A 54,486-nucleotide genomic window follows, 5' to 3' on the forward strand; every position below is an offset into this window, starting at 1 on the left:
CGAAGGCGAGCTGCGGGACCTGCTGCTGGAAGAAGTCACGCGCTGGCGCGCCGCGCTCCGGCGCACCGTGCTGCAGGCCATCGAGACCGGCGAGCTCAAGGCCGAGACCGACCCCGCGCAGCTCGTGAGCGAAATCAACGGCCTGGTGATGGCCCTGCTGCACGACGCGCGCTTCCTGCGCGACCCGCGTGCCGCTGAGCGCGCCGTGCTGACCTGGCAACGGCTGGTCGCCAGCTACCGGGCCTGAACCCCCATGTCTGTCTGCCTTGCCCGTTCCTTTGTCTGAATTTCGCACAACTGTGCGATAAAAGGAGAAACCTCATGTTGATCGCTTTTCTCTTTCTTGGAGCCTGCCTGGTGGGGCTGGGCATCCGTTCCGTCGTTGATACCGTGCGCAGCCTCCCGCGCAGCAACGAAGACTGGGTCTGGTACTGAGCATGGAATCCACCATCAGCACCGGCGCCAGCGCCGCCGCTTCCAACTACTACGGCGCCAGCCTCGCGATGCGCGCACTGCGCTTCGCGCTGGGCACGGTGCAACGCGCCTGGCCGGCTCTTGGGGTCCGCGCCGCCTATCGGCTCTTCGGCACGCCGCTGCCGCTCAAATGGATCAACCGGCGCCACGGCCCGGGCGCGGGCTGGCGGCGCGAAGCCTGGCCCTTCGAGGACGCGAGCATGGGCCTCTACACGCCCGCCGTGATGGCCGCCGACACGCCGAAGGTCCTGCTGGTGCACGGCTGGGGCGGTCATGCGGGCCAGATGCTGGCGCTCGCGCAGGCCGTGGCGGCCGAGGGTTTCACGCCGGTGCTGCTCGAGATGCCGGCCCATGGCCGCAGCGCGGGCACCGTCAGCAACTTGCCGCAGTTCGCACGTGCCATCGACTACATGGCAGCGCGGCTGGTGCAGCAGGGCGCCATCCTGCAGGCCGTGGTCGCGCACTCGCTGGGTGCCAACGCGCTGGCCTACGCCGCGGGCCGCGGCCTGCCCACGCAAAGCCTGGTGCTGCTGGCGCCGCCCGCGTCGCCGCACGCGTTCACGCGCTATTTCGCGCACGTGTTCGGCCTCAGCGAGCGCACGCGCGCCGCGATGCAGCGGCGGATCGAGGCGCGCGAGGGCATCCTGATGCCGCTCCTGGAGCCGGCCGCCGTCGGCCCGCGCATCGGCCAGCCCACGCTGGTCGTGCACGACCGTGATGACCGTGTCAATCGCTTCGCGGACGGCGTGGCCTACTGCGATGCGATCGCGGGCGCGCGGCTGATCGCGACCGAAGGCCTGGGCCACCGGCGCATCCTCAAGGAGCCCTCGGTGCTGCAGGAAGTGGTCGCGTTCATCGTCCGGCCCTGAGCGCCGGAAGAAGCTTCAGCGCGCCGCGAGCGCGGCCGCTGCCGCGTCGGGCAGCTCGATCTTGACCTCGAGCACCTCGAGGTCGTCCTGCTTCTCCAGGTTGACCTTGATGTCCTCGGCCTTGATCGACACGTACTTGGAGATCACCGCGATCAGCTCGCGCTGCAGTTCCGGCAGGTAGTCAGGCCGCTTCTTGCCGCTCAAGCTGCTGCGCTCGTGCGCGAGGATGATCTGCAGCCGCTCCTTGGCGACGCTCGCAGTCTTCTTCTTTTCGCCCAAGAGGAACGAGAGGAGGGACATGGCTTATCTCCCTCCGAACATGCGCTTGAAGAAGCCCGGCTTCTCGGCATCGATGAAGCGCATCGGCTTGTCTTCGCCGAGGAAGCGCGCCACCACGTCGCTATAGGCCTCGGCCACGTCGCTTTCCTTGTCGTGGATCGCGGGCACGCCCTGGTTGGAAGCCTGGAGTACGCTTTCGGATTCGGGGATCACGCCGATCAGCTTGATGCGCAGGATGTCCTTGATGTCCTCCAGCGAGAGCATCTGCCCGCCGGCCACGCGGTTCGGGTTGTAGCGCGTGATCAGCAGGTGCTCCTTGATCGGGTCGCCGCCGTTCTTCGCGCGCTTCGTCTTGCTGCCGAGCATGCCGAGGATGCGGTCGGAATCGCGCACCGACGAAACTTCCGGATTGGTCACGACCAGGGCCTCGTCGGCGAAGTGCATCGCCATCAGCGCACCGGTCTCGATGCCGGCCGGGGAGTCGCAGACGATGTAGTCGAAGTCCATTCCGCCGAGGTCCGTCAGAACCTTCTCGACGCCGTCCTGCGTGAGCGCGTCTTTGTCGCGCGTCTGCGAAGCGGCCAGCACGAACAGGTTGTCGCACTGCTTGTCCTTGATGAGGGCCTGATTCAGGTTGGCCTCGCCCTGGATCACGTTGATCAGGTCGTACACCACGCGCCGTTCGCAGCCCATGATCAGGTCGAGGTTGCGCAGGCCGACGTCGAAATCGATCACGGCCGTCTTCTTGCCGGCAAGCGCGAGCCCCGACGCAAAGCTCGCGCTCGTGGTCGTCTTGCCGACGCCGCCCTTGCCCGAGGTCACCACCACAATTTTGGCCATTCCATTCCTTCGTTTATTTCGGTTGTCAGGTGCGCGAGGCGCGCCGCTTCATTGAATCGCGCTCATCACGATTTTCTTGCCGTCGAGCGAGATCTGTGCCGGCTTGCCTGCGATGTCTGCCGGCAGAGCGACTTCCGAGGTGCGGTAGATGCCCGCGATCGCCACCAGCTGCGCTTCCATGCAGGTCGTGAAGATGCGCGCCTCGGCATTGCCGCGCGCACCGGCGATCGCCTTGCCGCGCAGCGGTGCATAGACGTGGACGTTGCCGTCGGCGATCACCTCGGCGCCGAAGCTGACCACGGCGGTCACGACCACGTCGCCGCCCCGCGCATACACCTGCTGGCCCGAGCGCAAGGGCTTGTCGATCACCAGCGTGCCATTCGCCGGCACCGGCACTTCGCGCACGATTTGCGGCGCCTCGCTGGGCGCCTCGGCCGGCGGCGCAGGCGGGCGGGGGCTCGGCGTCACCGGCATCGCGGCCAGCGACAGGCCGGCGGCACGGGCCGCGGCATTCTGCGCATCGTTGCCGCCGCGCACGGCGATCGGCTGCGTCTGGTGGCGCGCCAGCAACGCGCGCAGCGCGGCAAAGTCGATATTGGCGCCCGCTTGGTCCTCCTGCAGCTGCGAGAGGTCGATGACCACCGGCTCCTGATCGAAGAAGTCAGGCGAATCGGCCAACTGGACGTCCAGCGCCTCGGCGAGAACGCCGAGCTCGGCCGTCTTGAGGATCACGGCGATCAGCGGCAGCGTCGCGCTCTTGAATTCGAATACCGCCTTGGTGCGCGCGGCGGAAGCATCGGCCATGGAAAACGTTGGTGCGAAAAGCGTTGGAGTCTAACGGGGAGCAGGCCGCACGCCGCTGACAGGCTGGTGAAAGAACACGCGGCACAACATCTCTTGCACCAGGTTGCATTTTTTGCGGTCATGAAGGAGCGCCCGATTCCTACACGGGCCCCGGAAATCTCTTCACAGACTGGCCCGCTTCAAAACGGCCCATTTCCTGCCATGCAACCCATCCTCGATATCCGGACCGTCCAGCCCGACCTCTACACCTACAGCCTCGGTGCGGCGGCAGCGCAGGCCGCGCTTCCGCGCGACGATTTCTTCGAAACAGCCGAGCGCTGCCTGCAGGACGCGGGCCAGGGCCTCTTCCTGTACTTCGACCGCGTCCAGATCTGCTTTGCCGGCTTTGCGCTCGGCAGCTATCCGGTGACGCGCATGGTCGAGGATCCGATGGGACTGTTTCGCGAACTCATGGCGCGCATCGAAATCGTCCACCGATCGCGCACCCTCCCGCGCCGGCGCATTCAGGCCTGGCGCGAGCGGCTCAGCAGCGCGTAGAGCAGGATCGCGCCGAAGGTCGCCGTGCCGATGCCGCCGAGCGCGAACTGGCCGAACTTCAGCGTGAAGTCGCCGGTGCCGATGATCAGCGTGATCGCAGCCACGATCAGGTTCTTGTTCTGCGAGAAGTCGACCTTGTTGTCGACCCAGATCTTGGCGCCCGCGACCGCGATCAGGCCGAAGACCACGATGCTGACGCCGCCCATCACCGGCAGCGGGATGGCCTGGATCAGCGCGCCGAACTTGGGGCTGAAGCCCAGCAGCAGCGCGATCAGCGCGGCGACCACGAACATCGCCGTGGAATAGATCTTGGTGGCCGCCATCACGCCGATGTTTTCCGCATAGGTCGTGACGCCGGTGCCGCCGGCCGCGCCGCTCACCATGGTCGCGATGCCGTCGCCGATGAAGGCGCGGCCGAGATAGGGGTTGAGGTCGCGCCCCGTCATCGCGCTCACGGCCTTGATGTGGCCCAGGTTCTCGGCCACGAGGATCACCGCCACCGGCGTGATCAGCAGCATGGCGTTGACATCGAACACCGGCGCCGCGAACCGCGGCAGGCCGAACCATGGCGCGGAGCCGAGGGCCGTGAAGTCGATCGGCTTGCCCAGCCCGAGGCCGTTGGTCAGCACTGCGTAGATCACGCTCGCGGCGATCAGCCCCATCAGGATCAGCAAGCGCTGCACCATGCCGCGCGTGTAGACCGCGATCAGGCCGACGCAAAGAAAGGTCAGCGCCTGGATCCAGGTGTCGAAGCCGGTCGGCGCCATGTTCTTGATCGGCACGCTCGCCAGGTTGAGCCCGATCACCGCGACCACCGCGCCGGTGACCACCGGCGGCATCAGCCGTTCGATCCAGTGCACCGCAACGTCCTGCTCGATCTCCTCGACCTCCACGCCGCGCAGGGGCGCCGTCTTGTGATGGCGCTCGTTGGTGACGGCCACCAGGATGCCGATCAATGTGTAGACCAGGCCACAGGCGATGATGCCGCCCAGCGCCACGCCCAGGTTGGCGTTCGGCCCCTGGCCGGCATAGCCCGTGGCCGCGATCACCACGCCGATGAAGGCGAAGCTCGAGCCCAGGTAGCTGGGCACCCGGCCGCCGGTGACGACGAAGAAGATCAGCGTGCCGACGCCGCTCATCAGGATCGCGATGTTGGGATTGAAGCCCATGAGGATCGGCGCCAGCACCGTGGCGCCGAACATCGCGATCACGTGCTGCACGCCCATCGCGGCCGTTTGCGGCCAGGGCAGCCGCTCGTCGGGCGCCACCACGGCGGTGCTGCCGGCTGCGACTTCGCGCCAGCGGGGAAGGTAGGAATCGCTCATTGTTCTTCTCCTCGGTTGTTGTCTTTGTCGGGATCCCGGGCTCAGCCGGTCAGCGCGCCTTCAGCACCGCCATGGTGATGCGGGAAACGCAAGTGAGTTCGCCCGCGTCGTTGGTCAGGTCGATCTGCCACACCTGCGTGCTGCGGCCGCGGTGCACCGGCCGCGCGGTGCCGGTGACCCAGCCGGAGGTCGTGGCCTTGATGTGATTGGCATTGATGTCCAGCCCCACGCAGCGCTCGCCTTCGGGCGCCGAGTAGTGGGCGCCGCAGGAGCCCAGCGTCTCGGCCAGCACCACCGACACGCCGCCGTGCAGGATGCCGAAGGGCTGGCGCGTGCGCTCGTTCACCGGCACGCGGGCGCGAATGAAGTCGTCACCGATCTCGAGGAACTCGACGCCCAGCGTCTGGACCGCGGTGTCGATGTGGCTGCGAGTCAGTTCTTCGATCGAGATTTCTTTTTTCCAGATGGGCATGCGGCATTCTCCTGTTCGATGTGGCCAAAACTATAGCGACTGGCCCTGATACGACGGGCCTCCCGCCGACACTGCCGCCGGCCTTGTACGGCATAAGCTTTCATCATGACCCGCGCAGGACGATGGATCACCGGCACCGCCGTCGCGGTGCTGCTCTTGCTGGGCGGCCTGGCCCTGTTGGCCTGGCGGCTGTTGCCGAGCGACGAAGCGCTCGCGGCCGAGATCGGCCAGCGCTTCGAGAAGGCCTCCGGCATCGGCCTTCGCATCGGCGGGGCGCACTGGTCGCTGAGGCCGATCCCGGTGGTGGTGCTGAGCGATCTCGCGACCGTGCAGGAGCGCCCAATCACCGTGCGGCGCGTGGTCGTGCGGCCGCAGCTCGCCGCGCTGTGGAATCGCAGGATCGCGATCGATGCCGTCGAAATCGAGGGTGCCGTGCTGCCGCGCACCTCGGTGCGCGCCTTCCGCGGGCGTTGGCAGTGGAGCGATGCGGCCACGGCGTTGGCCGGCGCGTGGAGCCCGGCGGAGGTTCCGCTCGAACACCTGCGGCTGCGCGATGTGACCTGGATCGACCGCCGCGACATCGGATTGGCCTACGACGCCGACCTGCGCTTCGACCGCGGCTGGCGCCCGCGCGAGGCCGAAGTGTCGCGGCGCGGCGCATCGCCCGCCGCGAGGATGCGCGCCGAACGCGAAGGCGAGCAGGACCGCTGGCGCGTGAAGATCGATGTGGGCGGCGGCTCGTGGAACGGCGATGCGGCGCTGCGGGTGCTCGACCAGGGCCGGATGCGCCTCACGGCCCAGCTGTCGCCGAAGGGCGTGGACATCGCCGGGCTGGTCGGCGCCTTTGCGCGGCGCAACGCGGTCGAAGGCAGGATCGACGGCCAGACCGAGCTCGAAACCGAGGGCGACAACCTGGGCGAGATGGTGCGCCGGCTGCACACGCGCACCCGATTCACGGTCAAGCCCGCGACCTTGAAGGGCTTCGATCTCGCGAAGGCAGTCAGCACCGCCGGCGCGGACCGCAGCGGCCAGACCGTGTTCGACGAACTCACGGGCACCCTCGACACCCAGTCCGGCGACGACGGCATCGTGCTTCGCTACACCGGCCTGCAGGCGCGCTCCGGCTTGCTCACCGCGAGCGGCAGCGCCACGGTGCTCAACCGGCGCCTGAGCGGCGAGGCAGCAATCGACCTGGTCGACGGCGTGGTCGGCGTGCCCTTCAAGCTCGCCGGCACGCTCGACGAGCCGCAGCTTTCGCTGACCGGCGGCGCGCTGGCCGGCGCCGCAGTGGGCACGGCCGTGCTGCCGGGTGTCGGCACCGCCATCGGCGCGCGCATCGGGCAGCAGGTGGAAAAGCTGTTCGGCGGCGAGGACGAAGAGAAGAAAAAGAAGCCGCCGTAGAAGCCGCGCTGAGGCTCAGGGCGCCGGGCGGAAACCGGGCAGCGCATGCATGCGCCGCTTGAGCGCTTCGATGAAGGCGGTCACACGCGCGGGTCTATAGATCCCTGGCGGCAACGCGACGTGGATCCCGACCGGCTCCAGCCACCATTGAGGCAGCACCCGCTTGAGCCGGCCGGCCTGCAGGTCGTCCTGGCACATCCACGGCGCCGCCGCCCCGATGCCCGCGCCGTTGAGGATGGCGCGGTAGCTCGACAGCAGGCTATCGGTGCGGATCGGCGTGTCCAGCGCCACGATGCGCGAGCGCCCGGCCTTGTCGAGCAGGCGCACGCTGCCCATCACGTAGGGCACCAGCCCGACGCAGGGCAGCGAGGGCAGCCGCGCCAGGGTCACCGGCCCCAGGCGCTTGAGCAGCGCGGGTGTGGCGAGCAGCACGCGCTCCATCGAGCCGAGCTGGCGGCAGACCAGCCCCGGGTCGCGCACCTCGCCGACGCAGACCCAGCACTCCGCGCCCGAGGCGGCGAGGTCGACCACGCGATCGGTCAGCGTCAGCTCGATGCGCAGGCCGGGATGGGCGGCGCGCAGATCGGTCACTGCATCGGTCAGGAAGCCGGTGCCGTAGCCGGAGGGGCCGATCACGCGCAGCGTGCCCTCGGGCCGGCTCTGCCCGCCCGAGAGCCGGTTCGACAGGCCCGACCAGCGATCGGTCAGGTCGTGCGCCTCGGCCAGCAGCGAGCGGCCTTCGTCGGTCAGCGAGAAGCTCGCGGTGGTGCGTATCGCGAGCTTGCAGCCGAGCAGGCGTTCGAGCTCCAGCAGCCTGCGGCTCACCGTCGGCTGCGTGGTGCCGAGCAGGCGGGCCGCCTTGCTGAGCGAGCCGGTGTCGCCGATGCGCAGAAAAGTGTCGAGGAGGTCCAGGCGGTCGTGCGTGGTCTTCATGCGCAGCACGTATAGCACTTCATCGTCCCATACGTCTACCGCTGGCGCCGGTCTCTTCGTATCTTCGACGGTATGCGCCGCAGGGCCGTTCCCAAGGCGAATACCGGAGCGCGCAGCGCAGAGGTTACTTAATGAGCACCCAGACCCCCACTGCACGCTTCGTGGGCGACACGCCGCAGGGCGGCACCGTCCTCGGCTTCTATGCGCCCAAGGGCGCGCCGCGCCCGCCCCGCATTGCGCGCGGCGAGGGCATCTTCCTGTGGGACGCCGACGGCAAGCGCTATCTCGACGCCACCGCCGGCGCGGTGGTCGCCAACATCGGCCACGGCAATCCGCGCGTGCTGGCCGCGATGACCGAGCAGGCGGCCAAGGTCAGCTTCGCCTACCCGCGCTTCTTCGAGAGCGAGCACAACATCGCGCTGGCCGACCGCGTTTGCGCGCTCGCGGGCGAGGGCTTCGATCGCGCCTTCTTCGTCTCGGGCGGCTCGGAAGCCAACGAATCGGCGATCAAGCTCGCTCGGCAGTACGCGGTGGTCAGGGGCCAGGCGAGCCGCGCCAAGGTGATCTCGCGCAACCCGAGCTACCACGGTTCCACGCTGGGCGCGCTGGCGGTCACGGGCGATGCCAACACGCTCAATCTCTACGGGCCGATGATCCGCGCGATGCCGAAGGTGCCGGCACCGCTGTCCTACCGCGTGCCGGAAGGGCACACCGTCGAGTCCCATGCGCTGGCGTGCGCCGACGAACTCGAACAGGCCATCCTGCGCGAAGGCCCGGAGACCGTGCTGGCCTTCATCGTCGAACCGATCGGCGGGCTCTCGACCGGCGCGGTGGTGTCCTCGGCGGCCTACTTCGAGCGCGTGCGCAGCATCTGCGACCGCCATGGCGTGCTGGTCATCTACGACGAGATCATGAGCGGCGCCGGCCGCACCGGCGCCTTCCTCGCCGCGCACCACTGGCCGGCCGCGCGCCCCGATCTCGTGACCTTGGCCAAGGGCTTGGCCGCCGGCTACACGCCGCTGGGCTGCCTGCTCGCGCCCGACCGCATCGTCGATGCCGTGGCTGCCAGCGGCGGCTTCGTGCACGGCCATACCTACTTCACCAATCCGCTTTCCTGCGCGGTCGCGCATGCGGTGGTCGACGAGGTGGTCCGGCAGGGCCTTGTCGCGCGCGCCCGCGACAGGGGCGCGTACCTGATGGCGCGCCTCACCGAAGTCGCCGCGCGTTCGCCCATCGTCGGCGACGTGCGCGGCAAGGGTTTGCTGACCGCGATCGAGATCGTGGCCGACAAGGCCACACGCCGCCAGCTGCCGGTGGCCTTCAACGCGCCCGCCCGGCTCACCGAGCACGGCTTGAAGCACGGCATCGCGCTCTACAACCGCCGCGCCAACCTCGGCGCCTTCGGCGACTTCCAGATGATCACGCCGCCGCTCACGATCACCGAGCCGGAGATCGACGAGCTCGCTGACCTGCTCGAGAAGTCCCTGCGCGATCTCGCCGACGAGATCGCGCGCAAGGGCCTGGCCGCGTGAACCCTATTCATTTCTGAAAGGTCCCCGATGAAGCTCCCCGTTCTCCTGAAGACCGCGCTCGCCTGCGCGACCCTCGCATTCGCCGCTGCCGCTTCGGCGCAGATCGCCGCCGGCAAGGGCCCCGTGAAACTCATCGTCGGTTACCCGGCCGGCGGCTCGGCCGACGTGCAGGCACGCACGCTGGCCGACAAGCTCGCGGCCGAGCTCGGCACCACGGTGGTCGTCGACAACCGCACCGGCGCCGGCGGGCAGATCGCGGCCGACTATGTGCGCGCCGCGCCGCCCGACGGCCTCACGGTGCTGCTGGCCAACATGCACATGATGGTGATGCTGCCGCTGACCTCGAAGTCGGTGCGCTACGACCCGGTGAAGGACTTTCAGGCCGTGGGCCGCATCGTGAGCTTCTACGAAGGCATTGCCGTGCCCGCCGCGCTGCCGGCGCAGAACGTGCAGCAGTGGCTGGACCTCGCGCGCGCCGATCCGTCGAAGGCGAGCTACGGCGTTCCCGCGCCTGGCAGCGTCGCGCAGTTCATGGGCTTCCGCCTCGGCAGCGAGGCCAAGGCCAACCTGGTGGCCGCGCCCTACCGCGGCGCGGCGCCGCTGGTGCAGGACCTGCTGGGCAACCAGATCGCGGCCGGCATCATCCCGATCGCCGACCTGGTCGCGCACCAGCAAAGCGGCAAGCTCAAGGTGCTGGCCGTCAACGGCGCGAAGCGCGCGGCGCTCCTGCCCGATGTGCCGACGCTCAAGGAACTGGGCCAGCCGCACTTCGACAACCTCGAATGGACCGGTCTCTTCGTGCCCGCCGGCACGCCGCGGCCCATCGTCGACCAGCTGCATGCGGCGCTCGGCAAGGCGCTCGCCAACAAGGAAGTGCAGGAGCGCTTGCAGAAGCTCAGCAGCGATCCGAGTCCGAGCACGCCCGAGGAATTGACCAAGCTCATTGCCGACGATCTCAAGCGTTGGGGGCCAGTGGTCAAGGCTTCCGGTTTCACGTCCGAATGACGACGCCACCGATCCCTCCGCACAAGTCCCTGAATCTTCCCGGTGTTCACGGCTACGCCGACCGCAAGAGCGTGGCCGCCGGCGAATGCGTGCGCTTTCACGTCAGCAGCGACCGCGGCTACCAGCTCTCGGTCTGCCAGCTCGGCAGCGATGTGGAAGGGCGCAGCGACGATGTCGTGCTGCACGCCTTCGCGCCGTCGCCCGCGCGCGTGCAGGCCATCCACCCGGGCTCCTATGTCTTCGTCGAGAAGGGGCTGGATGCGGCGCTGCCGCTCCACGGCCTGACGCTGGAATGCTGGGTCAAGCCCTGGAGCATCGCCACGCGCCAGACCCTTATTGGCCAATACGACTTTCCCGCCCACTGCGGCTGGGGCCTGTTCATCGAGGAGGGTGGGGCGCTCGCCTTCTACCTCGGCGATGGCCGGGGCTTCCGCGCCGAGGCGCAGCGGGCGCACGGCCGGCTCGTCGAGCGCCGCTGGCAGCATGTGGCCGCCACGTGGAACGGCCGCGTCGCGGCGCTGTGGATCGATGGTCAACAGGTCGGGCAATGGGATGCGGGGCAGGAAGTCCGGCCCGGTCCGGCGCCGCTGCGAATGGGCGCGAGCGGCGTCGACGGTCTGGCCGACGTCTTCCTCGAAGCCGATCTCGCAATGCCGGTCCTCTACGGTCGCGCGCTGGTACCTGAAGAGATTGCCGAGCGCCACGCGCAGCGCGGCCTCGCGATCGCCTCCGGCCGCTCGGTGCTCGCCTGCTGGCCGCTGCGCGAGGAGCGCGGCGCGCAGGTGGCCGACGCCAGCGGCCATCAGCGCACCGGCCGCATCGTCAACCACGGCACCTGGATGATCGTCGGCCCCGCCTTCGAGCCTGCGAAGGTCGCACCCAGCGAAGACGCCGAATCAGGCTACGACCCCTTCGCCGATCCGACGCGCGGCCACGGCCTGCGCTTCGCGAGCGACGATCTCTACGACTGCCGATGGGAGACGACGCACGAGTTCCGCATCCCCGAAGATGCGAAGTCCGGCGTCTACGTCGGCCGCATCCGCTTCGAGCAGGGCGGCCGCGAAGCCGACTACGACATCACTTTCATCGTCAGGAAGCCGGCGCATGCAGCGCCGGCGCCGATCCTCGTGCTGTGCGCCGTCAACAGCTGGCTGGCCTATGCGAGCACGCCCTTCGCGAAGAACGTGGTCGACGATCCTGTGTGGCCGCGCCGTGCGGCCGGCCTGGAGAACTGCCATCCGGAAGCGCCGGCCTACAGCAGCTACACCTACCACCGCGCCGGCCAGCCCTGCTACCAGGTCGGCCTGCGCATGCCCTGGCCCAACGCCAGCCCCAGTGCGCTCTACGATCCGGCCGGCAGCGGCTTCAGCCAGTGGACGCGGCTGGAGCGCCGCCTGCACGTCTGGCTCGCGCGCGAGGGCTACGACTTCGACGTGATCGGCGACATCGACCTGCATCGCGATCCCGCGATCCTCTCGCGCTACCAGACCGTGTTCGTCAACGGCCACAGCGAATACTGGTCGCTGCCCGGCGTCGAGGGTCTCGACGACTACCTCTGCCGCGGCGGCAGCGCGATCGTGCTGTCGGGCAACACCATGTACTTGCGCGTGAGTTACGACGAGGACTTCAGCGTCATGGAGCAACGCAAGGTCAACGGCCCCCATCACGACGAAACCGTGCCGCCGGTGGGCCCGCCCGCCGGGCCCTTCGGCGAGCAGTACCACAGCCAGGACTGGGCGCGTGGCGGCCGCCTCAAGGCCTCGGGCCGGCCGGCGGCCGACATCATCGGCCTGGAGACCGCGGGCTGGGCCTTTGCCGACGGCGAGGACTTCGGCGTCTACCACGTGGAACAGCCGGCGCATGCGTTGTTCAACGAGCCGCATCCTCTGGGCTTGGCCAAGAGACAGACCTTCGGCCATGCGCCGGGCGGTGGCTTGCCGCGCGCGATCGGCCATGAGTGGGACCTGACGATCGCCACGCTCGCACGCATGACGAAGCACACGCCGCCGGGTGCTGCGCTGCCGGCGCCGCAGGAAGGCATCGAGGTCATCGCCAACGGCATCCGGCGCGTGCCCGGCAAGCTCGACGCCTACCTCGACTACCACTCGAATCTCACCGAGTCGATCGGCGGACTCTCGGCCGAGATGATCTACTGGGAACGGCCGCAAGGCGGGCGCGTGTTTCACGCCGGCGCGGTCGGCGCGGCCTGGGTGATCGGCAGCGACCCGAACTTCGGCAAGCTGCTCAAGAACGTGCTGTACCGCTTCGGCGTGCAGCCGCGGGCCTGAGGCTCAGCCTGCGAGCAGGGCGCCGAAGCGTTCCACGTCGACATTGCCGCCGCTCACCAGCACGCCGATGCGTTTGCCGCGCAGCTGCGCCTTCATCTCGCGTGCGGCCGCAAAGCCCAGGCAGCCGGTGGGCTCCACCACCAGCTTCATGCGCGAGGCGAAAAAACGCATGGCCTCGACCAGCTGCGCGTCGCTCGCGGTGAGCACGTCGTCGACATCGCGGCGGATGATGGGGAAGGTGTGTTGGCCAAGGTGCTGCGTCTGCGCGCCGTCCGCGATGGTCTTGGGCGTGTCGATGTGGACGATCTTGCCGCTGCGAAACGACTGCTGCCCGTCGTTGCCCGCTTCCGGCTCCACGCCGTAGACCTTGCACTGCGGCGAAAGCGCGCGCGTCGAGAGCGCCGAGCCCGAGATCAGGCCGCCGCCGCCCATGGGAGCGAAGAAGGCATCGAGCGGCCCCACCTCCTCGAACAGTTCTTTCGCCGCCGTGCCCTGGCCCGCGATCACGTCCGGATGGTCATAGGGCGGGATCAGCGTCAGGCCGTGCTTCTCGGCGAGCTCGCGGCCGATCTGTTCGCGGTCGTCCTTGTAGCGGTCGTAGATCACGACCTGGCCGCCGTAGCCCTTGGTGGCCGCCACCTTGGCCGCCGGCGCATCGTGCGGCATCACGATGGTGGCGGGCATGCCGAGGATGCGTGCCGCGAGCGCGATGGCCTGCGCATGGTTGCCCGAAGAGAAGGCCACCACGCCGGCGCGGCGCTGGCGCTCGTCGAACTTCGACAAGGCATTGAAGGCGCCGCGGAACTTGAAGGCGCCCATGCGCTGCAGGTTCTCGCACTTGAAGAACACTTCAGCGCCCAGCTCTTCGTCGGCCGTGCGCGAGCGCAGGACCGGCGTGCGATGGGCATGGCCTTCGATGCGCGCGGCAGCGGCGGCGACGTCTTCGAAGGTGGGCAGTTTCAGGGTCTCAGGCATGGCGTTCCTCGGTATGGACAGATTATCTATATCTGGACAAATTATCAAAGCTCCTCGAACCAGTGGTCCGCCCACTGGTTGAGCGGCTTCAGGCGCTTCACGAGTTCGACGCCCGATTCGGTGAGCGCATAGCCGAGCTCGGCCAACTCGACGATGTTCAGCGCGCGCAGTTCCTTGATGCGGTCGTTGAGGACCGAGGGCGACATCTCGCCCGCATTCGTCTGCAGCAGCCTGAAGCTCTGCGGCGCGCCGTCGCGCAGCTCCCACAGGATGCGCAATGTGCCCTTGCGGCCGAGCTGCTCGAGCAGGGCCATGATCGGTCGCCGGGCCGTGACGGGGAGGGCATCGGAAGTCTTGGCGTTCATGCTGCAAAGGTGATTGCGCTACGGAATCCGTAGCGATAGACTGCATTCTGCTGCTACGAATTCCGTAGCGAAATGCAGCCATTCTAGCCAGAGGAATTGCCGATGACGACCCCGTCCGAACCACGCATCGCACCGCTTGCGCCGCCCTATCCGGAAGAGCTCGGTGCGCTGCTGAAAAAGATGACGCCTCCCGATGCGCCAGAGATCCTGGCGCTCTTCCGGGTACTGGCGATCAATCCGGCGCTGGCCGATCGATCGATGCCATGGGGCGGCTACCTGCTGGGCCGCAAGGCAAGCCTTCCGCTGCGCGATCGGGAGATCGTCATCCTGCGCGTGTGTGCGCGCTGCGGCGCGGAGTACGAATGGGGCGTGCATTGGGCGGCGTTCGCCCAGGCTGCGGGACTGGGCGAACGTGAGCGCGAGGCCATCGTCTCGGCCGTCGCCGACCTCGAAGTGCTTGCACTGCGTGATCGGCTGCTGTTGCAGATGGTGGACGCGCTGCACGACAAGGCCGATGTCGACGACGCGCTCTGGCAATCGTTGTCGGCGCACTGGACGCCGCCACAGTTGATCGAGCTGCTGATGCTCGCCGGCTGGTACCACGCGATCAGCTACGTCTGCGTCGCGGCGCGGGTGCCGCTGGAGACATGGGCGGCGCGGTGGGGTCAAGCCCGTTGACGCGGTGCATCTGGGGTGATCCCAACGCTTGCGCAGCAGGGGGTCAGGTGCCGACGTAGGCCGCGAGGTGCTCGCCGGTGAGGGTGGAGCGGGCGGCGACGAGGTCGGCGGGTGTGCCCTCGAAGACGATCCGGCCGCCGTCGTGGCCGGCGCCGGGGCCGAGGTCGACGATCCAGTCGGCGTGCGCCATGACCGCCTGGTGATGCTCGATGACGATGACCGACTTGCCGGCGTCGACGAGCCGGTCGAGCAGGCCGAGCAGCTGCTCGACGTCGGCGAGATGGAGGCCGCTGGTCGGCTCGTCGAGGACGTAGACGCCGCCCTTCTCGGCCATGTGGGTGGCCAGCTTGAGCCGCTGCCGCTCGCCGCCGGACAACGTGGTGAGCGGCTGGCCGAGGCTGAGGTAGCTCAAGCCCACATCGGCGAGCCGCTCGAGGATGGCGTGCGCGGCCGGCGTGTGCGCCTCGCCGGCGCCGAAGAACTCCTCGGCCTCGGACACCGACATCGCGAGCACCTCGCTGATGTCGCGGCCGCCGAAGCGGTGCTCCAGGACCGACGCCTGGAATCGCTTGCCCTCGCAGTCCTCGCAGGTCGTGGCGACGCCGGCCATCGTCGCCAGATCGGTGTAGATGACGCCGGCGCCGTTGCAGGTGGGGCAGGCGCCCTCGGAGTTGGCGCTGAACAGCGCCGGCTTCACGCCGTTGGCCTTTGCGAACGCCTTGCGGATCGGCTCGAGCAGATCGGTGTAGGTCGCTGGGTTGCTCCGTCGCGAGCCGCGGATCGCGCCCTGGTCGACCGACACCACACCCTCGCCGGCGGGGATCGATCCGTGCACGAGCGAGCTCTTGCCGGAGCCCGCCACGCCGGTGATCACGCAAAGCACGCCGAGCGGGATGTCGACGTCGACGTCCTTCAGGTTGTGAGTGTTCGCGCCGCGGATCGGAAGCTGGCCCGTCGGCGTTCGTACCGTCTCCTTGAGGGCGGCCCGGTCGTCGAAGTGGCGCCCGGTGAGGGTGCCGCTGGCCCGCAGCCCCTCGACGGTTCCCTCGTAGCAGACGGTGCCGCCCGCCGTACCGGCGCCCGGGCCCAGGTCGACGACGTGGTCGGCGATCGCGATCGCCTCCGGTTTGTGCTCGACGACGAGCACCGTATTGCCTTTGTCCCGCAGCTGCAGCAGCAGCTCGTTCATCCGCTGGATGTCGTGGGGATGCAGGCCGATGGTGGGCTCGTCGAAGACGTAGGTGACGTCGGTGAGCGACGAGCCGAGATGGCGGATCATCTTGGTGCGCTGTGCCTCGCCGCCCGACAGCGTGCCCGACGGCCGGTCGAGCGAGAGGTAGCCCAGCCCGATCTCCACGAACGAGTCGAGGGTATGCAGCAGCTTGGCGAGCAACGGCGCGACCGACGGCTCTTCGAGGCCACGGACAAAATCGGCCAGGTCGCTGATCTGCATCGCGCAGGCGTCGGCGATGTTGATCTTCCTGATCCTGGAGGACCGGGCGGCCTCGCTGAGCCGGGTGCCGCCGCAGTCGGGGCAGGTGTCGAACGTCATCGCCCGCTCCACGAAGGCGCGGATATGCGGCTGCAGCGCGTCGAGGTCCTTGGACAGGAACGATTTCTGGATCTGCGGGATCAGCCCCGCGTACGTCAGGTTGATGCCATCGACCTTGATCTTGGTCGGCTCCTTGTGGAGGAGATCGTGCAGCTCCTTCTTGGTGAACTTGCGGATCGGCTTGTCCGGGTCGAAGAAGCCGCAGCCGCGGAAGATGCGGCCATACCAGCCGTCCATGCTGTAGCCCGGGATCGTGATCGCGCCCTCGTTGAGCGACTTGGAATCGTCGTACAGCTGGGTGAGGTCGATATCGGAGACCGTGCCCATGCCCTCGCAGCGCGGGCACATGCCGCCCGTGCGGCTGAAGCTCTGTTTCACCGTCTTGCTGCCGCCGCGCTCGACGGTGATCACACCGGTCGCCCGGACCGAGGCGACGTTGAAGGAGAACGCGTTGGGTGAGCCGATGTGCGGCTTGCCGAGCCGGCTGAAGAGGATGCGCAGCATCGCGTTGGCGTCGGTGGCGGTGCCGACGGTAGAGCGGGCGTTGGCGCCCATCCGCTCCTGGTCGACGATGATCGCGGTCGTCAGGCCGTCGAGTACGTCGACCTCAGGCCGCGCCATCGTCGGCATGAAACCCTGCACGAAGGCGCTGTAGGTCTCGTTGATCAGCCGCTGCGATTCCGCGGCGATGGTGCCGAACACCAGCGAACTCTTGCCCGAGCCGGAGACGCCGGTGAACACCGTCAGCCGGCGCTTCGGAAGCTCGACGCTGATGTCCTTGAGGTTGTTCACGCGCGCGCCCTGCACGCGGATCAGACCGTGGCGGTCGGCAACGTGCAGCGCAGGCGACGGCGTGTCCTTCCTCGTCGCCTTGCTCATCGTGTCTCCATCTGTTGGGCGGGGCCGCATTGCCGGACCGCTCAGCGCACTTCGTTGATCCGGATGTGGTTGCCTGCGGGATCGCGGAAGGCACAGTCGCGCACGCCGTACGGCTGCTCGGTGGGCTCCTGGATGAGCTCGGCGCCGCTCGCCTGCAGGCGAGCGAAGGTGCCGTCGAGGTCGGCGGTGGCCAGGATGATGATGGCGTAGGTTCCCTTGGCCATCATCTCGGCGATGGTGCGGCGCTCGTCGTCGGTGACGCCGGGGGTGGCGGCCGGCGGGTGCAGGACGATGGACGTGCCAGGCTGGTCGGCGGGGCCGACCGTGATCCAGCGCATCCCGTTGTATCCGACGTCATTGCGGACCTCGAAGCCGAGGATGTCGCGGTAGAAGGCCAGGGAGGCGTCCGGGTCGTTGTGCGGGAGGAAGCTCGAGTGAATGGTGATGTCCATGGCGGTCAGTCTGGTTGCGGTGGCGGCCAGTCTAGTGTAGTGTTGCGCGCTTGTGGGAACTTAATTGAAGGGCGGGTCTCCGATGCTCTACTACGAAGCAGAGTGGAGAACGCAAGTGCGAGTGGCCCCCGAGATTGTGCTGACCGATGAGGAGCGAGCCGAGTTGACGCGGCTGGCTCGTTCCAAGCTCACCAGCGTGAGGCTGGCGCTGCGCGCGCGCATCGTGTTGCTGGCTTCGCAGGGGCTGCAGAACAAGGAGATTGCCGCGCAGGTGGGTGTGGGCCGGGTGCAGGTGTCGCGCTGGCGTGAGCGCTATCTCGAGTCGAGGCTTGCGGGCATCGAGCGCGATCTGCCACGCGGGGTGCCGCCGGTGAAGGTGGACGTTGCTCGCCTGGTGGCGTTGACGACCCAGAGCACGCCCGAGGCGGCCACGCACTGGAGCACGCGCAAGATGGGCGCCGAGTTGGGCGTCAGCGCCAGCACCGTCATGCGGCATTGGCACGCCCACGGCTTGAAGCCGCACATCGTGCGCGGCTTCAAGGGCTCGCGCGATCCGAAGTTCGTCCAGAAGCTCGAAGACATCGTGGGGCTGTACATGTCGCCACCCGAGCACGCCCTGGTGCTGTGCTGCGACGAGAAGAGCCAGGTGCAGGCGCTGGACCGCACGCAGCCGGGACTGCCGATGAAGAAGGGGCGCGCGGCCACCATGACGCACGATTACAAGCGCAACGGCACCACCACCTTGTTCGCCGCGCTCAACGTGCTGGACGGCCAGGTCATCGGCCAGTGCCAGCAGCACCACACCCACATCGAGTGGCTGAAGTTCCTGCGCCAAATCGATCGCGAGACGCCCAAGGGCAAGACGCTGCATCTGATCGCCGACAACTACGCCACGCACAAGCATCCGGCCGTGCAGCAGTGGCTGGCCAAGCATCCCCGATTCGAAATGCACTTCACGCCCACCTCGGCGTCGTGGCTGAACATGGTCGAGCGGTTCTTCCGCGACATCACCACCGAGCGGCTGCGCCGAGGCGTGTTCACCAGCGTGCCCGAACTCGTCGCTGCCATCGACGAGTATGTCGCGCATCACAACATCAAGCCCAAGCCGTTTATCTGGACCAAGAGCGCTCGCGACATCCTGCAGAAGGTCATCCGTGCCAATCGCCGCTTAAGTTCCAAACAGAATGGAACACTACACTAGTTGCGGCTCGGTGATCGGCGCTTCTCGATTCCTGATCGGTCTGGTGACTTGTTTCGCCACGCACGACGGGATCCCCGCGGTCGCGCGCGCTCCCTGGCGCCGATAGGTGCTGGGCGGCATGCCGACCAGCTCGGTGAAGCGAGTGCTGAAGGTGCCCAGCGACGAGCAGCCGACCTCGAAACAGACCTCTGTGACGCTGAGATCGCCACGACGCAGCAGCGCCATCGCGCGCTCGATGCGCCGCGTCATCAGATAGGCGTACGGCGACTCGCCGTAGGCGAGCCGGAACTGGCGGCTGAGGTGCCCGGCCGACATGTTCACGCCACGGGCGAGCGCCTCGACGTCCAGCGGCTGCGCGTACTCCCGGTCGATCCGGTCGCGAACGCGGCGTAGCCTCGCGAGGTCGCGCAGGTGCTGCGCTGCGGCGGGTCTGCTGGTCATCTGCGCGATCGTGTCACGCCGCACCGGAGTGCTCAAGCCCGTCGACGTGGTGTATCCGAGGTGATCCTTCGTTGCGGCTGGGTCAGGCCGCGATGGCTTGCAGGGACTGTTCGGCCTGTGTCGTCTAGAATGAGACTAAAATTAGTCTTCATATAGACATACCGAGGCCAGCCATGTTGTCGTCACAGACCAGAACCGGTTCCGCCCCCAAGCCGCGTCGCGGCCCCCAGGCCGTCATCGTCTATCAGCGGAACAAAGGTGTCGACGCCTACGTGCGCGCGGTGTCCGGCGCCACGCCGATGGAAATCGTGGCGATCGAACGCCAGGGTGTGCAGGGAATCTTCATCAAGGATCTGTCCAAGAGGATGGACCTTGCGACTTCGCGTTTCTTCGCCATCCTCGGCGTGCCGAAGGCCACGGCCGAGAAGAAGGCCGCTGCGGGCGAGCTGGTCTCCGGCAGTGGCGGCCAAGCCGCGATCGGCATGATCAAGCTCCTCGGAATCGCACAGGACATCGTCGAGAACAGCAAGGCGCCCGAGGCGAAGGGCTTCGATGCCGCGAAATGGCTCGGCCAATGGATCGAGCGGCCCCAGCCCTCTCTCGGCGGCCGCAAGCCCGCGGACCTGATCGACACGCCGACGGGCGTGGAGGTCGTCGCCCGTCTGCTGGGCTCCATCGAGAGCGGCGCCTACCAGTGAAGCTGTGGCGAATCGCGGCCGATACTCGAAAGTACCGCGCCGATGATCTCAGCGGCGGCGGCGCAGCCAAGCATCCCGGCCGATGGAACGACACTGGCCAGCCGGTCGTCTACGCGGCGCCGTCCGTCTCCATCGCGGTGCTCGAGACCGCTGCGCACATCGACAACACCGGCCTTCCGCTGAACCGATATCTGCTCGAGCTGGATGTACCGGATGACATGTGGGAGTCGCGCGAAGAACTCGACGTGGCGTCCCTGCCTGCGACCTGGTCAGCGATCCCCGCGGGTCATGCCAGCGTGAGGATCGGCTCCGCGTGGCTTGCCTCGCTGCGAACGCCGATTCTGCTGGTGCCTTCGGTGGTGGTTCCAGAGGAACGAGCGGCCCTGATCAATCCTCTCCATCCGCAGTCGAAGCGGATCGCACCGCGAATCGTTCGCCTGTTCGAATACGACCGGCTCTTCAGGTCATGAGCTTGGCGCGATTCGCTTGGCGGATTCGGGCATGAAGCTGGAGTGAGCGCTACCCGCACACCACGCTCGCATCTTTTCTTGGCGTCGCCCTGTTCGCCGGCCCCCGGTCTGCCGATATACCGGCATGACCCCATCGAAGTTGCCGGCCGCGGGCGAGCCGAACTACAAGATCCAGCAGCGCGAAGGCTGCAGGATCGTGTACGGCCACATGCCGCTGCGCGACTGGCTGCTTCTCTTGAAGGAGGCGAGCGACATCGACGTGCTGCATGCCGACGTCGCGCGCATGCTGGGCGCCACTGCCGTCCTCGGGCCGCCGCAAGGGCTGGCGCGCATCCGCGAGCAGGAAGCGCCCGCCGCCATGGGACGCGTGCGCGCGCAGCTGGGCCGTGCTGCGCGCCGGCTCGAGCCGGATGCGGTGCGCTGGCTCGCGGCCGGTGAACAGGGGCTTTCGAGCCTGGCGCTCTTCACGCTCTTGACCGGCGTTCGCCCGCCGCACTACGGCGGCGCCGCGCTCGACCTGCCGCGCAGCGCGAGCGAGTTCCGCCGCTGCCGCCTGCTGGTGGAGCAGACCCCCTCGCTGCGGCGCGCGCTCCTGCTGCTGGCGGGCCGCGTCAGCGAACCTGCGGTCGTGCCCTGGGCCGCGCTGGCCGAGGCGTGGAACGATCTCTGCGTCCAGATGGACCACGAGCTGCCGCACTGGCGCGACGGCACCGGCCGCGCGCCGGGCGTCAATGCGATGCTGGCCTGCTTCCTCGAAGTCGAGACCGACCTGGCCGTGCTTCAGTCCAGCCGGATGACCACTGCATCGCTGGCGTTGCCGGACAGCTTTTCGAGTCCCGCCGCGCGCCGCGCCGGCAGCGCGCGCTGGTTGATGTAGCCTTGTCGCCGGCAGCCATGGCGGCTGCGATGAGGTGGACCACGGTGAGCCGGCCGAAGCATCTTTTGATTGTTGCTGCACTCGCACTTTCGATGAACCTGGCGGCGCACGCCGGGGCGTGGGGCGACGGCGCTTTCGACAACGACGCCGCGCAGGACTGGCTGGCCGAATGCGAGCGCAGGGCGGATCCGGCCTTTGTGTCCCAGGCTCTCGACATGGCGCAGATGGCAAGCCACATCGATGCGGACGACGGGGCCGCCGCGGTCGCTGCCGCCGAGCTGATCGCCGGCGCCATCGGCAAGGGCGCCGCGGCATCGAAAACGCGAGCGGTGGAGTGCCTGGCCGGCAGACGAACAGAAGAACTGCATGCGCTCGCGACGCGCGCCAGGCTGGCCCTGGCCCGCGTTGCGGACCGCAATGTCTCCGAGCTCGCCCAGCAATGGGAAGAAGAAAAGCCGAACCGGTGGGCTTCCAACCTGACACGGCTTGCGGCGCGTCTGCAGCGCTAGGGCCTGTTAACAGGCCCTGGGCGTCTTAACGCCCGGTTACCACCGGGACAAGGACTTCAGACGATGTCCGACAGAAAAATGCGCAAGCTCGGATGTGATGCCGTCTCATGGCTTTTGGTGCTGGAAGGAACTGATGTCAGAGGGTTTCAATTCAAGGTCTGCGCGGACGACGGAGGTGTCGATCGGCGCCCAGTTGGACGCCACCCGCAACGCGGCGAGCGCAAGAGAAGAGGCGCAGGCCGCCATCGTTCGCTCGTTCGGAAGCTTCATCCGGGGCGGCCCGGGTCCTACGGAAGAGCAGCTCAGGCAGTTCGCGAGACTGGCGGCCGACGAAGCGCGACGGCGGCGCCGGCTCGCCGACCGCCTAGCGGCGCGGCCGGCCGACAACGAACCGAAGACGCCCGCGCCCGTCGTGGTGGCGCGGCCATTGCGCGCCGTTGCCTTGCTGGCCATGTGGACCGTGGCGATCCCGCTCATCGTCGTCGCGGCCTTCGGCCCTCGCGACGGGTCCTTCTCTTCGGCAAGCGAAAAAATGCCGATGCATGCATCGTCGGATGCGCCGGCCGTCGCGCTGGCGCAAGCGCCGAAGGCGGACACCGAACCCCTTGCCGTCGTTGCGGAGCGCTCCCGTGCGGCGCCAGGCAAAACCCCGCGCAGGTCTTCATCGGCCCACGCCAGTGCAGCACCGCTGCTGGCCCGCGCCGGCGCCCGGGGTCCGTCGGCCAAGTGCACGGGCTTGAGTTTCGTGTTCCGCGCGGTCTGCATGAACTACGCGTGCGCGCAGCCATCCGCCCGCCGCAGCCTGCAGTGCGTCGAACCCCTACGCCAGCGCCGGCTCGACGAAGCGCGCCGCAATCCGCTGCTGCTGGGCTGAGCCTGCATCAGTCGTTCAGCTGCGCTTCGCTGCGAGAGTCGGATCACCAAGCGTTCGATTGAGGGCGACCGCCTTTCGCGTCAGGAGGCGCACTGTGGCGGGGTCGACGGTCATTCCCTCTCGCAGTTCCAGCGTGGCCATTTCGTACTTCCCTCCAGGCTTGAGCCCGGGTTCGATGGCGCGCAGCTGCTGCCCTCGCCAGAAGCCGAACAGTACCCGGGCTTCCTCCGCGCGAATGAGGAGCACGGGCCCGTTCGCGAGATAGACGAGGTGGCGCCATTTCACGACCTCCTCCATCGCCGACGCGGCGCGAACCGCCGCACGCAATTCCCCGACGCACGCCCGACGCCAGCCATCGAGGGCGGCCACATAGGCGTCGGGACTGGAAGCAGGCGTCGTCTTTTGCATTCCGGACAGGCTTGATCGGCGAAGCTTAAACGGGACCGGGGCGCCAAGCCGTCGTTCGACAAGCTTCGGCGATCGCTGCGGAGTCGGAGTGCCTGCGGTATCGTGGGTGGGCCTCGCAGGCTGGTCATGGCCGCGAGGCTGTCTACCAAGGAGACGCAATGCGAGCCATCTTCGCGATCGCTGGTGTTCTCATCCTGGCAGGCTGCGCGGGCGCGGCCCATGCACCGCCTCCGACGGCCTGCGGCGCCGATCCCGCAGGGCAGGCCTGCGAGGTCGAGCGCTACATGAACGCTCCGTAGCCGCTTCTCGAGCTCAATCGTCCAGGCGCACCACCTCAGGGTCGGCTGCGCTGCCATGCAGCCGCTCGACCTCGGCCGCGCGCCGCGTCAGCACCGCGCGCTGGTTGATGTAGCCCTTGTCGGTGATCTCGCCGGCATCGATGTCGGGCGGGGTAGCGAGCACCAGTGCGCGCACCGGGCGTTGCGAGGAGCCTGCACCGGCGTCGCGCATGGCTGCCATCGTGCGGCGCAGCGCGGCCGCCAGCTCCTCGCGCGGCAGCGCGGCGCCCTGCGGGCTGGCGAACACCAGCATGCCAACCGCCTCGCGGTCGTGGCCGGTGATCACGACGTCCTGCACCAGCGGCGCAAGCCGCGAGACCAGCTCCACGCGCAGCGTGCCCACCGACACCCAGGTGGCGCTGGTGAGCTTGAAGTCCTCGGCCACGCGGCCGTTGAACATCACGCCGCACTCGGGCCGTGCTTCATCGACCAGGTAGCCCGCGTCGCCGATGCGGTAGTAGCCCTCCTCGTCGAAGGCCTGCGCGGTCTCGCGCGGCGCACCGCGATAGCCGGGAAACACCGAAACGCCCTTGACCCGCATCTCCAGCTTGTCGCCGTTGGGGACGAACTTCAGCTCCAGCCCCGGCAGCGGCGCGCCGATGCAGCCTGCGCCGTCGAGCTTCCAGTGCGCCGAGGTGATCGCGGGCGAGGTCTCGGTCGCGCCCCAGGAAGTGGTGAGCCACAGCGGCTGCGCGGGCCGTGCGCGCCGCGCCACCGCTTCGAGCCGCTGCCAGGTCGAGGGCGCGAGCGCCGCGGCGGCATAGAAGCACAGGCGCAGGCGCGAGAAGGCCTCGGCCGCGAGCGTGTCGTCCGCCTCGAGGAAGGGCAGCAGCATGTCGTAGCCGCGCGGCACGTTGAAGAGCAGCGTGGGCCGCACCTCGCGCAGGTTGCGCACCGTCTTCTCGATCAGCCCCGGCGCCGGCCGGCCCTCGTCGATGTAGAGCGCGCCGCCGTGGCTGAGGACGATGTTGAAGTTGTGGTTGGCGCCGAAGGTGTGGCTCCAGGGCAGCCAGTCCACCAGCACCGGCGGCTCCTGGTCGAGGAAGCGCCAGGTCTGCGCAATCATCTGCTGGTTGGCGCACAGCATGCGGTGCGTGTTGATTACCACCTTGGGCCGGCCGGTCGAGCCCGAGGTCAGCAGGTACTTGGCGTGAGTGTCGGGCAGGATGGCCTCGAAGGCCTGCATGACGGCCGGCGTTTCCTCGGTTTCGAGCAGCTGCGCGAAGCTGAGCGCGCCCGGGTGGGCGCCGGCGTTGCGGCTGAACACCGCCGGCGCATCGATGCGCGAGCCCGCCAGTGCGCTGCCGTAGACCTTGGCATCCGAGGCATAGATCAGCGCCGGCTCGAGCGCGCGCAGCATGCTGTGCAGCCGCGTCGGGTCCTTCGCCATGCGCGAATAGGCGCTGGAGAGCGAGCAGGCGGTGCGGCCGATGTGCATGGCGGCGAGCATCAGCACCGCATGGTCGATCGCGTTGTCGGAGAGGATCACCACCGGCTTGTCTGCGGGCACGCCCAGGTCCAGCAGGCCTTGCGCCACGGCGCCGACGGCGCGGCGCAGCGCACGGTAGTCGAGCCGGCGCCAGCCTTCGCCGCTTTCGTCGCGCTCGGCCAGCGCCAGCGCATCGGGCGTCTCGCGCGCCCAGCGCTCCAGCCACTCGCCGATGCAGCGCGCATAGGGCCTGAGCGCCACCGGCGAGCGCAGCGCGAAGGAGCCGTCGTCGAAGTCGATGCGCAGGGTGCGCGGCGGGGCGAGCTGGCGCTCGTCGTCGAAGAAGCCGGGGGCGGTCATCGCTTGTCTCCTGGAGGCGCTTGGTTATTCGAGTGTGCCGGACGCCGCTTTTGCGCGAATCAGGTTCAACAGCAGGATGTCGCGCGCGGCTTCTAGCTCACTGGTGTGGCGTTGGCCCAGCTCCGCGGCCACGCCTTCGGCCACCTGCTGCTTGAGCTCGGGTGTCATCGTGGGTGCACCCAGATCCTTCCACCAGTCCTCGATCGGCCCACCCAGGTGCGCGAGCACATGCGCGATGCCGCCGGCGCCACCGGAGAGATGCAGGTTCATGAACGGGCCCATCACGGCCCAGCGCAAACCGGGCCCGTGCGCGATGGCCGCATCGATGTCGGCCACCGAGGCCACGCCCTGGTCGACCAGGTGAAAGGCCTCGCGCCACAGCGCGGCCTGCAGCCGGTTCGCGATATGGCCCTTGACCTCGCGCTTCACGTGGATCGGGCGCTTGCCGATCGCGGCATAGAAGGCCATCGTGCGTTCGATGGTCGCGGGCGACGTGGCCGTGCCGCCAATCACCTCGACCAGCGGAATCAGGTGCGGCGGATTGAAGGGGTGGCCCAGCACCACGCGCGCGGGATGCGCGCAGCCGGATTGGACGCCGCTGATCGCGAGCCCCGAAGAGCTCGAAGCGAGGATCGCGTGCGGCTGCGCGGCCACGTCCATGCGGCGGAACAGATCGATCTTGAAGTCCAGGCGCTCGGGGCCGTTCTCCTGCACGAAGTCGGCGTCGCGCACCGCGTCTTCCAGCGTTGCATGGAAGCGCAGCCGCTCCATCGCCGCACCTTCGGCCAGCCCGAAGCGCTGCAAGGTCGGCCAGTGCTGCGCCACGGCTTCGAAGAGGCGCGCCTCGGCGCCCGGCGAAGGATCGGTGGCATCGACGTCGAGCCCGTGGGCGAGGAAGTAGGCCGCCCAGCTGGCGCCGATCACGCCGGTGCCGACGACCGCGACGCGTGTGATGGCCGTGTCCATGTGCGCCATCGTCAGGATTCGGCCGTGAAGCCGACCTTCTTGACCAATGGGCCCCAGCGCTCGAACTCGGCGCTTTGCGAGCGGGCCATCTCCTCGACGGTGGAGCCCTGGGCGATCAGGCCGACCACCGCCAGGCTGTCGATGACGGACTTGTCCTTGATCGCGGCGTTGATGGACGCGTTGGCGGCGGCGATCACCGAGGCCGGCGTCTTGGCCGGCGCGTAGAAGCCGAACCACTCTTCGGTGGTCAGTTCCGGAAAGCCCTGTTCGGCCAGGGTCGGGACCTCGGGCGAGAACGGCGAGCGCGCCTTGCCGGAGGTGGCGATCAGGCGCAGCTTGCCCGCCTTGTGGTTGGCGATGAAGTCGCCGCTGGGCGTGATCATCGAGGCGATCTGGCCGCCCACCACGTCGGTCACGCCGGGGATGGAGCCGCGGTAGGGCACGTGCTTGAGCTCGACGCCGTTGTTGATGCCCAAGAGCGCGCCGATGAAGTGCGGCGTCGAGCCGGCCGCCGGCGACCCGTAGCTCGCGTCGTTGGGGTTGGCCTTGGCCCAGGCCAGGAAATCCTTCACCGTCTTGACGTTGGCCGGCACCAGCGGTCCGACCGCCAGGCCGTGGTGCATCACCGCGGCGATCGACACCGGCGCAAGGTCCTTGACCGGGTCGTAGCTCAGCTTCTTGTAGATGTGCGGGTAGATCGAGGTGCAGGAGAAGGGCGTGAGCGCCAGCACGCTGCCGTCGGCCGGCGCCGCCTTGAGCAGCTCCAGCGCGATGCGTCCGCCCGCGCCGGGCTTGTTCTCGACCACGGCCGCGTTGCGGGTGTAGGAAGAGCCGGCCAGCTTTTCGCCGACGCGGCGCGCCACGCCGTCGCCGGCGCTGCCGGCCGGGAAGCCGTAGAGGATCTTGACCTGCTCGATGGTCTGGGCCAGCGCGGCCAAGGGGTGCAGGGCAGCGAGCGCGGCTGCGCCGCCCAGGGTGTGGAGGAAGTGGCGGCGATCGGTCATGGTGTGTCTCCTTGCTGTTCTCTCGGAATCGTTGGTCAGGCTGCGAACTCGGGGCGCGGCAGGCCCACGCGCGGCAGCCCCATCATGTCGCGCGCCTCGGCCGGCGTCGCGGGCTCCATGTCCATCTCGCGGATGAGGCGCACGATGCGCTCGGTGAGCTGCAGGTTGGTGGCCAGCTCGCCGTGACGGTAATAGAGGTTGTCCTCCAGGCCGACGCGCGCATGGCCGCCGAGCAGCAGCGCGCTGATGTTGGCCTCGAGCTGCGAGGGGCCGATGCCGCTCACGCAGAAGATCGCGCCCTTGGGCAGCGTGTCCACCATCATCTGCAGATGCCGCGGCGAGAAGGGCATCGCGTTCTGGAAGTTGCGGTGCACGTTCATCACCAGGTTGATGAAGTAGGGCGCCTCGTCCAGCCCCTCCTCGATCAGCGTGGTGGTGTCCTGCAGGATGTGGGTGGGGCTGAACACCTCCCACTCGGGCTTGATGCCGCGCGCCTTCATGCCGGCCGCGAGCTCGCGGCCCTTGGTGAGCGGCGTGTCCATCAGGATCTCGCGGCCCTCGAAGCTGAGGTTGAGCGTGGTCGCGTCCAGCGTGCACATCTCGGCGCCGGCGTCCATCCCCTTCACGCGCTCGTCGAAGGCGATCTCCCAGCGCCCCCCAGGCAGCGGCTTGATCATGTCGCCGTGCACGCCGCCGCCGGTGGAGTTGTTGAGCACGATGTCGCAGCCGGCGGCGCGGATGCGGCGGTTGATGTCGCGGTAGACCTCGGCGTCGCAGGTGGCGCCATCGTCGGGCCGGCGCGCGTGGATCGCGGCCACGCTGGCGCCGGCCTTCCAGCAGGCCACCACATCCGCCGCGATCTCCTCGGGCTGGGTGGGAAGATGCGGGTTCTGCGACTTGTGCGCCATGCCGCCCGTGGGGGCGATGGTCACGATCACTTTGCGCTTGGACATGGGCTTTCTCCTGTGGACGGCGCGCTATTATTTTTGGCTGCCGTCGTCCCGGCAGTCATTGCGATGACATTTGAGATCAGGGTTTACGAGCCGCAGCCAGCAGGAGCGTCGATGCCGCACACCAGGCCGAGCCAGAGACCGCCGGCGTCCTTGTCGATTCCCGAGCTGCTGCAGCGATCGGTCTGGTTCCCCGGGCTGGACGCGGCGGCGCAGGCGCGCGTGCTCGATGACATGCGCGAGGAGTCGGTGGCCGCCGGCGCCGCGCTGTGCCGCCGCGGCGACGCGCCGCTGCACTGGTACGGCACGCTCGAAGGCCTGCTCAAGTGGTCGATGACATCGAGCGACGGCCGCTCCGTCACCTTCGGCGGCCTGTCGGTCGGCAGCTGGTTCGGCGAAGGCACGCTGTTGCGCGCGATGCCGCGCTCGGCCGACATCATCGCGCTGCGCGACAGCCGTGTCGCGGTGCTGCCGCTCGACACCTTCGAGTGGCTGCACCGCACGCAGATGAGCTTCAACCACTTCCTGCTGAACCAGATCAACGAGCGCCTGCACTGGTTCATGGGCAACTATGCGGCGCACCGGTTGCTCGATGCCGACAGCCAGGTGGCGCGCGCGCTGGCCGGCCTGTTCCATCCGTGGCTGCATCCGGGCAGCGACGTGTATCTGCAGACTTCGCAGGAAGAGATCGCCAACCTCTCCGGCCTCTCGCGCCAGCGCTGCAACGCGGCGCTCAACCGGCTGCGCGAAGCGGGCCTGCTGCGCATCGAGTACGGCGGCATCACCGTGGTCGATCTGGAAGGGCTGCGGCGCTTTGTCGAATAGTGCGTCGGAGAACTCGCCTGCAGCGCGTCTGGGCAGCAGAGCCTGGAAGACCAGTACGCGGGCTCGCGGCTCTGATGCGCGATGGCAAAGATCTGAGGCCCGAGGCTTGCGTCTTCCGCGTAGATCACGGTGCAGGGAAATCGATCGAAGTGATAGATGCGCATGCCGTGCCCGCCATGAGGACCACGCTGCTGATTCTCGAGGAGGAGCCCGAGAACTCGCTCGTACTCGGCGAGGAAAGCCTCTGCGATCAGTCGACTTGCATGGGTCGCATAGTAGACGCCGCATCACCGAGCTCAGCTTCGGCTTCGGGATGAATCCAGTGACTCACCTGATCCTTGCCCGCACGCGCGCAAGGGCCTCATCGCCCCGGGACCATTGCGGCCTTGCCCGAACGGACATCCTCCTGGCGGCGCAGCGCCAGCTGCATCCACGCTTCCTGTGCCTTTGATCTGGGCTCGAAGCTGGCGATCAGTCGCTCCAGAAGTCGAGCGCGGTCCTCGGGCGGCAAACCGAGGACCTGAGCCTCAAGATCTTGAACGGCAATGGACATGACGCCTCCGCAAACCAGTGCGAATGGCAAGCATGCCACAGCACTGCCGGAGCCGGGCGCCGCCAAGCTCTCGATCCCTCAGAGCCGGCTCAGCGCCGCCGATCCAGCGCTGCCCGTTGCGGCCTTCAGAATTTGTGCGCGAGGCGCGGAGGCCTGTTTTCTTCGCCGGTGCTTTCGTCGTCCACCGAGGCGATCTTCAGGCGGGCGGCCTCGTGCTTGACGCTCAGTTCCACGCAGCGCTCGCGTTCGGCCGGCCGGGACGGCGACTCGCGCATGCAATCGACGAAGAACTGCGACTCGTCGGCGCTCAAGCCATGCAGCACTTCCCGGCCCTTGGCGTCGATGGCCAGGGCGCTGCGGGCGGACAGCTCGGCGCGTTGCGCCTCGGGCATTTCCAGCAGTTTCATGCTCGGCTCCTTTTCGAACAGTCTGCAGTCTGGCGCAGTTTGCCTGGTGTGGCGCGCCATGGTGCCTGGCTGCCCCGATAGTGTGCGGCGCGCCCGAAGGCCCTGAATCAGATCAACACTGTACGCCCTCTTCATTGGGATGAATCACCTTGTTTGTAGAGGCATGCCAGGAGAGTGGATGCACACATCGAAGGATGGGCCCGTATATTGCTGTATGCTGTGAAATGCCGACTGTCGACAGTTGCCCGTCGGAACCGACCCAAGGAAAAGATCCATGCCATTGCACGCAGTGGGCCGCGCGGCCCTCCCGATCTCCGAAGCCGAGCGCGCCGTGCGCCAGGACCTGGCCGCCGCCTACCGGCTGGTGGCGCACTACGGGATGGACGACAGCATCTACACGCACATCTCCGCGCGCGTGCCCGGCACCGAAGACCAGTTCCTGATCAACCCCTTCGGGATGCTGTTCAAGGACGTCACGGCTTCCTCGCTGGTGAAGATCGACCTCGAGGGCCGCATCCTCGACGACTCGCCCTACGACGTGAACCCGGCCGGCTTCACTATCCACAGCGCCGTGCACGCGGCGCGCCACGACGCCGCCTGCGTGCTGCACACGCACACGGTGGCGGGCGTGGCGGTGTCCTCGCTCGCCGGCGGGCTGCAGCCGTGCAACCAGTGGGCGCTGCAGTTCCACGAGCGCGTGGTCTATCACGACTTCGAGGGCATCGCGCTCGACTTCGAGGAGCGCGAACGGCTGGTCGCCGACCTCGGGCCGACGGCGCGTGCGCTCATCCTGCGCAACCACGGCCTGGTCACGCTGGGCCGCACGGTGTCGGAGGCCTTCATCCTCATGCTCAACCTGGAGCGCGCCTGCCGCGTGCAGGTCGCGATCCAGTCCAGCGGCCAGCCGGCCTACCCGGTTCCGCCCGAGGTCTGCGAAAAGACCGCGCGCCAGTACGAGAGCGGCGACACCGTGCGCATGCCCGGCCAGCCCGACCCGAATGCACGCGAATGGCGCGCGCTGCTGCAGCGCATCGAGCCCGTGCCCGCCACGTCCTTCCGCGACTGAGCTTCGTTCCCTTCCTTCCTTCCCACCATCCCCGATCGAGCCACAAGGAGTTCTCATGAAACGTCGCAATCTCATTCAAATGGGTGCCGCCACGGCGGCCGGCCTGACGCTCGCGGGCGTTCCCCTGCATGTGCTGGCGGCAGGCAAGAAGGGCGGCGTGATCAACGCGGTGGTCCAGCCCGAGCCGCCCGGGCTGATGCTGGGCATCACGCAGAACGGTCCCACGCAGATGATTGCCGGCAACATCTATGAAGGCCTCTTGCGCTACGACGAGAAGATCACCCCGCTGCCTTCGCTGGCCACCTCCTGGACCTCGAACAAGGAAGGCACGCTCTTCACCTTCAAGCTCAAGCCCGGCGTGCTGTGGCACGACGGCAAGCCCTTCACCTCGGCCGACGTGGTGTTCTCGGCCGACGTGTTCCTGCGCAAGACGCATGCACGGCTGCGCGCCAACCTCGCCGCGGTGGAGAGCATCCGCGCGGTCGATCCGCTGACGGTCGAGTTCAAGCTCAAGTACCCCTTCGGCCCCTTCCTCGGCATCTTCGAGGTCGGCAGCATGCCGATGATCCCCAAGCACATCTACGAAGGCACGGACTTCGCCGCCAACCCGGCCAACGCCACGCCGATCGGCACCGGCCCGTTCAAGTTCAAGGAATGGGTCAAGGGCTCCTACATCCAGCTGGTGGCCAACGACAAGTACCACGTCAAGGACGCTCCGCTGGTCGAGAGCGTGTACTTCCACGTCATTCCCGACGCGGCCTCGCGCGCCGCGGCCTTCGAATCGGGCAAGGTCGACCTGGTGCCGGGCGGCGCGGTCGAGTACTTCGACGTGCTGCGGCTGTCGAAGCTGCCGGGCGCCGCGGTCACGACCAAGGGCTGGGAGTTCTTCGCGCCGCATGCCTGGCTGTGGATCAACAACCGCAAGGCGCCGATGGACCAGGTCAAGTTCCGCCAGGCCCTGATGCACGCGATCGACCGCGAGGCCATCTGCAAGGTGGCCTGGCAGGGCTTCGCCAAGCCGGCGACCGGCCCCTTCAACAGCAACATCAAGTTCCACAGCACCGACGTCCCCAAGTACCCGCGCAGCGTCGACACCGCCAAGAAGCTGCTGGCCGAGGCCGGCTACAAGGGCGAGACGCTGCGCCTGCTGCCGCTGCCCTACGGCGAGACCTGGACGCGCTCGGCCGAGATCCTGCGCCAGAACCTGGCGCAGGCCGGCGTCAAGCTCGAGATGGTCGCCACCGACGTGGCCGGCTGGAACCAGAAGCTCAACGAGTGGGACTACGACCTCGCCTTCACCTACGTCTACCAGTACGGCGACCCGGCCCTGGGCGTGGCGCGCAACTACACCACGGCCAACATCGCCAAGGGCTCGCCCTTCAACAACGTCGAGGGCTACTCCAACCCGAAGATCGACGAGCTGTTCGACGCCGGCGCCAAGGAGGCCGACCCCGAGAAGCGCAAGGCGATCTACCTGGAGGCGCAGAAGCTGCTGCTGAACGACGTGCCGGTGGCCTGGCTGTACGAGATCAACTTCCCGACGCTCTACCGCACCAAGCTCAGCAACATCATCAGTTCGGGCATCGGCCTGAACGACAGCCTGAGCGGCGCCTCGGTGGCCTGAGCCGCGCATGAAGCGCACGCAATTCATGCTGGCCCGCGTGCTGCAGGGTCTGGTCGCGATCCTGCTGATCGCGACCGTCAACTTCATGCTGGTGCGCGCCGCGCCGGGCGATCCGGTCTCGGTGCTGGCCGGCGAGGCCGGTGCTTCGGACCCGCAGTTCGTCGCCCAGCTGCGCGCGCAGTTCGGGCTCGACCAGCCGATCACGACCCAGCTCGGCACCTACCTCGGCAAGGTGGTGCAGCTCGACCTCGGCTTCTCCTACCGCCAGCAGCAGCCGGTGCTGAAGCTGATCATGGACCGGCTGCCCGCGACGCTGCTGCTCACCGGCAGCGCCTTCGCGCTGTCGCTCTTGTTCGGCGTCACGCTCGGCGCGCTCTCGGCGCGGCGGGCCGGGACGTGGGTGGACAGCGCGATCACCACGGTGGCGCTGGTGTTCTATGCCACGCCCCTGTACTGGCTCGCCCTCATGGCCGTGCTGGTGTTCACGGTGCAGCTCGACTGGCTTCCGGGCTTCGGCTTCAGCACCGTCGGCTCGGGCGCGACCGGGCTGGCACTGGCGTGGGACGTTGCGCAGCACCTGGTGCTTCCGGTGCTGACGCTGGCGCTGTTCTACATGGCCGTCTACGCCCGCATGACGCGCGCCGCCATGCTCGACGTCGCGCAGATGGACTTCGTGAAGACGGCACGCGCCAAGGGCGTGAAGCCCGGCCGCATCCTGCGCGCGCACGTGCTGCGCAACGCGCTGTTGCCGGTGGTCACGCTCGCGGGCATCCAGGCCGGCAGCCTGATCGGCGGCGCGGTGCTCACCGAAACCGTGTTCGCATGGCCCGGCCTCGGCCGCCTGATGTTCGACGCGCTGCTGCAGCGCGACTACAGCCTGCTGCTGGGCACCTTCCTCGTGACGGCGGCGATGGCCGTGCTGTTCAACCTGATCACCGACCTCGTCTACACGCTGGTCGACCCACGCATCGAACTGACATGACCCAAAGTCCTTTCTGGCGGCGCTTCGTCCGCAACAAGGGCGCGGTGGCCGGCATGGTGGTGCTGGCGGTCGTCGCCGTCGTCGCTTTGTTCGGCCCCTGGATGGCCGCCAACGACCCCTGGGGCATGGTGCAGCAGCCCTTCCTGCGGCCCTGGACCGAGCCCGGCTTCGCGATGGGCACCGACACCCTCGGGCGCGACATCCTCTCGGGCGTGATCCACGGTGCGCGCATCTCGCTCCTGATCGGCGTGGTCTCGACCGTCGTCGCGCTCCTGATCGGCGTCACGCTCGGTGCCGTCGCCGGCTACTTCGGCGGCTGGATCGATGCCGGGCTGATGCGCTTCACCGAGATCTTCCAGGCGGTGCCGAGCTTTGCGCTGGCCATCGTGCTGGTCGCGATCTTCCAGCCCTCGGTCGGTTCCATCGTGGCGGCCATCGCCATCGTCTCCTGGCCGCCGGTGGCGCGCCTGGTGCGCAGCGAGTTCCTCACGCTGCGCCAGCGCGACTTCGTGCAGGCCGCCTTGCTGGCCGGCCAGTCGACGCCGCGCATCATCCTCACGCAGATCCTGCCGAACGCCATGTCGCCCATCATCGTGATGGCCTCGCTCATGGTGGCGACGGCGATCCTGCTCGAATCGAGCCTGAGCTTCCTCGGCCTGGGTGACCCCAACCAGATGAGCTGGGGCTACATGGTTGGCTCGGCCCGCACCGTGCTGCGCCAGGCCTGGTGGATGGCGCTGTTCCCGGGGCTGGCCATCGTGCTGACCGTGCTCGCGCTCAACCTGGTGGGCGAAGGCCTCAACGACGGCCTCAACACGCGGCTGGACGGGAGGGGCCGATGAACGCCGGCGTGACACGCCTGAAGCCGGCGCAAGCCGTGCTCGAGGTCGTCGACTTGAGCATCTCGCTGCCCAAGGGTGCCGACCGCGCGCTCGCGGTCGAGGGCGCGACGCTCTCGGTGCTGCCGGGCCAGACGCTGTGCGTCGTCGGCGAATCCGGCTCGGGCAAATCGATGATCGCCAACGCGGTGATGGGCCTGTTGCCGCGCCCGCAGGTGGCGCCGGTGGCCGGCAAGATCCTGTTCGAAGGCACCGACCTGCTGGCGCTGACCGAGCCGCAGATGCGCGAGCTGCGCGGCCGGCGCATCGGCATGGTGTTCCAGGAGCCGATGACGGCGCTGAACCCGGTCATGCGCATCGGCGAGCAGATTGGCGAGGTGTTCGATGCGCACGGCACGGTGCCCGCGGCCGAGAAGCGGCGCCGCATCCTCGCGGCGCTGGCCGACGTGGGCCTGCCCGATCCCGAGCTGCTGATCGACAGCTATCCGTTCCGCCTCTCCGGCGGCCAGCGCCAGCGCGTGATGATCGCCTGCGCACTCGTGCTCGAGCCCGTGCTGCTGATCGCGGACGAGCCGACCACCGCGCTCGACGTGACGACGCAGGCGCAGATCCTCAAGCTGGTGCGCGAACTGCAGCAGCGCCGCGGCACCGCCGTGCTCTTCATCACGCACGACTTCGGCGTGGTCTCGGAGATCGCCGATCACGTGGTGGTGATGCAGACCGGCAAGATCGTCGAGTCCGGGGCCGCCGCCGGCGTGCTCGGCGCGCCGCGGCATCCCTACACGCGCAAGCTGATCGCCGCCATTCCCCATGGCCACGCACAGCGCGCCACGCCCACCGACGATGCGCTGCGCTTGCTGCAGGTGCAGGACCTGTGCAAGACCTACAAGTCCGGCGCGGGCCTGTTCAAACGCGGCCGCTCGGTGCAGGCCGCGAAGAACATCAACTTCGAGCTGCGCCGCGGCGAGACGCTGGGCCTGGTCGGCGAGTCGGGCTCGGGCAAGTCGAGCGTGGGCCGCTGCCTGGTCGGCCTGGCGCCCTTCGACAGCGGCCGCATCCTCTTCAAGGGGCACAACCTGGCACAGGACGGGAACTTCCGCCGCTCTGCCGGCGGCAAGATCCAGATGGTGTTCCAGGATCCGTATGCGTCGCTGAACCCGCGGCATCGCATCGGTGCGGCGATCGCCGGCGGTCCCATCGCCCAGGGCGTAGCCAAGGCGCAGGCCATGGCGCGCGCGATGGAGCTGCTGAAACTGGTCGGGCTCGGGGCCGACGCGGCGCAACGCTATCCCCACGAGTTCTCCGGCGGCCAGCGCCAGCGCATCGGCATCGCCCGTGCGCTGGCGATGCAGCCGGAGCTGCTGGTCGCCGACGAGCCGGTGTCGGCGCTCGACGTCTCCGTGCAGGCCCAGGTGCTGGAACTCTTCGCCCAGGTGCGCGAGCAGTTCCAGCTGGCGATGGTGTTCATCACCCACGACCTGCGCGTCGCCGGCCAGATGTGCGACCACATCGCCGTGATGCAGCGCGGCGAGGTGGTGGAGTACGGCGAGACGCATGCGGTGCTGAACGACCCGCAGCATGCCTATACGCGCAAGCTGATCGATGCGGTGCCGCGGCTGGCTTCGCCCGCCGAAGCTGCAGCGCGGGTCGCGTGATGCAGCGCAACGGCGACAGCACGACACCCTGCGTGGCACTGCTCAGCGAGGTGCTGGACATGCAGTACCTCGCACCCGCTTTCCGCGAGGCCTGCCCCGGCATCGACCTGCGGCTCGGCGCCGAGCTCGGTCCGCTGGAAGACATCGAGGCGGCCGTCTGCTGGTTTCCGCCGCACGGCCAGCTGGCGCAGCTTCCGAAGCTGAAGCTGGTGCAGTCGCTGGCCGCGGGCATCGACCACATCGTGGCCGATCCGCAGCTGCCGCGCGAACGCCCGCTGTGCCGCATCGTCGACCCCGGCATGGCCACCGGCATGAAGGCCTATGTGAGCTGGGCGGTGGTGCAGCGCCATCGCGGCATGAACGCCTACGTCGCGAGCTCTGCGGCCGGCCGATGGGAGGAGCAGGACGTGGTCTCGCCGCGCCGCCATCGCGTCGGCATCGCCGGCCTCGGCACGCTGGGCATGGCCTGCGCCGAGGCGCTCGCGGGCATCGGCTACCAGGTCCGCGGCTGGAGCCGCAGCGCCAAGGAAGCGCTGCCGCCGGGCGTCGTCGCCTTCCACGGCGCCGGACAGCTCGACGCGTTCCTGTCGGGCTGCGACACGCTGGTGTGCCTGCTGCCCTTGACGCCGCAGACGCAGGGCTTTCTCGATGCCGCGCTGTTCGCGAAACTGCCGCGCGGCGCGCACCTGATCAACGTCGGCCGCGGCGATCACCTGGTCGAAGCCGACCTGCTGGCTGCGCTCGAAAGCGGCCAGCTCGCGGCCGCGACGCTCGATGCCTTCTCGCAGGAGCCGCTGCCGCCGGACCATCCCTTCTGGGCCGATCCGCGCATCCTGATCACGCCGCACATCGCGACGCGCACCGACCGCCTGGTGATCGCGCAGCAGACCCTCGCCAACCTCGCACTGCTTCAGAAGGGCGAGCGTCCTCAACACCAAGTCGACCTCGAACGCGGCTACTGACATGAACCCATCCACCCACGCCGACAACGCCGCCCACGACATCGCGGCGCACCTTCATCCCTTCACCAACCTCGCCACCCATCCCCAGGTCGGGCCGCTGGTGATCCGGCGCGGCGACGGCATCTTCGTGGAGGACGACCAGGGGCGCCGCTACCTGGAGGCGATGTCGGGCCTGTGGTGCGCCTCGCTGGGCTTCAGCAACGAGCGCCTGGCCAAGGCCGGCAGCGAGGCGCTGCGCTCGCTTCCCTACTATCACACCTTCAACCACCGCTCGAACGAGGCGGCCATCGCGCTCGCCGAGAAGCTGCTCACGCTCGCGCCGGTGCCGATGTCGAAGGTGTTCTTCGCCAACTCCGGTTCCGAGGCCAACGACAGCGCGGTCAAGCTGGTCTGGTACTACCACAACGCCATCGGCAAGCCGGACAAGAAAAAGATCATCGCGCGCCGCAATGCCTACCACGGCGTCACCGTGGCAGCGGCCAGCTTGAGCGGCCTGGTGCCCAATCACCGCGACTTCGACCTGCCGATCGCTCGCATCCTGCACGTCGACTGCCCGCACCACTACCGCTACGCCGAGGCCGGCGAAAGCGAGGAAGCCTTTGCCACGCGCCTGGCCGATGCGCTGGAAAAGCGCATCCTCGAAGAGGGCCCCGAGACCGTCGGCGCCTTCATCGCCGAGCCCGTGATGGGCGCGGGCGGCGTGCTGGTGCCGCCGGCCACCTACTTCGAGAAGGTGCAGGCGGTGCTCGCGAAGTACGAGGTGCTGCTGATCGCCGACGAGGTGATCTGCGGCTTCTGTCGCACCGGCGAGATGTTCGGCTCCACCACCTTCGGCTTGCGGCCCGATATCCTGACCGCGGCCAAGGCGCTGTCCTCGGGCTACGTGCCGATCTCGGCCGTGATGGTGTCGGAGAAGGTGCATGCGGCGGTGGCCGCCAACAGCGGAAAGATCGGCACCTTCGGCCACGGCTTCACCTACTCGGGCCATCCGGTGGCCTGCGCGATCGCGCTCGAAACGCTGCAGGTCTACGAAGACGAGAACATCCTCGCGCACGTGAAGACGCTGGCGCCGCGCTTCCAGCAGGGCCTGCAGCGCTACGCAGCGCGCCCGCATGTCGGCGAGGTGCGCGGCGTGGGCCTGATCGGCGCGATCGAGCTCGCGGCCGACCCGGCCCGGCGCACGCCCTTCGATCCGGCGCAGAAGGCCGGCGCGCGCGTGGCCGAACTCGCGCTGGAACAGGGCCTGATCGTGCGCGCCATGGGCGACGCCGTCGCCTTCTGCCCGCCGCTCGTCATCAGCGCCGCGCAGATCGACGAGATGTTCGAGCGCTTCGACTGCGCCCTGGTCGGCTTCGAAGCGTCGATGGCATGAAGGCCTTCTTCACCGACGAGCAGCTGCTGCACGATCCGCAGCAGTTCATGCGCCTGGGCCGCATCAGCAAGCCGGCCGATCTGCCGACCCGCGCGCATGCCTTGCGCGACGCGCTGGCCGCACGCGACATCGAACTCGCGCAGCCGCGGGACTACGGCCGCGCGCCGCTCGAAGGCGTGCACAGCGCCGACTATCTGGACTACCTCGAAACAGCCTACGCGCTGTGGCGCGCGCTGAAGCTGCCGGGCGTCGAGCCGGGCATCGAAGTGCTGCCCAATCTTTCGCCGTACCACGGCGGCACGCCGGGCGTGCTGCGCGCGCCTTGCCCCTCGCCGTCGATCGTGGCGCGCACGGGCTACTACATCAGCGACCTCTCGTGCCCGATCGGCCCCCACACCTGGCGCTCGGTCCTGCGTTCGGCGCACACCGCGGTGGCGGCGGCCGACGCGGTGCTCGACAGCGGCGACGCCGCCTATGCCCTGTGCCGGCCTTCGGGCCACCACGCGCACCGCGACCGCGCGGGCGGCTTCTGCTACGTGAACAACAGTGCGGCGGCCGCGCAGCGCCTCCGGGAGCGCCATGGCCGCGTGGCCGTGCTCGACCTCGATGCCCATCACGGCGACGGCACGCAGAACATCTTTTATGCGCGCGATGACGTGCTGACCGTGTCGACGCATGCCGATCCGAGCGGCTATTACCCGTTCTACACCGGCTATGCGCACGAGCGCGGCAGCGGTGCAGGCGAGGGCTGCAACCTGAACCTGCCGTTGCCCCACGGCGCCGGCAACGAGCTCTTCCTGCAAGCGGTGGACCAGGGACTGGCGGCGCTGCGCGGCTTCGCGCCCGAGGCCCTCGTGCTCGCGTTGGGCTTCGACAGCTACAAGGACGACCCCATCAGCGTGCTGCGGCTCGACCTGGACGCCTACCGCCGCATCGGCGAGAAGATCGGCGCGCTGGGCCTGCCCACGGTGATCGTCCAGGAAGGCGGCTACATGGTGGAGGCCATCGGCTCGGCGCTGGACCACTTTCTGCGCGGCTTCGAGGCGCTTCGGTGATGACCACCGCCGCACTGCGAGCGCCGGGGTCGAGGAGCGCCGGCATCGCGCTCTTCTTCTGCGCGCTGGTGGCGTTCGCCTCCTACGACGCCTTCTGCAAGAAGATGCTGCAGTTCTACCCGGCGCCCTTCGTCAACCTGATGCGCTACCTGTCGGTGATCTGCATCGCTCTCGCCATGCTGCTGCACCACGGCGACCTGCGCATCTGGCGCGCGCCGCAGAAGAAGTTGCTGCTGCTGCGCGGCGCGATGCTGGCGACCGTGGCCACGTGCTTCATGACGGCGCTGATCTGGATGCCGCTGGCCGAGGCCACGGCCATCTACTTCACCGCGCCGCTGCTGATGGTCGCGCTGTCGCCCTGGCTGGTGGGCGAGCAGGTGCAGCGCAGCCGCTGGGTGGCCGTGGTCGTCGGCTTTGCCGGCATGCTGCTGATCGTGCGGCCCGGCAGCGACCTGCCGTGGCTCGGCACCGTGCTGATGGCGATCGCCGCCGTCTGCTACGCCGTCTTCCAGCTGCTCACGCGCCGGCTCGCGGGCAGGGTCGCGAGCCCCGTGCAGTACGCCTACACCGCGCTGGTCTGCCTGATCGCGACCGCGCTGCCGGCGCCGCTTTTCCTGCCGGCCGAGCGCCCCGAGGCCGGCGCCGTGCTGCTGCTTTTGGCCGGCGGCGCCTGCAGCGGCGCGGCGCAGTGGCTGCTGCTGGCGGCCTTCGAGCGGGTCGAGGCCTCGACGCTGGCGCCGCTCAACTATTTCCAGCTGCTGCTCGCGGTGGCCTTCAGCACCTTCTGGTTCCACAAGCCGCCCGACGGCCTGGCGATGTCGGGCATTGCGCTGATCATCGCGGCCGGCGTCTACCTGGCGCGGCAGCCGATGAAAGAATGAGCCCGGGTGCTCCAACAAGACGAGACAACCACATGGCTTTCAATTCCTCTTCCGACACCGTTCTTTTCGAATCCGTCGAGGCGACCGACCTGGTCGGCCTGGTCGAAGCCCAGCTCACCCGCGCCATCGTCGAAGGCCGCCTCGCGCCCGGCAGCCGCATCGTCGAAGCCGACATCGCGCGCCGCATGGGCGTGAGCCGTGCGCCGGTGCGCGAAGCGGCGCGCCGGCTCGAGCGCCAGGGCGTGCTGGTCGCGCGGCCGCGCCACGGCTTCGCGGTGCGAACCATCAGCGTGCAGGAGATCGACGACCTGTACGAAGTGCGCCTGAGCCTGGAGCTGACCTCGATCGAGCTGGCCTGCCGCAAGGCCAGCGATGCCGACCTGGCGCGCGTGCGCGCGATGGTCGACGACATGGTGCGCCTGGCACGCACGCGGGCGCAGGACGAGCGCATCGATACCGACCTCGCGCTGCACACGCTGATCAGCGAACTCTCGGGCAATGCGCACCTGCACCGCATCTTCCTGAACACGCAGACCGAGCTGCGCATGATCATCGCCCTCATCACCGTGGTCGACGATTCCGAGACCGTGGCCAGCAACCACCTGCTGATCGCCGACGCGCTGGTGCGCCGCGACATCGAAGCCGCCAAGGCCGCGATGCGCACGCACATCGAATCCGCATGGCGCGACGTGCGCGCCCTGTTCGTTCGGCAGCACGGCGTCCCCACCCCCTGAATTCAAGGACCCCCTCGATGAAGGTCGTCTACACCGACACGCACCAAGGGCACGACCCGCAGCTGTTCATGGTGCGCGGCAAGCTCAAGCGCAGCAACGAGCAGCCCGAGCGCGCCTTCCGGCTGCTCGACGCTGTGCGCAAGGATGGCCACGAGATCGTCCCCTGCGAGGACTTCGGCGCCGGCCCGCGCGCGGCCATCCACACGCCCGACTACCTGCGCTTCCTCGAGACGGCCCATGCGCGCTGGCAGCTGCTGGACGACCCTTCGGAAGAGGTGATGCCGAACATCCACCCCTTTCCGGGCCAGCCCTGCAGCTATCCCGAGAGCGTGGTCGGACAGGCCGGCTTCCACATGGGCGACAACGCCTGCTCCATCGGCCCCCACACCTGGCAGGCGGCCGTTGCGTCGGCCCACATGGCGACGCACGCCGCGCAGCTGGTGCTCGACGGCGAGCGCGCCGCCTATGCGCTGTGCCGCCCGCCGGGCCATCACGCCTACGTCGATCGCGCCAACGGCTTCTGCTACCTGAACAACGTGGCCATCGCCGCGCAGCATCTGCGCAGCAGGCACGCGCGCGTGGCCATCCTCGACATCGACGTGCACCACGGCAACGGCACGCAGGGCATCTTCTACCGCCGCGCCGACGTGCTGACCATTTCGCTGCACGGCGACCCGCGCAACTTCACGCCCTTCTTCACCGGCCATGCGCACGAGCGCGGCGAGGGCGAGGGCCTGGGCTACAACATCAACAAGCCGCTGGCGCTCGGCACCGATCTCGACGGCTACCTGCCGGCGCTGCGCGAGGCCTGCGACAGCATCCGCGCCTTTGCGCCCGGCGCGCTGGCGGTGGCGCTGGGCCTCGACGCCCACGAGCGCGACCCGTACAAGGGCATGAAGATCACGACGCCGGGCTTCGCGGTTCTGCTGGCCGAGATCGCGCGCCTCGGCTTGCCGACCGTGCTGGTGCAGGAGGGCGGCTACCTCTCCGACGACCTCGGCCCCAACATCGCGAGCGCGCTGCGCGGCTTCGCCGGCGCGGCATGACCGACGCGCAGGTCCTGAGCGAGGGCTCGCCCGAACTCGACGATGCCTGGGTGCGCGCGCTGGCGCGCGAGCGCTGGGGCATCGAGGGCGAGCTGCGCGCGCTGACGGGCGAGCGCGACCGCAACTACCTGCTGGCGCCGCCCGGCGGCGGCGCGCGCTTCATGCTCAAGATCTCGCATCCGGCCGAGTCGGCGCTGGTCGCCGACTTCCAGACCCAGGCGCTGCTGCACCTCGCGGCTGCCGACCCGCAGCTGCCGGTGCAGCGCATCGTGCCGGCATCGAGCGGTGAGCCTTCCTTCCTCTGCGATCCCGGAGACGGCCTGCCGCGCGTGGCGCGCCTCTTCAGCTACCTGCCCGGCCTGCCGCTGCCCGAGGCGCCGCGCACGCCGCGGCAGCAGAAGAACCTCGCGCGCATGCTGGCGCGGCTCGACCTTGCGCTGCGCGATTTCGACCATCCCGCCGGCGAACTCGCGCTGCCCTGGGACATCCAGCGCGCCGACAGCGTGCGCGGCCTGCTCGCGCACATCGCCGACCCGGAACGCCGCGCGCTGGCGGAGGGCGCGCTCGACCGCTTCGAGCGCGACGCCAAGCCGCGGCTCGCCGTGCTGCCTGCGCAGCCAATCCACAACGACTTCAACATCTACAACGTGCTGGTCGATCCGGCCGACACCGAGCGCATCGCCGGCATCCTCGACTTCGGCGACATGGTGCGCGCGCCGGCGATCGACGACCTGGCCGTCGCGGCCGCCTACCAGGTCGGCACCGGCGACGATCCGCTGGCCGACATCGCGCCCTTCGTTGCCGCCTACCACGGCGTGCGGCCGCTGCTCGCGGCCGAAGTCGAGCTGCTGTTCACGCTGATCACGGCGCGGCTGGTGATGGTGGTGGCCATCAGCGGCTGGCGCGCGGCGCGCCATCCCGAGAACGCGGCCTATCTGCTGCGCAACAACCCGCTCTCATGGGCGCGCCTCGCGGCCTGCGAGCGCGTCGGCGCCGAAGCCGCGACCGCCGTCTTCCGCCGCGCCTGCGGCCTGCACATGGAGGCCTGACATGCCGACCTCAACTTCTGCGATCCCTCCTGCGACCCGCTCGCTCATGGACCGCCGTGCGCGGGTCCTGGGCCCGGCCTACCGCCTCTTCTACGAGACGCCGCTGCACCCGGTCCGCGGCGAGGGCGTCTGGCTGCACGATGCCGACGGCAGGCGCTACCTGGACGCGTACAACAACGTCGCCTCGGTCGGCCATTGCCATCCGCATGTGGTGGAAGCCATCGCGCGCCAGGCCGGCGTGCTCAACACGCACACGCGCTACCTGCACGAAGGCGTGCTCGACTATGCGGAGCGCCTGCTCGCCACGATGCCCGCCGAGCTCGCGCACGCGATGTTCACCTGCACCGGCAGCGAGGCCAACGACCTGGCGATGCGCATTGCGCGCTCGCACACCAAGGCCTGTGGCCTGATCGTCACGCGCTTCGCCTACCACGGCGTGACCGCATCGATCGCCGAAGCCTCGCCCTCGCTCGGCAAGTTCGTGCAGCTCGGCGACGCCGTGCGCACCGTGCCGGCGCCCGACGGCGGCGGTGCGGCCTTCGCCGACGGCGTGCGCGCCGCCATTGCCGATCTGCAGGCGCATGGCATGCGGCCGGCCGCGCTGATGGTCGACACCGTGTTCTCCAGCGACGGCATCTTCACCGACCCGCCAGGCTTCCTGGCCGAGGCGGTGGAGGCCGTTCGTGCGGCCGGCGGCATCTTCATCGCCGACGAAGTGCAGCCCGGGCTGGGCCGCACCGGCGATGCCTTCTGGGGCTTCCAGCGCCACGGCGTGGTGCCCGACATCGTGACCATGGGCAAGCCGCTCGGCGCCGGCCATCCGCTGGCCGGGCTCGCGGTGCAGCCCGAGGTGCTCGCCGCCTTCGCGCGCGAATGCCGCTACTTCAACACCTTCGGCGGCAACCCGGTTTCGATGGCCGCCGGCATGGCGGTGCTCGACGTGATCGAGCGCGAAGGCCTGATGGCGAACGCACAGCGCGTCGGCAAGTACCTGCGCGCGCGTTTGACGGCGCTTGCCGCGCGCCATGCGCTCGTCGGCGAGGTGCGCGGCGCCGGCCTGTTCGTCGGCGTGGACCTCGTGAGCGACCGCGCCACGCGCGCACCGGCCACGGCCGAGACGGCGCGCATCGTCAACGCGCTGCGCGACCGGCAGGTGCTGCTGAGCTCGACCGGCGAGGACGCCAACACGCTGAAGATCCGTCCGCCGCTGGTGTTTAGCGAAGCCCATGCGGACCTGCTGGTCGACACGCTGGACAGCGTGCTGACGACGCTCTAGTCGAGCGGCTCGACGCCGCACCAGTCCGCCATGAACTGCGCCATGGTGGCGGCCACGCGCTTCATGCTGTCCAGCGAGACCGCTTCGTCGATGCCGTGGATGTTGCGCGCCAGCGGGCCGTAGACGGTCACCGGGATGTCGGTCATCAGCGCGAAGTGCCGGCCGTCGGTGGTGGCGGTGCAGGCGAGCGGCTTGGGCGCGGCGCCGGTGATCTTCTCGTGCGCCTCGGCCAGCATGCGCAGCGGCGGCGCGTCGAGCTCGTATTCGCAGCCCGGCGAGAAATGTCCGCGTGCGTTGATCTCCACCGTGAGATCCGCATCGAGCCGGGCCGCGGTGGCGCGGATGCGTTGCGTCACTTGCAGCGTGGCCTCCTCGGCCGTCGTGCCGGGGAAGAAGCCGAAGCGGATGCCGAGCCTGCAGGTGCAAGGCACCGACGAGTTCCACTCGCCGCCCTCGATGCGCCCCAGGTTGAAGTTGAGCGGATGCTCCACGTCGCGAAACAGCGGATGCCGGCGCTCGGGCGCATTCCACTCGGCCTCCAGCGCCTTCAGGTCGGCCATGATCGCGATGCCGGCCTCGATCGGGTTGACGCCCTTGCTCATGTAGGCGACATGCGCTGGCCGGCCGGTGATGTCGATGAAGAGCCAGCACACGCCGACCTGCGCGCGCATCAGCGTTTCGCCGAAGGGCTCGGGGATCAGCACCGCATCGAAGTCGCTGAGCTTCGCCTTGCCCAGCGCGTTCTGCAGCGCGTGCACGGTGGCGAGCGTGCCGTTGCCGGTGTTCTCCTCGTCGAGCACGGCGTTGAAGCCGACGGTGCCGGCCGGCTGCAGGCCCATCTCGCGCAAGGCATGGTAGGCGATCAGCGCGCAGACCAGGCCGCCCTTCATGTCGCCCGCGCCGCGGCCGTGCAGCCAGCCGTCCTTCACCCATGGAATGTAGGGCGGCCGGGTCCACAGCGCCTCGGGTCCGGTGGGCACCACGTCGATGTGTCCGTTGAACAGCACGGAGCGCCCGCCGCCCATGCGCGGCAGGTGGCGCGCCAGCAGGTTGTAGCGGCCGTTGTCGGGGTCGCACGGACAGGAGAAGAGCGGCATGCCTTCGATCAGGCTGCTGTCGAGCACGATGCGCTCGGGCTCCAATCCCAGCTCGGTCAGCGCGCCTTCGAAGAATTCGGCGGCCGGCTGCTCCGCGCCCGACAGGCTGGGCGCCGCGACGAATTCGCTCAGGATCTCCGTCATGCGCGGCGAGAGCCGCTCGATCGTTGCGAGCAGGCGGGTGCGATCGACGGCGGGGGAAGGATTCTTCATGCGCTGGCCCGCCGCAAGCTCTGTGCCCGCCGCGCTCAAGCGTTGCCGTGCACCGACAGGACCGCGCGCAAACCGCCGAAGCGCCGGCGGTACTGCGGCGGCGTCAGGTTCACCTGGCGCCGGAACAGGCGGCCGAAGAAGGCGGCGTCGTCGTAGCCGACTTCCTCCGCCACGGCCGCGACGGGCAGCTCGCTGGTCTCGAGCAGGTGCTTGGCCTCTTCGATGCGCATCGTGTGCACGTACTCGAGCGGCGCCATGCCGGTGGCCAGCTTGAAGCGGCGCTGGAAGGAGCGCTGCGGCAGGCCGCTCTGCTGGACCATCGCGGCCACCGGAGCAGGGTCGGCGTAGTGGTCGGCGATCCAGGCCTGGCAGCGGCCGATCAACGCGTCTTCGACCTGCGTCGAGCGCGCCACGCGCGCGAAGGGCTGCTGGCCGACGTGATGCCAGTCGATCAGGATCAGCCGCGCCACCTGCATGGCGGCCTCGACGCTGACGCAGCGCGCGATGATGTAGAGCGCCAGGTCCATCCACGAGCTGCCGCCGCCGGCCATCACCAGCCGGTGGCCCTCGCCGGTGGCCACCAGTGCGCGCTGGGCCTGCACCCGCGCCGACGGATGGCGGCGCTGCATCGTCTCGCAATAGGCCCAGTGCGTGGTGGCCTCGTGGCCGTCGAGCAGGCCGGCCTCGGCCAGCAGCGTGGCGCCGGAGCAGGCCGCCGTCATCAGCGATCCGTTGGCATGGCAGCGGCGCAGCCAGGCGGCCTCGAGCTCGAACATGCCGACCTGCCTGTGGTCGGGCGCGAGCAGCGATTCCGGCACGCAGACCACGTCCGGCGCGGGGCACTCCGACATCGGCAGGTCGATGCGTATCGGCAAGCCGTTGCAGCCCGTCACCTCGCCGGGGCGCGAGGCGACGATGACCGGGTCGAGCACCGACTCGCCGTAGCGCCCGTTCAGCACCCACGACCAGTCGCGGCCCGCGCACTTGAACATCTCGTACATGCCGTAGACCACCGACGCGGAACTGAGCGGCGTGGCGACGATGGCGATCTGCGGGAGCCGGGCGGCGGTAGTCATTGAAACACCTTCGTGCTTCGCACTGCGGTGCGAGCTTGCTTGGGGCGGCCCGGCGCTGCGCTCATGGCTTATTCGTCAGTCTTGTTGCCGGAATGGCTTCGTGCGGGAAGGAGGGGCGAATTTACGCTCGATGCGCAATCCGCTCAACCATTCACCAGGACCTTTTCTCATGACCGCCACCCTCCGCGATGCCCACGGCCAAGCGCTCTCCACCACCGATCGCGCATCGCTCGCCGCCTACGAGCACGCGCTCGATCTGTTCCACAGCTTCCGCACCGATCCGGTTGCCGTGCTCACCCCGGTGCTCGAACGCGATCCGGGCTTTGTCTCCGGCCAGCTGCTGATGGCCGGCATGCTGCTCGGCAGCTTCGACGGCCAGCTGCACGGCATGGCGAAGGCCTGCGTCGACGCTGCGGCCGCCAGCCCGCAGAAGGCCAACGAACGCGAGCAGTCGCTGCTGGCCGCGCTCGGCGCCTGGAGCGGTGGCGATGTGCTGCGCGCCAACCAGCTGCTCGGCCGCCACCTGATCGACCATCCGCGCGACCTGTTCGCGCTGCAGCTCGCGCACCTGGGCGATCTTTTCCTCGGCCACTCCTTCATGCTGCGCGACCGCGTCGCACGCTCGCTGACGCAGTGGAGCGCAGAGGACAAGGGCTACGGCTACCTGCTCGGCATGCATGCCTTCGGCCTCGAGGAGTGCAACGAGTACGCGCGCGCCGAGTCGGTCGGCGGCCGCGCGTGGGAACTGCAGCCGCACGACAGCTGGGCCGTGCACGCGGTGGCGCACGTCTGCGAGATGCAGGGGCGCACGGCCGACGGCATCCGCTGGCTGAAGGCCACGCAGCGCCATTGGGCGACCGACTCCGGCATGGCCGTCCACAACCACTGGCATCTCGCGCTGATGCACATGGCGCACGGCGACATGGACGCGGCGCTCGCGCTCTACGACGCCACGGTCGCCCCCGCGCCCGAAGCCATCGCCCTGAACCTCGACGATGCCAGCGCGCTGCTATGGCGCTTCGGCCTGCGCGGCGTCGACGTGTCGCAGCACTGGCAGGCGCTCGCTGCACGCTGGCGCCTGCAGGCCGCGTGGGGCTCTCACGCCTTCAACGACGTGCATGCCGTGATGGCGCTGGCCGCGGCCGGCGACGAAGGCGCGTCGAACGCGGGCATCGCCGCGATCGCCGATGCGGCGTGGCGCCCCGGCGCACAGGCTGCCGCGGCGGTGGCACTGCCTGCCGCCCGCGGCCTGCAAGCCTTCGCGGCCGGCCGGTATGCGCGCTGTGTCGAACTGCTGCTGCCCGTGCTCGCGACCAGCAGTCCGCTCGGCGGCAGCCATGCCCAGCGCGATCTGCTGCATCTCACGGTCATCGAGGCCGCGTCCCGCGCCGGCGACCGCGCGCTCGTGCGCGCCATGGCCGACGAGCGGGCGGCGCGCAAGGCGGCGACGGCCCGATCCGCGCGGACCGAAGATCCCGCGTACGCCTGAACAGGCTGCACATCGACTGCCATGACCCGGTCCGCATCTTCGCGCTGCGCGGACAGGTCACGGGGCACACACGATTTCTCCCAAGTTGCAGGCGATAGTCGTTGGCAACGGTGTGCCACACCCGAAAACATGAGCCCGAAACCTGTCGAGAATCCGTCCATTCAGCGCGCGCTGGCAGCGATCGAACAGCTGCTTACCGAAGTCGAGGCTTCGACAGGCGCCGTCCCCCACTTCCGACACACGGACCTCGTGCCACTTTCGATCGACGAGCAGGCGCACAAGGCCCGACTTGAGAAAAACGCATACGCCGCAGAGCCCGAACGATCGGCCGCGCAGTTCTGCCTGCTGTCCGCGAGTGCCTTGCTGGGCGTGACGCAATTGCTTCTGAACCGTTCGGCGACTCCGTCTCCGAGCGAACGCCTGCAGGATTGGAACGACCTGAGCGAGCTCACCAAGGAAGCGGGGCGATCGGCGTACCGCGCGGCCTTGATCCTGGCCGACCCGGAGCGTTTGGTGCCGCCCGGGTTTTGAGCCCAGGCAGGTGCGTCCGAAGGAACGAGGTGAAACTACGGGGGTACACACCCTGGCCCTTCCCCCGGAGCAAACCTTGTCATCCAAAGTCTTTCGCGTTGCACTATCGGCTTCGGCAGCTTCTCTTGGAGGCATCGCAGCCTACTGGGCCCTCCTTGCGACACGCCAGGGACACATCCTTTTCGACGCTCGCAAGCATCCCGTCGTTCACTTGTCCGACGACTTTTCCACTTACTCTCATACCGTGCCGGGCGGGATGGTCCGCGGCTATGTCTATCACCCCCAGGGCGAGGAGGCGCTGCAGGACCTGTTCATCTATTTCGCGGGCCGAGGCGAGGATGTCCGCGCCACTGCAAAGGCGCTGCACTGGCTTCCGGAAGGCTTCGGCTTCGCCGCGGTCAACTATCGGGGGGTGGCCGACTCGCAGGGGCACCCCTCCGAGGTCGCCTCCGTCGAGGACGCGAGAGAGTTCGCGAATCACTTGCGCCGGGCCTTCCCGCACGCGCGCCTGCACGTCGTCGGTCGAAGTCTGGGGACGGGCGTGGCCATTCAGCTTGTGGCGCGACAAGACTTCTCGAGCCTGCAGCTGGTCACGCCATACGACTCGATGCTGCAGGTGGCGAAGAAGCGCTTCCCGCTCGTTCCACTTTCCCTGTTGCTGCGGCACCAGTTCAACTCCCTGGCGCACTGCAAGGAGGTCGCAGCGAAAACCCAGGTCCTGCTGGCCGAGCGGGACGATGTCGTGCTGCCGGAGCGTTCACAGAAGCTCATCGCCGCCTGGCCAACACCCATCAGCGTGCAGACCATCCCCGGCTCCGACCACCGCAGCATCATGGGCCTCGAAGCGACCTGGCTCCATCTCGTCGACTTCGCATTGACAGCAGTCCTCCCTGAGCCGAAGGCCGCATGAGCCGCTAACCGAGCCCGGGCCTCCGCCGGCCTGCTCTCAGACGCCGGCGCGCAGATGGAAATCGGCCTGCCCGGGACTACGCCCGGCGGCCGCGCGCGAAGTAGCGCATCAACGCGCCCTGACGATCCTCCACGTAGCCCTCCAGCCATGAGTCGTCCGTGTCCAGAAAACCGGACCAGCTCTTCTTGTGCTGTTGCTGCCGTTCCGCCTGCACAGCCCGGAAACGGTAGTGGTCGTAGACGTCGAGGATGTGCACGGCATAGGCTTCGGCCAGGGCCTGGTCGCCGCTGACGATCACCATGTTCTCGTCGTTGCAGTACGAGGCCTTGAAGCCCAGGTTGTGGCTGCCCAGGATGACGGTGCAGTCCGGCGACAGCGGATCGATCACGACCAGCTTGTCGTGGATGATGGCCCCGATTCCGCCCTTGGCGGTCAGCTGCTCCGCGCCGAAGTCCCCGAGCATCGCTCTATCGTCGATGCGCGACGCCCGCACGATCGAGACCTTGTCCTCGAAGAATGTGCGCGGCGATTCGCCGGGCTCGTCGTCGCTTTCGTCATCGGGATCGTTCTTCTTGCCCGGCACGTAGTTGGGCATGGCCTGGGCGCTGGAGACGGCGCCGGTGACGATCAGACGCCCGTCCTTGCGCCCGATGTCGATGGCCTCGCCGATGATGCAGTCGTTGCCGCGCTGGCCGGGATAGAAGGCCAGGAAGAGGATGGCCTCGCGCGCCAGCCGCATGCGCCGGTACACCTCCTTCAGGTCCGGTGGCGTCTTCGTTCCCTTCGTGCGTCCTTGCATGTTGGGCGAGAACCAGAGCTCGATCTGCGCGCCATTGGCGAGCGCCAGACGCGCGGGGGCTTCATTCGAGCGCCGGAACTCGAGACTCTGCTGGTTCTTCGACATCGGGGCGCCGAAGGGGTCCGGAATCTCCAGCGCGTCCGCGCTCACGCGCTGCCAGTAGTCCATGAAGACCTGCGCGACCGCGTCATCCTCGATCAGCAGCGCATTGTTGGTCTGGCCCGCCACGCCGGTGGATGTCCAGTTGGTGCTGCCTGTGAACACCGAGCGAGACTCGCCATCCGGGGGCGTGTGCACGACGAACTTGTTGTGACCGATGTGCGTCGAGTTGTTGAACATGCGGTGCTGGATGTCGGCCCCCGCGGCAACCAGGCGTTCCCGTGCCTCGGCGTTCCGGCCATCCCATCCGCCGTTGTCCTTGCCGGTGTTGGCCAGGATGAGATGGATGCGCTGCGCGTTCGCCAGCAAGAGGTCGACAAGTTCCTTGTCGTCCAGCTCGTAGAGTGCGAGATGAAACTCGCCGGGCCTGGCGAACAGCTCGTGGAGCAGCGGCAGCACATCGCCGGCGAGGTACTTTCGGTGGGGATCGTGCGGGTTCGAGATCTTCTCGAACAACTCGTTCGGCTCGATCTCTCCGTCCTCCATCAGCACGTTGCGCAGCCACTGTGCGGCAAGGATGCCGTTGGTGAAGGTCGAGCGGAAAACGCCGCGACGGCTCGTCACCCGCACCGGAAGAGTAGGCACCGCGGGGCCCAGATAGCCCAGCGGGCGGGGCTTGCCCTCGTAGGCCTTGACGGAGATCTTGACCAGCTTGCCCTCGGCATCCTTGACGGGGCGCCCGTGGTCGTCACGCTGGGTCACTCGCACCGTCTTCGGCGTGGGGTCGGGCGCGGGCTCCATGCCGTCTTCCAGGTCGCCGACCGGCCGGATCTCGTACCGAACGAACACCTCCGAGGGCCTGCGATTCAGTTCATCGCGTCTCTTGCGCAGCGTGAGGTCTCTCCACGAGAGCTTCTGCACGGGCCAGATCCCCGTGTGCTGCGGCAACCAGTGGGGATTGCGCTGGCCGGAGAAGCCGACCCAGCTCGCGCAGCGCACGCGGTCTTCGCTGCCGTCATTGCGCACGACGACGCTTTCATCGGCGTTCAGGTAAACGCGCGTGACTTCAAAGCCGAGGCAGCCCTCGATCTTGTCGTCCACATCCCAGGCGATGTAGGCCACTTCGTTGTTGGCGTACGCGAAGGCGCTGAGAATCTTTCCCATGGCTGTCTTCCTGGTAGGTGGCGAATGGCGCCGGCCGGCTGAGCAGCAGCAAACTAGCCCCGCAGGATGACAAGCTGATTTCAGCGGAGTGGGCCGAGCCCGGATGCTTCAAATTGGAACGCCCAGGCAAAAAGAGCGCGCCCTCAAGACTGAGGATCTGCGTGACCTCATGGTCCGGTATGGCATGCGCCACGCAGCAGTGCGGGCTTTCGCGCTCGCGCGGCGGCCGCGCTGCATATCGGCCATGGCCGATATGTTGCATATATTGCTCAAGACCGATATATGGTCGGCATTCGCCGACCGAGCAACTTCTCCCATCTCGGGCTCACGACGAGCGCATGATCGTTGGGATCTGCGCAGAGGATCTCGGTGTGCCCCGCCCGTTTCACACCCCCAGCAACTCCTCCAACACCTCCGGCGCCGCCAGCAACTCCGCCGAAGGCCCGTGCCGCACGATCTTGCCCTTCTCCATCACCACCGCCTGATCCGTGTGCGCCAGCACCTTGCGCCAGTCGCGGTCGACGATCAGCGTCGCGATGCCGGTGGTGCGGATGTCCGCGATCACGCGCCAGATCTCGGCCACGATCAGCGGCGCCAGGCCTTCGGTCGCCTCGTCGAGGATCAGCAAGCGCGGGTTGGTCATCAGCGCGCGGCCGATCGAGAGCATTTGCTGCTCGCCGCCCGACAACTGCTGCCCGCCGTGCGAGAGCCGCTCCGTGAGGCGCGGGAAGGTGGCCATCACACGATCGAAAGTCCAGGCGCGCTTGCCGTCGATGCCGGAGCGTGCGCTCATCACGAGGTTCTCGCGCACCGAGAGGTTGGGGAAGATGCCGCGGCCTTCGGGCACGTAGCCGATGCCGCGGCGCGCCATCTTCTCGGGCGCCCAGCCGGTGACGTCGTCGCCGTCGAGCTTCACGCGGCCCGAGGCCGGACGCACATAGCCCATCAGCGAGCGGATCAGCGTGGTCTTGCCCATGCCGTTGCGCCCCAGCAGGCCGACCGAGGTGGCCGCCGGCATCGCGACGTCGATGCCGCGCAGGATGTGGCTGTCGCCGTAGTAGGTGTTGAGGCCTTCGATCTGCAGCATCTCAGTGGTCCTCGCCCAGGTAAGCAGTGCGCACTTCGGGGTTCTGACGAATAGAAGCCGGGTCGCCGGTTGCGATGACGGTGCCGTTGACCATCACCGTGATGCGGTCGGCGATGCGGAACACCGCGTCCATGTCGTGCTCCACCAGCAGGATCGCGTGCGAGGCCTTGAGGCTGGCGAGCAGGCCCAGCATGCGCTCGGTCTCCTCGGCGCCCATGCCGGCCAGCGGCTCGTCGAGCAGCAGCACGCGCGGGTTGGTGGCCAGGCACATCGCGACTTCGAGCTGGCGCTTGGCGCCATGGCTCAGCGTGCCGGCGACGCGCTCGGCCACCGCAGTGAGCCCCGCGGCCTCCAGCGCTTCGCGCGCCGCGGCATTGCTCGTCGCGCATTGCGTCGAGGCCTGCCAGATCGCCCAGGGCCGCGGCGTCGCGGCCTGCGCGGCGAGGCGGCAGTTCTCGAGCACCGTGAACTCCGGAAAGATCGTGGTGCGCTGATAGCTGCGGCCGACGCCGGCGAGCGCGCGGCGGAACTGCGCGCGCTTGGTGACGTCGGTGCCGTCGAGCGTGATGCGCCCGTCGGAGGCGTCGATCTCGCCCGAGAGCATGTTGATCAAGGTGGACTTGCCGGCGCCGTTGGTGCCGATCACCGCATGGACTTCGCCGCGGCGCAGGTCCAGGCTCACCGCATTGACGGCGACCAGGCCGCCGAAGCGGCGCGTCAGCGTTTCGACCGAGAGCAGGGTACTCATGCGGCCGCCCCCTTCGGCGAGAGCCGCGATGCGATGCCGATGATGCCCTTGGGCAGCAGTGCGACGAAGGCGATGATGGCCAGACCCAGCGTGAGCTGCCAATGGTCCGCGAGCGGCCCCACCAGCGCATGGGTGGAGAGCAGTTCCTTCAGCAGCGTGAAGGCCACGGCGCCGATCACCGCGCCGCGCAAATGGCCGAGGCCGCCGAGGATGATCATCAGCAGCACCTCGCCCGAGTTGTGCCAGGCCAGGAGCTCGGGATTCACCACGCCGTCGCGCGAGGCGACGAGGAAGCCCGCCAGCCCGGCCAGCGCACCCGCGATCACGAAGGCCGCGAGCTTGTAGCCGTAGACCGGAAAACCGGCCGCGCGCATGCGCTGCTCGTTGACGCGGATGCCGGCCAGCGCGGCGCCGAAGCGCGAGCGGCGGATCAGCGCCAGGAAGCCGTAGGTGAGCGCCAGCGCGGCCAGCACGAAGTAGAACTGCACGCTGCGGTTCTCCATGTCGAGCGCGCCGATGGCCGGGCGGATGTACATGTAGATGCCGTCGCTGCCGCCGCCGAGCGCGGTGTCGTGGAACACGAAGAAGGCCATCTGCGCGAAGGCCAGCGTGACCATGATGAAGTAGACGCCGCGCGTGCGCAGGCTGAGCGCGCCCGTCACCAGCGCGTAGCCGGCGGCGCAGCCCATGGCCAGCGGCAGCAGCACGGCGATGGAGCCGCCATCCTTGCCGGAGCCCAGCACCGTGGCATAGGCGCCGATA

General features: G+C 68.5%; 56 protein-coding genes (2 of these 56 only partly in view). 32 read left to right on the top strand and 24 right to left on the bottom strand.

From position 1 onward, the window contains the following. Positions 1–247, top strand: the 3' end of a protein-coding gene (locus ACSQ9I_RS00290) for a TetR/AcrR family transcriptional regulator (RefSeq protein WP_093106933.1). 356 nt of this gene lie to the left of the window's left edge; the window shows 247 of its 603 coding nt (coding positions 357–603); the start codon falls outside the window, past its left edge; its stop codon occupies positions 245–247. Positions 248–437: 190 nt separating this feature from the next. Continuing rightward, a complete protein-coding gene (locus ACSQ9I_RS00295; RefSeq protein ID WP_436311883.1) occupies positions 438–1,343 on the top strand; it encodes an alpha/beta hydrolase in 906 nt (301 codons plus the stop codon). A 15-nt stretch (positions 1,344–1,358) separates the two neighbouring features. On the opposite strand, the gene minE is transcribed toward ACSQ9I_RS00295, so the two are convergent. Genes minE through minC form a run of 3 tightly spaced genes read right to left on the bottom strand, consistent with a single transcriptional unit; the run spans position 1,359 to position 3,266 of the window. Further along, entirely contained in the window at positions 1,359–1,643 is a 285-nt protein-coding gene (gene minE / locus ACSQ9I_RS00300; RefSeq protein ID WP_093106928.1) for a cell division topological specificity factor MinE, read from the bottom strand. A 3-nt stretch (positions 1,644–1,646) separates the two neighbouring features. Continuing rightward, entirely contained in the window at positions 1,647–2,462 is an 816-nt protein-coding gene (minD, locus tag ACSQ9I_RS00305) for a septum site-determining protein MinD (protein WP_436308276.1), read from the bottom strand. 48 nt (positions 2,463–2,510) lie between these two features. Then, positions 2,511–3,266, bottom strand: coding sequence for a septum site-determining protein MinC (gene minC, locus ACSQ9I_RS00310; RefSeq protein ID WP_436302266.1), 756 nt, complete (start codon positions 3,264–3,266; stop codon positions 2,511–2,513). Between the two features lie 201 nt (positions 3,267–3,467). Here minC and ACSQ9I_RS00315 point away from each other — a divergent pair, with 201 nt between their 5' ends. Then, positions 3,468–3,803, top strand: coding sequence for a hypothetical protein (locus ACSQ9I_RS00315; protein WP_436311884.1), 336 nt, complete (start codon positions 3,468–3,470; stop codon positions 3,801–3,803). Here the strand turns inward: ACSQ9I_RS00315 and ACSQ9I_RS00320 are convergent. Then, the gene (locus ACSQ9I_RS00320; protein ID WP_436311885.1) at positions 3,770–5,128 is read right to left on the bottom strand and encodes a solute carrier family 23 protein; all 1,359 of its coding nucleotides are present in this window, start codon (positions 5,126–5,128) and stop codon (positions 3,770–3,772) included. The two genes, ACSQ9I_RS00315 and ACSQ9I_RS00320, sit on opposite strands and share 34 nt — an antisense overlap. A 49-nt stretch (positions 5,129–5,177) precedes the next feature. Then, positions 5,178–5,600: a PaaI family thioesterase gene (locus ACSQ9I_RS00325; protein WP_436311886.1), complete on the bottom strand. Its 423-nt coding sequence runs from the start codon at positions 5,598–5,600 to the stop codon at positions 5,178–5,180. Positions 5,601–5,705: 105 nt separating this feature from the next. Here ACSQ9I_RS00325 and ACSQ9I_RS00330 point away from each other — a divergent pair, with 105 nt between their 5' ends. Continuing rightward, a complete protein-coding gene (locus tag ACSQ9I_RS00330; RefSeq protein ID WP_436311887.1) occupies positions 5,706–7,001 on the top strand; it encodes a hypothetical protein in 1,296 nt (431 codons plus the stop codon). 15 nt (positions 7,002–7,016) lie between these two features. Here the strand turns inward: ACSQ9I_RS00330 and ACSQ9I_RS00335 are convergent, their stop codons facing one another. Beyond that, on the bottom strand, positions 7,017–7,934 hold the full coding sequence (locus ACSQ9I_RS00335; protein ID WP_436311888.1) for a LysR substrate-binding domain-containing protein: 918 nt from the start codon (positions 7,932–7,934) through the stop codon (positions 7,017–7,019). Between the two features lie 131 nt (positions 7,935–8,065). Here ACSQ9I_RS00335 and ACSQ9I_RS00340 point away from each other — a divergent pair, with 131 nt between their 5' ends. The 3 genes from ACSQ9I_RS00340 to ACSQ9I_RS00350 are packed head-to-tail and all read left to right on the top strand — an operon-like array spanning position 8,066 to position 12,759. Then, entirely contained in the window at positions 8,066–9,466 is a 1,401-nt protein-coding gene (locus ACSQ9I_RS00340) for an aminotransferase family protein (protein ID WP_436311889.1), read from the top strand. Positions 9,467–9,493: 27 nt separating this feature from the next. Beyond that, positions 9,494–10,471 (top strand): Bug family tripartite tricarboxylate transporter substrate binding protein, encoded by a 978-nt coding sequence (locus ACSQ9I_RS00345; protein WP_436302270.1) that lies wholly within the window; start codon positions 9,494–9,496, stop codon positions 10,469–10,471. Beyond that, positions 10,468–12,759 carry a N,N-dimethylformamidase beta subunit family domain-containing protein gene (locus ACSQ9I_RS00350; RefSeq protein WP_436311890.1) on the top strand — a complete coding sequence of 764 codons (2,292 nt, stop codon included), beginning with the start codon at positions 10,468–10,470 and terminating at the stop codon, positions 12,757–12,759. The genes ACSQ9I_RS00345 and ACSQ9I_RS00350 overlap by 4 nt, the downstream gene beginning before the upstream one ends. 3 nt (positions 12,760–12,762) lie before the next feature. Here the strand turns inward: ACSQ9I_RS00350 and ACSQ9I_RS00355 are convergent, their stop codons facing one another. After that, the gene (locus ACSQ9I_RS00355) at positions 12,763–13,734 is read right to left on the bottom strand and encodes a threo-3-hydroxy-L-aspartate ammonia-lyase (RefSeq protein WP_436311891.1); all 972 of its coding nucleotides are present in this window, start codon (positions 13,732–13,734) and stop codon (positions 12,763–12,765) included. Between the two features lie 44 nt (positions 13,735–13,778). Beyond that, on the bottom strand, positions 13,779–14,099 hold the full coding sequence (locus ACSQ9I_RS00360; protein ID WP_436311892.1) for a winged helix-turn-helix transcriptional regulator: 321 nt from the start codon (positions 14,097–14,099) through the stop codon (positions 13,779–13,781). A 102-nt stretch (positions 14,100–14,201) separates the two neighbouring features. Here ACSQ9I_RS00360 and ACSQ9I_RS00365 point away from each other — a divergent pair, with 102 nt between their 5' ends. Then, positions 14,202–14,777, top strand: coding sequence for a carboxymuconolactone decarboxylase family protein (locus ACSQ9I_RS00365; RefSeq protein ID WP_436311893.1), 576 nt, complete (start codon positions 14,202–14,204; stop codon positions 14,775–14,777). Between the two features lie 43 nt (positions 14,778–14,820). Here ACSQ9I_RS00365 and ACSQ9I_RS00370 read toward each other — a convergent pair whose 3' ends face one another. Together ACSQ9I_RS00370 and ACSQ9I_RS00375 are read right to left on the bottom strand one after the other, a co-directional pair. Further along, positions 14,821–17,208, bottom strand: coding sequence for an ATP-binding cassette domain-containing protein (locus ACSQ9I_RS00370; protein WP_436311894.1), 2,388 nt, complete (start codon positions 17,206–17,208; stop codon positions 14,821–14,823). 41 nt (positions 17,209–17,249) lie between these two features. Next, positions 17,250–17,660, bottom strand: a complete 411-nt coding sequence (locus ACSQ9I_RS00375; RefSeq protein WP_093106890.1) for a VOC family protein — start codon at positions 17,658–17,660, stop codon at positions 17,250–17,252. Positions 17,661–17,775: 115 nt separating this feature from the next. Here ACSQ9I_RS00375 and ACSQ9I_RS00380 point away from each other — a divergent pair, with 115 nt between their 5' ends. Further along, positions 17,776–18,861 (top strand): IS630 family transposase, encoded by a 1,086-nt coding sequence (locus ACSQ9I_RS00380; RefSeq protein WP_436311895.1) that lies wholly within the window; start codon positions 17,776–17,778, stop codon positions 18,859–18,861. Here ACSQ9I_RS00380 and ACSQ9I_RS00385 read toward each other — a convergent pair. Next, positions 18,853–19,302, bottom strand: a complete 450-nt coding sequence (locus tag ACSQ9I_RS00385) for a helix-turn-helix transcriptional regulator (protein ID WP_436311896.1) — start codon at positions 19,300–19,302, stop codon at positions 18,853–18,855. The genes ACSQ9I_RS00380 and ACSQ9I_RS00385 overlap by 9 nt on opposite strands. A gap of 173 nt (positions 19,303–19,475) precedes the next feature. Here ACSQ9I_RS00385 and ACSQ9I_RS00390 point away from each other — a divergent pair, with 173 nt between their 5' ends. From ACSQ9I_RS00390 to ACSQ9I_RS00410, 5 genes are all read left to right on the top strand, one after another. After that, positions 19,476–20,000: an antitoxin Xre/MbcA/ParS toxin-binding domain-containing protein gene (locus ACSQ9I_RS00390; RefSeq protein ID WP_436311897.1), complete on the top strand. Its 525-nt coding sequence runs from the start codon at positions 19,476–19,478 to the stop codon at positions 19,998–20,000. Beyond that, entirely contained in the window at positions 19,997–20,470 is a 474-nt protein-coding gene (locus ACSQ9I_RS00395; RefSeq protein ID WP_436311898.1) for an RES family NAD+ phosphorylase, read from the top strand. The genes ACSQ9I_RS00390 and ACSQ9I_RS00395 overlap by 4 nt, the downstream gene beginning before the upstream one ends. 124 nt (positions 20,471–20,594) lie before the next feature. Then, the gene (locus ACSQ9I_RS00400) at positions 20,595–21,347 is read left to right on the top strand and encodes a hypothetical protein (protein ID WP_436311899.1); all 753 of its coding nucleotides are present in this window, start codon (positions 20,595–20,597) and stop codon (positions 21,345–21,347) included. A gap of 92 nt (positions 21,348–21,439) precedes the next feature. Beyond that, entirely contained in the window at positions 21,440–21,856 is a 417-nt protein-coding gene (locus ACSQ9I_RS00405) for a DUF4259 domain-containing protein (RefSeq protein WP_436294779.1), read from the top strand. Between the two features lie 175 nt (positions 21,857–22,031). Beyond that, the gene (locus ACSQ9I_RS00410) at positions 22,032–22,730 is read left to right on the top strand and encodes a hypothetical protein (protein ID WP_436311900.1); all 699 of its coding nucleotides are present in this window, start codon (positions 22,032–22,034) and stop codon (positions 22,728–22,730) included. 15 nt (positions 22,731–22,745) lie between these two features. Here the strand turns inward: ACSQ9I_RS00410 and ACSQ9I_RS00415 are convergent, their stop codons facing one another. Beyond that, the gene (locus tag ACSQ9I_RS00415; RefSeq protein WP_436294776.1) at positions 22,746–23,138 is read right to left on the bottom strand and encodes a DUF1801 domain-containing protein; all 393 of its coding nucleotides are present in this window, start codon (positions 23,136–23,138) and stop codon (positions 22,746–22,748) included. 158 nt (positions 23,139–23,296) lie between these two features. Between ACSQ9I_RS00415 and ACSQ9I_RS00420 the strand changes: the two genes are divergently transcribed. Then, positions 23,297–23,437, top strand: coding sequence for a hypothetical protein (locus ACSQ9I_RS00420; protein WP_436302281.1), 141 nt, complete (start codon positions 23,297–23,299; stop codon positions 23,435–23,437). Positions 23,438–23,450: 13 nt separating this feature from the next. Here ACSQ9I_RS00420 and ACSQ9I_RS00425 read toward each other — a convergent pair whose 3' ends face one another. From ACSQ9I_RS00425 to ACSQ9I_RS00440, 4 genes are read right to left on the bottom strand one after another with little or no spacing between them, the layout of a single operon-like run. Further along, a complete protein-coding gene (locus tag ACSQ9I_RS00425; RefSeq protein WP_436311901.1) occupies positions 23,451–25,265 on the bottom strand; it encodes a feruloyl-CoA synthase in 1,815 nt (604 codons plus the stop codon). 24 nt (positions 25,266–25,289) lie between these two features. Continuing rightward, positions 25,290–26,231 carry a 3-hydroxyacyl-CoA dehydrogenase NAD-binding domain-containing protein gene (locus ACSQ9I_RS00430; protein WP_436311902.1) on the bottom strand — a complete coding sequence of 314 codons (942 nt, stop codon included), beginning with the start codon at positions 26,229–26,231 and terminating at the stop codon, positions 25,290–25,292. 11 nt (positions 26,232–26,242) lie between these two features. Beyond that, positions 26,243–27,235 (bottom strand): Bug family tripartite tricarboxylate transporter substrate binding protein, encoded by a 993-nt coding sequence (locus ACSQ9I_RS00435; protein WP_436311903.1) that lies wholly within the window; start codon positions 27,233–27,235, stop codon positions 26,243–26,245. Positions 27,236–27,270: 35 nt separating this feature from the next. Further along, positions 27,271–28,188 carry a 3-keto-5-aminohexanoate cleavage protein gene (locus tag ACSQ9I_RS00440; protein WP_093104653.1) on the bottom strand — a complete coding sequence of 306 codons (918 nt, stop codon included), beginning with the start codon at positions 28,186–28,188 and terminating at the stop codon, positions 27,271–27,273. A gap of 111 nt (positions 28,189–28,299) precedes the next feature. Here ACSQ9I_RS00440 and ACSQ9I_RS00445 point away from each other — a divergent pair, with 111 nt between their 5' ends. Next, positions 28,300–29,010 carry a Crp/Fnr family transcriptional regulator gene (locus ACSQ9I_RS00445; RefSeq protein ID WP_436311904.1) on the top strand — a complete coding sequence of 237 codons (711 nt, stop codon included), beginning with the start codon at positions 28,300–28,302 and terminating at the stop codon, positions 29,008–29,010. A gap of 361 nt (positions 29,011–29,371) precedes the next feature. Here the strand turns inward: ACSQ9I_RS00445 and ACSQ9I_RS00450 are convergent, their stop codons facing one another. Both ACSQ9I_RS00450 and ACSQ9I_RS00455 read right to left on the bottom strand, forming a co-directional pair. Next, positions 29,372–29,563: an addiction module protein gene (locus tag ACSQ9I_RS00450; RefSeq protein WP_436311905.1), complete on the bottom strand. Its 192-nt coding sequence runs from the start codon at positions 29,561–29,563 to the stop codon at positions 29,372–29,374. 125 nt (positions 29,564–29,688) lie between these two features. After that, a complete protein-coding gene (locus tag ACSQ9I_RS00455) occupies positions 29,689–29,970 on the bottom strand; it encodes a hypothetical protein (protein WP_436308290.1) in 282 nt (93 codons plus the stop codon). Positions 29,971–30,244: 274 nt separating this feature from the next. Between ACSQ9I_RS00455 and ACSQ9I_RS00460 the strand changes: the two genes are divergently transcribed. From ACSQ9I_RS00460 to ACSQ9I_RS00520, 13 genes are read left to right on the top strand one after another with little or no spacing between them, the layout of a single operon-like run. After that, positions 30,245–31,036: a class II aldolase/adducin family protein gene (locus tag ACSQ9I_RS00460; RefSeq protein WP_436311906.1), complete on the top strand. Its 792-nt coding sequence runs from the start codon at positions 30,245–30,247 to the stop codon at positions 31,034–31,036. 55 nt (positions 31,037–31,091) lie between these two features. After that, on the top strand, positions 31,092–32,660 hold the full coding sequence (locus ACSQ9I_RS00465) for an ABC transporter substrate-binding protein (RefSeq protein ID WP_436311907.1): 1,569 nt from the start codon (positions 31,092–31,094) through the stop codon (positions 32,658–32,660). 7 nt (positions 32,661–32,667) lie between these two features. Then, a complete protein-coding gene (locus tag ACSQ9I_RS00470) occupies positions 32,668–33,642 on the top strand; it encodes an ABC transporter permease (RefSeq protein WP_436311908.1) in 975 nt (324 codons plus the stop codon). Then, complete coding sequence (locus tag ACSQ9I_RS00475) at positions 33,639–34,484, top strand: ABC transporter permease (RefSeq protein ID WP_093104645.1); 846 nt, start codon at positions 33,639–33,641, stop codon at positions 34,482–34,484. Before ACSQ9I_RS00470 ends, ACSQ9I_RS00475 begins: the two co-directional genes overlap by 4 nt. Next, positions 34,481–36,136, top strand: a complete 1,656-nt coding sequence (locus ACSQ9I_RS00480; RefSeq protein ID WP_436311909.1) for an ABC transporter ATP-binding protein — start codon at positions 34,481–34,483, stop codon at positions 36,134–36,136. Before ACSQ9I_RS00475 ends, ACSQ9I_RS00480 begins: the two co-directional genes overlap by 4 nt. Beyond that, complete coding sequence (locus ACSQ9I_RS00485; RefSeq protein WP_436315687.1) at positions 36,136–37,098, top strand: 2-hydroxyacid dehydrogenase; 963 nt, start codon at positions 36,136–36,138, stop codon at positions 37,096–37,098. Before ACSQ9I_RS00480 ends, ACSQ9I_RS00485 begins: the two co-directional genes overlap by 1 nt. Position 37,099: 1 nt before the next feature. Then, a complete protein-coding gene (locus tag ACSQ9I_RS00490) occupies positions 37,100–38,470 on the top strand; it encodes an aspartate aminotransferase family protein (protein WP_436311910.1) in 1,371 nt (456 codons plus the stop codon). Continuing rightward, the gene (locus ACSQ9I_RS00495; RefSeq protein WP_436311911.1) at positions 38,467–39,525 is read left to right on the top strand and encodes a histone deacetylase family protein; all 1,059 of its coding nucleotides are present in this window, start codon (positions 38,467–38,469) and stop codon (positions 39,523–39,525) included. The genes ACSQ9I_RS00490 and ACSQ9I_RS00495 overlap by 4 nt, the downstream gene beginning before the upstream one ends. Continuing rightward, positions 39,522–40,406, top strand: a complete 885-nt coding sequence (locus tag ACSQ9I_RS00500) for a DMT family transporter (RefSeq protein ID WP_436292216.1) — start codon at positions 39,522–39,524, stop codon at positions 40,404–40,406. Before ACSQ9I_RS00495 ends, ACSQ9I_RS00500 begins: the two co-directional genes overlap by 4 nt. A 32-nt stretch (positions 40,407–40,438) precedes the next feature. Beyond that, positions 40,439–41,140, top strand: a complete 702-nt coding sequence (locus ACSQ9I_RS00505; protein ID WP_093104628.1) for a GntR family transcriptional regulator — start codon at positions 40,439–40,441, stop codon at positions 41,138–41,140. Positions 41,141–41,157: 17 nt separating this feature from the next. After that, entirely contained in the window at positions 41,158–42,186 is a 1,029-nt protein-coding gene (locus ACSQ9I_RS00510; protein WP_436311912.1) for a histone deacetylase family protein, read from the top strand. After that, the gene (locus ACSQ9I_RS00515) at positions 42,183–43,235 is read left to right on the top strand and encodes a phosphotransferase (RefSeq protein WP_436311913.1); all 1,053 of its coding nucleotides are present in this window, start codon (positions 42,183–42,185) and stop codon (positions 43,233–43,235) included. Before ACSQ9I_RS00510 ends, ACSQ9I_RS00515 begins: the two co-directional genes overlap by 4 nt. 1 nt (position 43,236) lies before the next feature. Continuing rightward, positions 43,237–44,511 carry an aspartate aminotransferase family protein gene (locus ACSQ9I_RS00520; protein WP_436311914.1) on the top strand — a complete coding sequence of 425 codons (1,275 nt, stop codon included), beginning with the start codon at positions 43,237–43,239 and terminating at the stop codon, positions 44,509–44,511. On the opposite strand, the gene ACSQ9I_RS00525 is transcribed toward ACSQ9I_RS00520, so the two are convergent. Both ACSQ9I_RS00525 and ACSQ9I_RS00530 read right to left on the bottom strand, forming a co-directional pair. After that, entirely contained in the window at positions 44,508–45,821 is a 1,314-nt protein-coding gene (locus ACSQ9I_RS00525; protein WP_436311915.1) for an ArgE/DapE family deacylase, read from the bottom strand. The genes ACSQ9I_RS00520 and ACSQ9I_RS00525 overlap by 4 nt on opposite strands. Positions 45,822–45,856: 35 nt before the next feature. Further along, positions 45,857–46,897: a GlxA family transcriptional regulator gene (locus ACSQ9I_RS00530; RefSeq protein ID WP_436311916.1), complete on the bottom strand. Its 1,041-nt coding sequence runs from the start codon at positions 46,895–46,897 to the stop codon at positions 45,857–45,859. A 169-nt stretch (positions 46,898–47,066) separates the two neighbouring features. Here ACSQ9I_RS00530 and ACSQ9I_RS00535 point away from each other — a divergent pair, with 169 nt between their 5' ends. The 3 genes from ACSQ9I_RS00535 to ACSQ9I_RS00545 all read left to right on the top strand — a co-directional run bounded on the left by ACSQ9I_RS00535 (position 47,067) and on the right by ACSQ9I_RS00545 (position 49,827). Beyond that, a complete protein-coding gene (locus ACSQ9I_RS00535) occupies positions 47,067–48,386 on the top strand; it encodes a tetratricopeptide repeat protein (RefSeq protein WP_436311917.1) in 1,320 nt (439 codons plus the stop codon). 129 nt (positions 48,387–48,515) lie between these two features. Next, entirely contained in the window at positions 48,516–48,917 is a 402-nt protein-coding gene (locus ACSQ9I_RS00540) for a hypothetical protein (RefSeq protein ID WP_436311918.1), read from the top strand. Between the two features lie 76 nt (positions 48,918–48,993). Then, entirely contained in the window at positions 48,994–49,827 is an 834-nt protein-coding gene (locus tag ACSQ9I_RS00545) for an alpha/beta hydrolase (protein WP_436311919.1), read from the top strand. A 76-nt stretch (positions 49,828–49,903) separates the two neighbouring features. Here the strand turns inward: ACSQ9I_RS00545 and ACSQ9I_RS00550 are convergent, their stop codons facing one another. From ACSQ9I_RS00550 to ACSQ9I_RS00565, 4 genes are all read right to left on the bottom strand, one after another. Then, a complete protein-coding gene (locus tag ACSQ9I_RS00550) occupies positions 49,904–51,889 on the bottom strand; it encodes a phospholipase D-like domain-containing protein (protein ID WP_436311920.1) in 1,986 nt (661 codons plus the stop codon). Positions 51,890–52,274: 385 nt separating this feature from the next. Then, the gene (locus ACSQ9I_RS00555; RefSeq protein ID WP_093104604.1) at positions 52,275–52,976 is read right to left on the bottom strand and encodes an ABC transporter ATP-binding protein; all 702 of its coding nucleotides are present in this window, start codon (positions 52,974–52,976) and stop codon (positions 52,275–52,277) included. Between the two features lies 1 nt (position 52,977). After that, entirely contained in the window at positions 52,978–53,724 is a 747-nt protein-coding gene (locus ACSQ9I_RS00560; RefSeq protein ID WP_093104603.1) for an ABC transporter ATP-binding protein, read from the bottom strand. Continuing rightward, a protein-coding gene (locus ACSQ9I_RS00565) for a branched-chain amino acid ABC transporter permease (protein ID WP_436311921.1) crosses the window boundary here: on the bottom strand, positions 53,721–54,486 show its 3' portion. Its footprint extends 188 nt past the window's final position; 766 of the gene's 954 nt are visible here — the last part of the coding sequence; the start codon falls outside the window, past its right edge — the gene reads right to left on this strand; it ends in the stop codon at positions 53,721–53,723. The genes ACSQ9I_RS00560 and ACSQ9I_RS00565 overlap by 4 nt, the downstream gene beginning before the upstream one ends.

The organism is Variovorax sp. LjRoot84 (assembly GCF_964254305.1).
GTDB lineage: Bacteria > Pseudomonadota > Gammaproteobacteria > Burkholderiales > Burkholderiaceae_C > Variovorax.

Coding starts and splice junctions, on each gene's coding strand:
- ACSQ9I_RS00400 (WP_436311899.1), top strand. CDS start 20,595: ATGACCCCATCGAAGTTGCCGGCCGCGGGCGAGCCGAACTACAAGATC.
- ACSQ9I_RS00415 (WP_436294776.1), bottom strand. CDS start 23,138: ATGCAAAAGACGACGCCTGCTTCCAGTCCCGACGCCTATGTGGCCGCC.
- ACSQ9I_RS00335 (WP_436311888.1), bottom strand. CDS start 7,934: ATGAAGACCACGCACGACCGCCTGGACCTCCTCGACACTTTTCTGCGC.
- ACSQ9I_RS00490 (WP_436311910.1), top strand. CDS start 37,100: ATGAACCCATCCACCCACGCCGACAACGCCGCCCACGACATCGCGGCG.
- ACSQ9I_RS00405 (WP_436294779.1), top strand. CDS start 21,440: ATGAACCTGGCGGCGCACGCCGGGGCGTGGGGCGACGGCGCTTTCGAC.
- ACSQ9I_RS00475 (WP_093104645.1), top strand. CDS start 33,639: ATGACCCAAAGTCCTTTCTGGCGGCGCTTCGTCCGCAACAAGGGCGCG.
- ACSQ9I_RS00365 (WP_436311893.1), top strand. CDS start 14,202: ATGACGACCCCGTCCGAACCACGCATCGCACCGCTTGCGCCGCCCTAT.
- minD (WP_436308276.1), bottom strand. CDS start 2,462: ATGGCCAAAATTGTGGTGGTGACCTCGGGCAAGGGCGGCGTCGGCAAG.
- ACSQ9I_RS00470 (WP_436311908.1), top strand. CDS start 32,668: ATGAAGCGCACGCAATTCATGCTGGCCCGCGTGCTGCAGGGTCTGGTC.
- ACSQ9I_RS00550 (WP_436311920.1), bottom strand. CDS start 51,889: ATGGGAAAGATTCTCAGCGCCTTCGCGTACGCCAACAACGAAGTGGCC.
- ACSQ9I_RS00295 (WP_436311883.1), top strand. CDS start 438: ATGGAATCCACCATCAGCACCGGCGCCAGCGCCGCCGCTTCCAACTAC.
- ACSQ9I_RS00455 (WP_436308290.1), bottom strand. CDS start 29,970: ATGAAACTGCTGGAAATGCCCGAGGCGCAACGCGCCGAGCTGTCCGCC.
- ACSQ9I_RS00515 (WP_436311913.1), top strand. CDS start 42,183: ATGACCGACGCGCAGGTCCTGAGCGAGGGCTCGCCCGAACTCGACGAT.
- ACSQ9I_RS00390 (WP_436311897.1), top strand. CDS start 19,476: ATGTTGTCGTCACAGACCAGAACCGGTTCCGCCCCCAAGCCGCGTCGC.
- ACSQ9I_RS00440 (WP_093104653.1), bottom strand. CDS start 28,188: ATGTCCAAGCGCAAAGTGATCGTGACCATCGCCCCCACGGGCGGCATG.
- ACSQ9I_RS00465 (WP_436311907.1), top strand. CDS start 31,092: ATGAAACGTCGCAATCTCATTCAAATGGGTGCCGCCACGGCGGCCGGC.
- ACSQ9I_RS00385 (WP_436311896.1), bottom strand. CDS start 19,302: ATGACCAGCAGACCCGCCGCAGCGCAGCACCTGCGCGACCTCGCGAGG.
- ACSQ9I_RS00330 (WP_436311887.1), top strand. CDS start 5,706: ATGACCCGCGCAGGACGATGGATCACCGGCACCGCCGTCGCGGTGCTG.
- ACSQ9I_RS00320 (WP_436311885.1), bottom strand. CDS start 5,128: ATGAGCGATTCCTACCTTCCCCGCTGGCGCGAAGTCGCAGCCGGCAGC.
- ACSQ9I_RS00315 (WP_436311884.1), top strand. CDS start 3,468: ATGCAACCCATCCTCGATATCCGGACCGTCCAGCCCGACCTCTACACC.
- ACSQ9I_RS00480 (WP_436311909.1), top strand. CDS start 34,481: ATGAACGCCGGCGTGACACGCCTGAAGCCGGCGCAAGCCGTGCTCGAG.
- ACSQ9I_RS00425 (WP_436311901.1), bottom strand. CDS start 25,265: ATGACCGCCCCCGGCTTCTTCGACGACGAGCGCCAGCTCGCCCCGCCG.
- ACSQ9I_RS00435 (WP_436311903.1), bottom strand. CDS start 27,235: ATGACCGATCGCCGCCACTTCCTCCACACCCTGGGCGGCGCAGCCGCG.
- ACSQ9I_RS00525 (WP_436311915.1), bottom strand. CDS start 45,821: ATGAAGAATCCTTCCCCCGCCGTCGATCGCACCCGCCTGCTCGCAACG.
- ACSQ9I_RS00350 (WP_436311890.1), top strand. CDS start 10,468: ATGACGACGCCACCGATCCCTCCGCACAAGTCCCTGAATCTTCCCGGT.
- ACSQ9I_RS00530 (WP_436311916.1), bottom strand. CDS start 46,897: ATGACTACCGCCGCCCGGCTCCCGCAGATCGCCATCGTCGCCACGCCG.
- ACSQ9I_RS00340 (WP_436311889.1), top strand. CDS start 8,066: ATGAGCACCCAGACCCCCACTGCACGCTTCGTGGGCGACACGCCGCAG.
- ACSQ9I_RS00430 (WP_436311902.1), bottom strand. CDS start 26,231: ATGGACACGGCCATCACACGCGTCGCGGTCGTCGGCACCGGCGTGATC.
- ACSQ9I_RS00445 (WP_436311904.1), top strand. CDS start 28,300: ATGCCGCACACCAGGCCGAGCCAGAGACCGCCGGCGTCCTTGTCGATT.
- ACSQ9I_RS00505 (WP_093104628.1), top strand. CDS start 40,439: ATGGCTTTCAATTCCTCTTCCGACACCGTTCTTTTCGAATCCGTCGAG.
- ACSQ9I_RS00540 (WP_436311918.1), top strand. CDS start 48,516: ATGAGCCCGAAACCTGTCGAGAATCCGTCCATTCAGCGCGCGCTGGCA.
- ACSQ9I_RS00360 (WP_436311892.1), bottom strand. CDS start 14,099: ATGAACGCCAAGACTTCCGATGCCCTCCCCGTCACGGCCCGGCGACCG.
- minC (WP_436302266.1), bottom strand. CDS start 3,266: ATGGCCGATGCTTCCGCCGCGCGCACCAAGGCGGTATTCGAATTCAAG.
- ACSQ9I_RS00460 (WP_436311906.1), top strand. CDS start 30,245: ATGCCATTGCACGCAGTGGGCCGCGCGGCCCTCCCGATCTCCGAAGCC.
- ACSQ9I_RS00375 (WP_093106890.1), bottom strand. CDS start 17,660: ATGGACATCACCATTCACTCGAGCTTCCTCCCGCACAACGACCCGGAC.
- ACSQ9I_RS00560 (WP_093104603.1), bottom strand. CDS start 53,724: ATGAGTACCCTGCTCTCGGTCGAAACGCTGACGCGCCGCTTCGGCGGC.
- ACSQ9I_RS00520 (WP_436311914.1), top strand. CDS start 43,237: ATGCCGACCTCAACTTCTGCGATCCCTCCTGCGACCCGCTCGCTCATG.
- minE (WP_093106928.1), bottom strand. CDS start 1,643: ATGTCCCTCCTCTCGTTCCTCTTGGGCGAAAAGAAGAAGACTGCGAGC.
- ACSQ9I_RS00555 (WP_093104604.1), bottom strand. CDS start 52,976: ATGCTGCAGATCGAAGGCCTCAACACCTACTACGGCGACAGCCACATC.
- ACSQ9I_RS00495 (WP_436311911.1), top strand. CDS start 38,467: ATGAAGGCCTTCTTCACCGACGAGCAGCTGCTGCACGATCCGCAGCAG.
- ACSQ9I_RS00345 (WP_436302270.1), top strand. CDS start 9,494: ATGAAGCTCCCCGTTCTCCTGAAGACCGCGCTCGCCTGCGCGACCCTC.
- ACSQ9I_RS00420 (WP_436302281.1), top strand. CDS start 23,297: ATGCGAGCCATCTTCGCGATCGCTGGTGTTCTCATCCTGGCAGGCTGC.
- ACSQ9I_RS00450 (WP_436311905.1), bottom strand. CDS start 29,563: ATGTCCATTGCCGTTCAAGATCTTGAGGCTCAGGTCCTCGGTTTGCCG.
- ACSQ9I_RS00485 (WP_436315687.1), top strand. CDS start 36,136: ATGCAGCGCAACGGCGACAGCACGACACCCTGCGTGGCACTGCTCAGC.
- ACSQ9I_RS00355 (WP_436311891.1), bottom strand. CDS start 13,734: ATGCCTGAGACCCTGAAACTGCCCACCTTCGAAGACGTCGCCGCCGCT.
- ACSQ9I_RS00535 (WP_436311917.1), top strand. CDS start 47,067: ATGACCGCCACCCTCCGCGATGCCCACGGCCAAGCGCTCTCCACCACC.
- ACSQ9I_RS00325 (WP_436311886.1), bottom strand. CDS start 5,600: ATGCCCATCTGGAAAAAAGAAATCTCGATCGAAGAACTGACTCGCAGC.
- ACSQ9I_RS00510 (WP_436311912.1), top strand. CDS start 41,158: ATGAAGGTCGTCTACACCGACACGCACCAAGGGCACGACCCGCAGCTG.
- ACSQ9I_RS00370 (WP_436311894.1), bottom strand. CDS start 17,208: ATGAGCAAGGCGACGAGGAAGGACACGCCGTCGCCTGCGCTGCACGTT.